Genomic DNA, 54,809 nt, shown 5'->3' on the forward strand with positions numbered 1-54,809 from the left:
GCGCCGAGCACGAAGTGCAGCCGGCTGAGGGCATGCAGGCCCGGTGCCGCCAGCAGGCGCAGGTGCTGCAGGTTTCCCTGGGTCCAGCGCCGGTCCCGCCGGGCATAGTCGAGCAGGTTGCCGGGCATCTCCTCGAAGCTTCCTGCCAGGCGCGTCTCGAGCTGAACCTCCCAGCCGGCGCGGCGCAGCAGGGCGGCCTCCACGAAGTCGTGGCTCAGGATCTCACCGCCCAGCGGGGGGCGGCCGGGGAGCAGAGGCAGGCCGGCATGGTCCATGAAGGCGCGCACGCGCAGGATGGCGTTGTGCCCCCAGTAGTTGGCGGCATCCCCCTGCCAGGCGCTCTGGCCGGCGGCCAGCATGGGCGCGTAGAGGCTGGCCGCGAACTGGGACAGGCGGCCGAAAAGGGTGACCTGGCGCACCGGTAGCGGCACCGTCTGGATCAGCGCCACCCCCGGACGGGCCTGCATGGCGCGCACCAGGCCCAGCAGTGCCTCGCCGTCCATGCGGCTGTCGGCGTCGAGCACCACCATGAAATCGAAGGCCGCCCCCCAGCGCCGACAGAACTCCGCCAGGTTGCCGGCCTTGCGTCCAGCGTTGCCGTCTCGGCGCCGATAGTGCACGGCCAGGCGGCCCTCGAATCTCTGCTGCAGCGCGGCGATGGCGCTGGCCTCCGCCGCGGCGATGGCCGGGTCGATGGTGTCGCTGAGCACGAAGAGCGTGAAGTGGTGGGCCTCGCCGGTGGCCACCAGGGACTCGGCGGTGGCCGAGAGGGCGGCTACCACCTGATTGGGCGCCTCGTTATGGATCGGCATGGCCAGCACGGTAGGTCGGGTGATCGGCAGCGACCGCTCGGCCACCACCTGCGGGCGGCGTGCCAGGGTCAGCGGGTCACGGTCAGCGAGCAGTAGCAGGAAGCCGGCGACGGCGGTCCAGAAGCCCACGGCCACCCAGGCAAAGATGGCGCTGAACAGCGCGAGGATGCCCCACTGCAGCGGCGTGATGCCGTCCGGTTGCAGGATGCGCCACATCAGCCCTGCGCCGACCAGGGTGGTGAGGACCACCAGGCCGGCCAGCAGCGCTCGGCGCGCGGCCAGCCAGGGCAGCCGGAAGGTGTGGTCGCGCCCGCGGCAGGCGGCGAGCCTAGCGCTGCTCGTCGGGGTACCAGACATGGTTCCAGGTCTCGCTGATGACCACGCCGCGCAGGCTCAGCTGCAGGCGCAGGTCGGTGGACTGCTGGCCCTCGGGGTCGAGTCGGAAGGAGGCGCGCCAGCCGTGGCCGTCGGGCAGGGGGCGCGCCTGCAGGTGGTGGATCTCGCCGCGGTTCGCGGAGAGCTCAGCCTCCACCGGCTGGTCCGAGGCCAGCCCCTCGAGCTCGCCGCCGGCGAAGTCGACCATGAAGTGGCGCCGGCTGCGCGTCGGCGGGTTGGGATCGCCGGGCACGCCGCCCCAGCCCTGGCGGGTGCGAATGACCCTGGCCGGTGTCAGCCCGGCCGGTTCAGCGCCGAAGGTGTGGGTGCGGTAGCGCAGTTCGCGGTTCTCGCCGGCACGCAGCGGGGCATCGCCTACCCAGTAGGCGACGATGTTGTCGTGGGTCTCATCCGGCGAGGGGATCTCCACCAGCTGGACGCGGCCAGCGCCCCAGGGCTCCAGGGGTTCCACCCACTGGCTGGGGCGGAGATCGTAGCGGGCCTCGAGGTCCAGGTAGCGATCGAAATCGCGCGCCCGCTGGGCCAGGCCGAAACCGGCGGGGTCACGGTCGAGCAGCGAGGAGACGCGCAGCGAGCGGGGGTTGGTGAGGGGGCGCCAGATCCATTCGCCGCGGCCGGTGTGGGCCATCAGTCCATCGGAGTCGTGCACCGCGGGGCGGTGGTCATCTTCGGCGCGAAGGGTGGTATCGCCAAAGGCGAACATGCTGGTCAGGGGTGCCACGCCGAGCCGTTCGATATCGCGGCGGGCGAACAACCGGGCCGTCACCTCCACCTGGATGTCACGTCCCGGGACGATGTCGAAGCGATAGGCGCCGGAAAGCGACGGGCTGTCGAGCAGGGCGAGCACCGTCATCCGGGTGGCGTTCGGGGCCGGCCTGACCAGCCAGAACTCGCGGAAGTCCGGGAACTCCTCGCCGCCGGGCAGGGCGGTGTCGATGGCCAGGCCACGGGCAGAGAGGCCGTAGCCCTGGCCGCGGCCCACCAGGCGGAAATAGGAGGCGCCGAGGAAGACCGCGAACTCGTCATGGTAACCGGCGTGGTTGAGCGGGAAGTGCAGCCGGAAGCCGGCGTGGCCGGCGCCCGACAGGTCCTGTTCCGACAGGTCGGCGGCCGCGTCATCGTAGCGAAAACGCGCCGGGTCGAAGTCCAGGGACGTCACATGGCCATCTTCCACCGTGTGCAGGTGGACCGGTGACTCGAACAGGAAACCGGTGTGGAAGAGCTGCACCGAGAAGAGCCCCTCGTCGCCCCACAGGGCGGCCTCGGGGCGGAAGCGGATCTGTCGGTAGGTGTCATAGTCGAGACCTCGCAGCGCCTCGGGCAGGGCATCGGTGCCGGCCTCATGGGAACGGCCGGCCAGCGACTCGGCCTTCTCGGTAACGGTGTCGAAGAGGGCATCGACCACCTGGGGGGAAGTTTCGGCGGCGGTGGGGGTGGCCAGTGCCATCACCAGCGCCATCATCAGCACCGTCGGTAGGCACGCCGCCAGGCGGGGGTGTCGTTTCAGGGGCATCGCGTCTCTCTCCCGGGCTTCCAGAGTCCGTCTTGCAGAACAGTGTCGTCGTGGACCGTGAATCCTGCACGCGTGGGGACAGGCATTCTTGTGAGACAATCCTTGTACATACTATGTCATATGTACACGGTTTTCCCATGGGCTACCCTGTAGGGTGGCACGACACCTCATCTCAGGCCCCCCGAACCCGAGGATTTTCCTTCGATGCTGCGACTGCTGGGCGTTGCCGTCCTGCTTAACCTGCTGCTGCTGCTGCCCTTGTGGCTGCGCTTCGAGGCGATCTCCACCCGCTGGATCGCCCTGGAGGCGGTGCTGCTGGTGGCCCTACTCGTGCTTCTGCCTGCCGGTCGGCTGGGCTGGCTGCGCCCGCTGCTGACGTTCACCGTGGTGGTGGCCGTGCTGGCCGGCCTCGGGGATGTGGCCACTCACCTGGCCTTCGGGCGTTCGCTGAATCTCTATCTGGACCTGCCGCTGCTGCGTTCGGTGTTCCACCTGCTGGAGGGCAACCTGGGGACCTGGGCGGCCTGGGCCGCCTCGCTCGCCGCCCTGCTGCTGATCGGTCTCGGCGGCTGGGCGTTGAATCTGGGGCTGCGCACCGGCCAGCGCCAGGCCCCGGGTGTCGCGACGGCGCTGGTCGCGGTGCTGCTGGTGGTGGCCAGCACCGCCCTGATGGCCGCACAATGGCACCATCAGCGCTGGCTGCCCGTGGTGCGGGCGCCGGCCATGGACACCCTGCGCTTCCAGGGGCAGCAGCTGATCGAGACCCATCGCGCCCACCGCGAGTTCTCGGCGCGCATGGCGGCGGCGCCCACTCAGGCCACCGCGCTGCCGGGACTCGCCGGGCGCGACGTGCTGCTGATGTTCGTGGAGTCCTACGGGGCCTCGTCCGTCTTCGATCCGCGCTTCAGCGAGGTGACGTTGCCGCGACTCGACGAGATGGCCCAGCGCCTGGACGCCGCGGGGCTCTCGGTGGCCACGGGGATGCTGGACGCGCCGATCCGCGGCGGCCAGTCCTGGCTGGCTCACGCCACTACCCTGAGCGGCCTGTGGGTCGACAACTCGCTCTGGTATCGGCTGATGCTGGCCAGCGGCAGGCCCACCCTGGTGGATGACTTCAGCGCCACCGGCCATCGCACCCTGACCGTGATGCCCGCCATCACCCTGGCCTGGCCCGAGGGAGTGGCCTACGGCTTCGACGAGATCCACGCCGCCGCGGACATCGACTACGCCGGGCCGCCCTTCCACTGGGTGACCATGCCCGACCAGTTCACCCTTCACCACTTCGAACAGCGCATCCGGGAGCCTGCCGAGGAGCCGCTGTTCGCCCAGATCGCCCTGATCTCGAGCCACGCGCCCTGGACGCCTATCCTGCCGGTGCTCGACGACTGGGACGAAGTAGGAGACGGCAGCATCTTCCATCGGTGGGAGGACGCCGGCGACCCGCCCGACGTGCTCTGGCAGGACATGGAGCGCGTGCGCGACCACTACGCCCTGTCTGTCGACTACGCCCTGCACGCCAGCGCCCGCTGGGCCGAGGCGTTTGTCGATGACGAGACCCTGCTGATCCTGCTGGGCGATCACCAGGCCGCGCCGCTGATCATCGGTGAGGAAGCCGGCTTCGGCGTGCCGGTGCATGTGATCAGCGGTGACGCCGCGCTGCTCGAGCCCTTCCTGGCCCGCGGTTTCGTACCCGGCACGCGGCCCGGCTCCCCCGAGGCCACTGCCGGCCTGGATGTCCTGCGCGGCTGGCTGCATGAGGACTTTGGCGAATGATGACCCCCGTGATCCTCGCCGGCGGCAACGGCGTGCGGCTCTGGCCGCTGTCGCGCCGGACACGCCCCAAGCAGTTCCTCGCCCTGGACGACGACCGTAGCCTGCTGGCCCGGACCCTGTCGCGGCTCGAGGGGCTGGACGTCGCGCCGCCTATCGTCATCTGCCACGAGTCGCACCGCTTTTTGGCGGCTGAGCAGCTGCGTCAAGCTGGCATCGAGGGGGCGACCCTGCTGCTCGAGCCCGAGGGGCGCGGCACGGCACCGGCCATCGCCCTGGCGGCCCTGCTGGCCCACGGCGAGGGGCGCGAGGGGCCGCTGCTGGTGCTGCCCTCGGACCACCACCTGGGCGATGACGACGCCTTTCGCGACGCCCTGGCCAGCGCTGCCCGCCTGGCCGAGGCGGGGCGGCTGGTCACCTTCGGCGTGGTACCGACCCGGGCCGAGACGGGCTTCGGCTACCTGCAGGCCGGCGAGCCCCTGGACGGCGGCTTCGTGGTGGCGCGCTTCGTCGAGAAGCCCGAGGCCGCCCGCGCCGAGGCCTTCTTGGCCACCGGCGACCACTACTGGAACAGCGGGATCTTCGTGCTGCGCCCGGCGGCTGCCCTGGAGGCCCTTGCGACCCACGCCCCGGCGATCCTCGACGCCTGTCGCGAGGCCCTGGCGGGTGCCACCACCGACCTGGATTTCCTTCGTCCCGCCCAGGCGGCCTTCCTGGCCTGCCCCGCCGACTCCATCGACGTGGCGGTGATGGAGCGCACCGACCGGGCGGCCATGGTGCCGCTGGAGGCGGGCTGGAGCGACATCGGCTCCTGGCAGGCGCTGTGGGAGGTGCTGCCCCACGACGCCCAGGAGAACGCCCTGCGCGGCGACGTCATCTGCGAGGCGAGCCGGGGGCTGCTGGTGCATGCGGAGTCGCGGCTGGTGGCCACCTTGGGGGTGGCAGACCTGGTGATCGTCGAGACCCGTGATGCGGTGCTGGTGACCGACCGCACCAGCAGCCAGGCGCTGCGCGGGCTGGTCGAGCGCCTCGAGGCCAGCGGCCGCCCGGAGACTCGCCAGACCCCCACGGTCTTCCGCCCCTGGGGCCACTACGAGACGGTGGACGCCGGCGAGCGTCATCAGGTCAAGCACATCACGGTGAAGCCCGGCGCGCGGCTGTCGCTGCAGCTGCACCACCATCGCGCTGAGCACTGGATCGTGGTCAGCGGCACCGCCCGGGTGACCCTGGACGACGAGACCTTCCTGGTGGGCGAGAACGAGTCGACCTTCATCCCCGTGGGCCGGGTGCACTGCCTGGAGAACCCCGGGCTGATCCCCCTGGAACTGATCGAGGTGCAGTCGGGAAGTTACCTGGGCGAGGATGATATCGTGCGCCTGAACGACCGCTACGGGCGGGAGTGAAACGCCTCCGTGCGACCGCTACTGGCGGGAGTGATCCACCTCAGTAGAGCCGGTACTCCTGGTGTCGGGGGTGGCCCTGCTGCTCCTCGACCACCTTGCGGTAGCGCTTGTACTCCCACTGGTACTGGGCCGGGTCCAAGGCGATGGCGGCCTCCACGCAGGCGTTGACGCCGGTGGCGGATTCGCTCTCGTCCGGCGAGTAGACCCGCTCGTCGGCGGCCAGGAAGTGGATCTCGAACCCCTGGCCGGGAATTCGCCTGGCGACGCCGGTGACCACCCGGGCCTCGGTGCGCGCCACCAGCTTGGGCAGCAGGGTGGCGGTATAGGCGGGGCGGCCGTAGAAGGGGGCGAAGACGCCGCTGCCCCAGTCGGGCTCCTGGTCGGGGAGGATGCCGATGGCCTCAGAGCGCTTGAGCGCCTTGAGCAGGGAGGCGACGCCGCGGGGGTTGGTGGGCACCAGGCTCGCCCCCATGCGCTCGCGCCCGGCACGGGTCACGGCGTCGAGCTCGGCGATCTTGGGCGGCTCGTACATGGCGGTGAAGGGGAAATGGCTGGAGAGCCAGAAGTTGAGCACCTCCCAGTTGCCGAAGTGCGGGGCCAGCACGATCACCCCGCGCCCCTCGGCGCGGGCCTCGTCGAGCAGTTCGCGGCCGTGCACGGCGACGATCGCGGCCTCGACCCGCTTGGGCGAGCCCATCCAGGCGAAGCCCAGCTCCAGCATGGTGGCGGTGGCGTGGGTCAGGCTCGCCCGTGCCAGCCGGCGGCGTTCGGCGGCGCTCTGCTCGGGATAGACCTCGCCAAGGTTGATCTCGGTGACCTCGCGCTCGCGGCGGCTGAAGCGGTGCACCAGGGGGCCGGCGAGGCGCGAGAGGTGCCACAGGCTGGCCAGCCGTCGACCGGCCAGCGCCTTCCACAGCCCGGCGATGGCCCGGGCGCGGCAAGGGTGGGAGTGGGAGCGAGTCTCGGCCATATCGCGTGGTCCTTGCCTGGAGGTCCTTGCCTAGAACAGCCAGGTGTCCACGTTGTCCGGCGCGCGCTTCTCCTGCAGGCCGCGAAAGCCCTTCACGCAGCGCACGATCATCCACACGGCCAGGGCGATCAGCAGCGGGATGCCGATGGCGACCAGCACCAGAATCGAGGCGATGGTGGCGTAGAGCAGGCCGATCCAGAAGGTGCGAATCTGGTAGCGGTAGTGCTCGTCGAGCCACGCCGGCCCCTTGCTGCGGTAGACGTAGGCGATCACCACGCCGATCACCGAGGTGAAGCCCACCACGAAACTGAGCAGGTAGAGGGCGTAGACCACCATGGGCATGGTGGTGTCGGGGGACTTGTTGGGTTCGATGATGACGTTGTCGTTCTGGAGCCTGTCGTTCTGAACCCGGTCGTTTCGGTAATCGTCGTTCATGGGTCGTCCCTGAGGATGGGCGAGTGTCAGGCGCCCATGATACCGGCCGCCGGAGACAATGCCACCGACGGGTGGCTCAGTCGCCGGCGTCTTCCGTGGGGCTCTCCTGGCGCCGGGGACGGCTGATCTCGATCAGGTTGCCGTCCGGGTCGCGCAGGTAGAGCGACTCCAGCATGCCGTTGGCGCCTTGGCGGGGCACCGGGCCAAGTTCCACGTCCACCTCCAGCGCCGCCAGGTGGCGGGCCACCTCGTCAAGCGGGAGCAGGCTGCGCAGGCAGATGTCGATGCTGCCCGGGGTGGGAGTTGCCGCCCGTGGCTCGATGTCGGTGGCGGTCCAATGCAGGCGCAGGGCGAGGTCGCCCAGGATCAGGTCGACGCGTTCGCGGTCGCGATAGCGCACCTCCAGCCCTAATACCCGGGAGTAAAAGTCCACGGCGCGAGAAATGTCGGTCACGGTGATGACCAGATGGTCCAGACCTGACAGCATTCAGGGCTCCTTCAAAGATTGTTCTGGCACAGAGGATACGATGATGCCGACCTGCCCGCTATGCGCATCTGATGACACGGCCTTCTACCACCGCGATGCGCGGCGGGAGTATCACCACTGCCGCCGCTGCGCCCTGGTCTACGTGCCGCCGGCCTTCCGGCTCGGGCGGGAGGAGGAGCGGGCGGTCTACGACCAGCACGAGAACTCGCCGGACGACCCGGGCTATCGCCGCTTCCTGTCGCGGCTCGCCGACCCGCTGTGCGAGCAGTTGGCGCCCGGTGCTCGGGGGCTCGACTTCGGTGCCGGCCCGGGGCCGACGCTCTCGGTGATGTTCGAGGAGGCGGGGCACCCCATGGCGATCTATGACCCCTTCTACGCGCCGGATGAGAGCGTGCTGAAGCGGGAGTACGACTTTATCACCGCCACCGAGGTGGTCGAGCACCTCTTCCAACCGGGCCGCGAGCTCGCGCGCCTGGTCGCCCTGCTGCGCCTCGGCGGCTGGCTGGGGCTGATGACCAAGCGGGTCACCGACCGGGAGGCGTTTACGCGCTGGCACTATATCCTCGACCCCACCCACGTAGCTTTCTTCAGCGAGGCGACCTTCCAGTGGCTGGCCGATGAGCACGGCATGACGGTGGTGTTTCCCGCCGCCGACGTGGCGCTGCTGCAGAAGGGGTTTCCTTGAGCGCGGAGGATATTGCCGAATTTCATGGGTTTTCTGGCGTAACTTCCTGGCTTTCTCGGTGCCCGCGGGAAAGCGATTGACTCGCCGCCAATCGGGCGTATGATTCGCGCGCTCTGAGTCCCCGCTGGTGCCCGAGGCGCCGCTTCCGGCCCGCCGGGCGGTCGAGCGTCCTCGCTGTCTGCCACCCTTCCCGTTTTACCTCTCGCTGTGAGGCACGCAATGTCGCGGCAACTGCTGACCTTGGCCCTGGCGCCGCTGCTCGGGCTCTTCATCCTGGGCATTGGCAACGGCTTTCTGGCCACGGTGATCACCCTGCGCCTGGACGCCGCCGGCGAGTCGGCGGTGGTGATCGGCTGGGTCTCATCGGCCTATTTCATCGGCCTGGCGCTGGGCGCCATGCTCAACGACCGGCTGCTGCTGCGCATCGGTCATATCCGCGCCTATGGCAGCTTCGCCTCCCTGGTGGCTGTCACCGTGCTGCTGCAGGGGCTAGTGGATCACCCCTGGGCCTGGTTCGCGCTGCGCCTGATTGGTGGCTGGGCCACGGTGGGGGTCTACCTGGTCATCGAGAGCTGGCTGCTCACCGCCGGCGACCAGAAGGTACGCGGTCGTCTCCTGGCCCTCTACATGATCTCCCTTTACGCCGCCGGGGTGCTCGGCCAGCTGCTGCTGGGCGTCACCGAGGTCCTGGGCGGGGCGGCCTCCTTCATGGTGATCGCCATGCTGGCCTCGCTCTCGGTGCTGCCCATGGCGATGATCCCGCGGGTCTCGCCGTTGATCGAGAAGGCCGAACCACTACCGCCCCATCGCCTGATCACCCTGACCCCCACCGGGGTGATGGGCAGCTTCGGCTCCGGCATCGCGGTGGCGGCGGTCTACTCCCTGCTGCCGCTCTATCTGCAGCGCAGCGGCTTCTCGGTGGATCGCATCGGCCAGATGATGGCGGTGGTGGTGCTCGGCGCCATGCTGCTGCAGTACCCGGTGGGGCGCTGGTCGGATCGTCACGATCGTCAGCTGGTGCTGATCATCATCGGTGCCTTCTGTGCGCTGATCTCCGCGGCGATCCTGTGGCTGCCGATGTCGCCCTGGCTGCTGGCGGGGCTGCTGTTCCTGCTGGGCGGCGGGGTCTTCTCGCTCTACCCGGTGGCGGTGGGCCACGCCGCCGATCGGGTGCCGGCCGGCGCCCTGGTGCGCATGAGCCAGGGCCTACTGCTGATCAACGCCATCGACTCGGCGCTCAGCCCGCCGCTGATCTCGCTGGTGATGGGGGCCCTGGGCGATGCCGGCCTGTTCTGGAGCTTCGGCGCCCTGGGCCTGTTTCTGGTGGCCTTCTTCGGCTGGCGGCGCAGCGTGCGCCCGGCACCGGTGCCGGTGGCGCCGTTCTCGCCCTCCACCCCGATGTCCTCGGCGGGTGCCGAGCTGGCGGTCACCGAGGAGCAGCTGCAAGGGGCGGCCGAGCACGAGCACATGGAGGATCTCTCCGGGGCGGTGCCCGATGTGGACGTGGCCGAGCCGATGGTCGGCCCGCCACCGGCCGACGAGGCGCGTGTCGCCTACTTCGATGAAGCCCTGGATGATGACGCGCCTGCCCAGGAGGAGCTGCCTGGCATCGAGCCGGTGATCGGTCGCTAAGACCTTGGGATAATGGCCGGCGAAAAGTAGTGAATCTACTATCGCCGTTATCATTTTCCCCCAAGGTGCACCGATGAACTATTTTGCCGCCCCCGTTCGCGACATCCGCTTCGTCCTGGAGGAGCTGCTGGCGTTTGGCTCGCTCTCGCTGCCCGGCTTCGAGGAGGCGAGCCCCGATCTGGTCGAGGCGGTGCTGGAGGAGGCGGCCCGTCTGGCCGGCGAGGTATGGGCCCCGCTCAACGCCAGCGGCGACCGCCAGGGCTGCCGGCTCAATGAGGGTCGGGTCACGCTTCCCACTGGCTTTATCGAGGCCTATCAGGCCTACGCCGAGGGCGGCTGGAACGGCATCGGCGTCAGTGAGGCGCTGGGCGGCCAGGGGCTGCCCGAGGTAGTGGCCAGCGCCGTGCAGGAGATGCTCCACGGCGCCAACATGGCGCTGGGCCTGTGTCCCATGCTCACCGCCGGCGCCATCGAGGCCCTGGCCCACCACGGCAGCGACGAGCAGAAGGCCACCTACCTGCCCAAGCTCGTCGAGGGCACCTGGACCGGGACCATGAACCTCACCGAGCCCCAGGCCGGCTCCGATCTATCGAAAGTGCGCACCCGCGCCGTGCCCTGCCCTGATGAAGAGGGTGACCACTACCACCTGTTCGGCCAGAAGATCTACATCACCTGGGGCGAGCACGACGCCGCCGAGAACATCATCCACCTGGTCCTGGCGCGCAAGCCCGATGCCCCCGAGGGCAACAAGGGCATCTCGCTGTTTCTGGTGCCCAAGTTCCTGGTCAAGGAGGACGGCTCGCTCGGCGAGCGCAACGACGTCATCTGCGCCTCCATCGAGCACAAGCTGGGCATCCACGGTTCTCCCACCTGCACCCTGAGCTTCGGCGAGAACGACGGCGCCATCGGCTACCTGGTGGGCGAGGAGGGCCGCGGCCTCAACCACATGTTCACCATGATGAACGAGGCGCGCCACAAGGTGGGCATCCAGGGAATCGGTGTGGCCGAGCGCGCCTGCCAACATGCCTTCGCCTATGCCCTGGACCGCGCTCAGGGCCGCAGCCCTCGCTCTGGCCGGAATGACTGCACCATCAGCGATCACCTCGACGTGCGTCGCATGCTGCTCTCCATGCGCGCCCGCACCGACGCCCTGCGCGCGCTCGCCCTCTATTGCGCCGCCCAGCTCGACCTGGCCCGCCATTCGGCCGATGACGGTGTGCGCGCCGCCGCCCAGGCGCGGGTCGACGTGCTGATCCCGGTGGTCAAGAGCTTCTCTACCGACCAGGCCGTGGAGATCGCCTCCCTGGGCATTCAGGTGCATGGCGGCATGGGCTTCATCGAGGAGACCGGCGCCGCCCAGCTGCTGCGCGACGCCCGCATCGCACCCATCTACGAGGGCACCAACGGCATCCAGGCCCTGGACCTGGCCGGGCGCAAGCTGCAGCGCGACGGCGGGGCGGCACTGGCCGGCCTGATCGACGACGTCGAAGCCACCGCCGCGGCCCTGGGTGACAATGCCGAGCTGGCGGCCCTGGGCGAGAGCCTTGCCGGGGGCGCCGCCGACCTGCGCGCCGCCATGGCGGCCGTACTGGAAGCGGGCGCCGACCCCGAGCAGGGCGCCGATGCCGTTCAGGCCTACGCCACCCCCTTCCTCAACCTGGCCGGCCACGTGCTGTGCGCCTGGCAGATGGGTGAGGCGGCGCTCAAGGCCAGCGCGGCTATCGCCGAGGGCCGCGATGAGCCGTTCTATCAGGCCAAGTGCCAGAGCGCCGACTATGCTATCCGCCAGTGGCTGCCGGTGGGGCGCGCCCAGCGCGCGGTAATCGAGGCCGGTATGGCGAGCCTGGCCGCCTTCGACGCCGCCGCCCACTGACCCCAGCATCGATTCGCCGCCGGCCCCGCGCCGGCGGCTCGCTTTCCGAACACGCAACGCCGATCACGGAGCCTATCATGAGCCAGAGCATCTTCGAACAGGGCCTGCCCAGGACCCCCGCCAACCACGTGGCGCTCTCGCCGCTGACCTTCATCGAACGCACCGCCTCGGTCTACCCGGACTACCCGGCGGTGGTCTTCGGCGAGATCCGCCGCGACTGGGGCACCACTTGGGAGCGCTGCCGGCGGCTCGCCTCGGCGTTGGAGAAGCGCGGTGTCAAGCCCGGCCAGGCGGTGGCGGCGATGCTGCCCAACGTGCCGGCCATGTTCGAGGCCCACTTCGGCGTGCCCCTGGCCGGCTGTGTGCTCAACACCCTGAACATCCGCCTGGATGCCGACGCCATCGCCTACATGCTGGAGCACGGCGAGGCGAAGGCGATTCTGGTCGACCCGGAGTTTGCCGACGTCATCGAGGAGGCGGTGGCGAGGCTCGAGACCAAGCCGTTGATCATCGACGTGGTGGACGAGCAGTTCCTGGCCGACGGCCGCGCCATCGGCGAGCTCGAGTACGAGGCGCTGCTGGCCGAGGGCGACCCCGCCTATCCCTACCGGCTGCCCGAGGACGAGTGGCAGGCGATCTCGCTCAACTACACCTCCGGCACCACCGGCAAGCCCAAGGGGGTGGTCTACCATCACCGCGGCGCCTACCTCAACGCCGTCAGCAATATCCTGGTGTGGGCGATGCCCCACCACCCGGTCTACCTCTGGACCCTGCCGATGTTCCACTGCAACGGCTGGTGCTTCCCCTGGACCATCGCCGCCGCCGCCGGCACCAACGTCTGCCTGCGCAAGGTGGAGGCCAAAAGGGTCATGGACCTGATCGCCGAGGAGGGGATCAGCCACTTCAGCGGCGCGCCCATCGTGCTCAACGGCCTGGTCAACCTGCCCGCCGAGGACAAGCGCCACTTCGACCACCCGGTGAAGGTCACCACCGCCGGCGCTGCGCCGCCCGCCTCGGTGATCGCCGGCGTGGAGACGCTGGGCATCGACGTGACCCACGTCTACGGCCTCACCGAGGTCTACGGCCCGGTGACCTCCTGCGCCTGGCGTGAGGCCTGGAACGAGCTGCCCATGGAGGAGCGGGCCAAGCTCAAGTCTCGCCAGGGCGTGCGCTACCCCATGCTCGAGGCGCTCTGCGTGGCCGATCCCAACACCCTGGAGCCAGTGCCCAAGGACGGCGAGACCATCGGCGAGATCCTGATGCGCGGCAACACCATGATGAAGGGCTACCTGAAGAACGAGGCGGCCACCGACCAGGCCATGGAGGGCGGCTGGTACCATATCGGCGACCTGGCCGTGTGGCATGCCGACGGCTACATCGAGATCAAGGACCGCTCCAAGGACATCATCATCTCCGGCGGCGAGAACATCTCCACCATCGAGGTGGAGGACGCCATCTACTCGCACCCGGCCGTGGAGGAGGCCGCGGTGGTGGCCAAACCCGACGAGAAGTGGGGCGAGACCCCCTGCGCCTTCGTCAAGCTCAAGGTGGGCTATGGCGAGGTGACCGAGGCCGATATCATCGCCCACTGCCGCGAGCGCCTGGCGGGTTTCAAGGCGCCGAAGACGGTGATCTTCACTGAGCTGCCCAAGACCTCCACCGGCAAGATCCAGAAGTTCGTGCTGCGCGAAGAAGCGCGCAAACAGTAACTTTCATGGCACCAAGACCTAAGTTCACGAGGAGAGAGTGCAATGACCCAACAAGCGATCGGCGTGGTAGGCGCCGGCACCATGGGCCAGGGCATCGCCCAGGTGCTGGTGCAGAACGGCTTCGACGTGCAGCTCTATGACGTGGCCGACGAGCAGCTCGAACGGGCCCGCGGCAGCATCGACAAGGGGCTGGGCAAGCTGGTGGCCAAGGAGAAACTTTCCGAGGCCGACAAGGACGCCGCCATGGCGCGTCTGTCCACCTCCACCGCCCTGGACGCCCTGCGCGACTGCGAGGTGATCATCGAGGCCGCCCCGGAACAACCGGCACTCAAGGAGAAACTGTTCCGCGACCTGAGCCGGCTGAGCCACGATGCGATCCTTGCCTCCAACACCTCGTCGCTGTCGCTGACCCGTCTCGCCGCGGTGTGCGAGAAGCCCGAGCGGGTCGTGGGCATGCACTTCTTCAACCCGGTGCCGGTGCTCAAGCTGGTCGAGGTGATCCGCGCCGAGCAGACCAGTGACGCCACCGTGGCACGCATCGAGACATTGACCCAGGCGCTGGGCAAGACCGCCGTGGCCATCGCCGACTCCCCCGGGTTTGCGGTCAACCGCCTGCTGGTGCCGATGATCAACGAGGCGGCCTTCCTGCTCCAGGAGGGCGTGGCCAGCGCCGAGGATATCGACGCGTCGATGAAGCTGGGCGCCGCCCACCCCCTGGGTCCGCTGGCCCTGGCCGACCTGATCGGCCTGGATGTCTGCCTCTCCATCATGGAGGTACTGCAGGAGGGCTTCGGCGACCCGAAGTATCGCCCCTGTCCGCTGCTCAGGCGCATGGTGGCCGCCGGCTACCTCGGTCGAAAATCGGGCCGCGGCTTCCACGTCTACGCATCGTGAAACTCATCGGAATGTCCATCGAGAGGTGAGCAATGTTCAAGGCAATCTTGATCGAGAAGCAGGATGGCGAGCAGCGCGTCGGGCTCCAGACACTGGAGGAGTCGCAGCTCCCGGAAGGGGATGTCACCGTGCGGGTCGAGTGCAGTACCCTCAACTACAAGGATGCCCTGGCGATTTCCGGCAAGGGGCCCGTGGTCAGGCAGTTTCCCATGGTGCCGGGGATCGACCTGGCAGGGACGGTCGAAGCCTCGACCTCCAATGAGTTCAAGCCAGGCGACAGCGTCCTGCTGAATGGCTGGGGCGTGGGCGAAGGGCACTGGGGCGGCCTGGCCGAAAAGGCGCGCCTGGAGAGTCGGTGGCTGATCCCGCTCCCCACGGCCTTCACTGCCCGCCAGGCCATGGCCATCGGGACCGCCGGCTACACGGCGATGCTCGCCGTCATGGCGCTGGAGCATAACGGTGTCCAGCCGGACCAGGGCGACGTGCTGGTGACCGGCGCCAACGGTGGCGTGGGGAGTTATTCCATTGCCCTGCTGTCGCGGCTGGGCTATCGGGTCATCGCCGCCACGGGGCGCCCCGAGGAGGAGGCCTACCTGCGGGGGCTGGGGGCCCAGGAGATCATCGACCGCGGTGAGCTGTCGGAGCCGGGCCGGCCCCTGGCCAAGGAGCGCTGGATCGGCGCCATCGACTCGGTGGGCAGCCACACGCTGGCCAATGTTCTGGCTTCGACGCGCTACGGCGGCACCGTGGCGGCCTGTGGGCTGGCGCAGGGCATGGATCTGCCTTCCAGTGTCGCTCCCTTCATCCTGCGCGGCGTCACCCTGGCGGGGATCGACAGCGTCATGAAGCCGAGGCCGGAACGGCTCGAGGCGTGGCGCCGCCTGGGTGAGCTGCTCGACCCCGAACAGTTGGATGCCATCACCCAGACCATCGGCCTCGAGGAGGCCATCGCCAAGGCAGAGGAACTGCTTGCCGGTCGCGTGCGCGGCAGAGTCGTCGTCAGCATGGTGTGAGTCTGACGTGGGCCTGGTGTGAGCCGAGCCCGACAAAAGAGGGGATTGCCGCCCAACCAAGCGTTCGCTAGGGTTAGGTGGTCTTCCTTCCGAACAACGTTCATCTCCAACAACTATTTCCAACAACACGCCAAGGAGCCCCAACATGAGCGAGTCCCCGATCGAGGTGGTCAATAACGCCGGCATCGTGCGCCTGACCATCAGTCGTCCCAAGGCGCTGAACGCGCTGAACAGCGAGGTGTTGAGTGAGCTTGAGCGCGTGCTGGCCGAACTCGAGACCCGCGACGACCTGCGCGCCGTGCTGATCACCGGTGCCGGCGAGAAGTCCTTCGTCGCCGGTGCCGACATCGCCGAGATGCGTGGCAAGACCCCGGAGGAGGCCCGCGACTTCGCCCGCCAGGCCCTGGCGACCCTCAAGCGCCTGGAGACCCTGCCGGTGCCCACCGTGGCCCTGGTCAATGGCTTCTGCCTGGGCGGTGGCTGCGAGCTGGCGCTGGCCTGCGACTGGGCGGTGGCCAGCGACAACGCCATCTTCGGCCAGCCCGAGGTGCTGCTCGGCGTGATTCCCGGCTTCGGCGGTACCCAGCGCCTGCCACGCCGCGTGGGCCCGGCCATGGCGCTGGACCTGTGCACCACCGGCCGCAAGATCGATGCCAGCGAGGCCCTGCGCATCGGTCTGGTCAATCGCGTGATGCCCCAGGCAGAGCTCGAGGGCTATGTGGAGGAGCTCACCAAGCAGCTCGGCGGCAACGGTCCCAAGTCGGTGCGTGCCGCGAAGCAGGCGATCCATGACGGCCTGGAGCAGGAGCTCGACAGCGCCCTGGCCCTGGAGAACGCGCTCTTTGCCTTCTGCTTCGCCGGCGACGAGCAGACGGAGGGCATGAGCGCCTTCGTCGAGAAGCGCAAGCCGAACTTCTGAGTCCTCGTCGACTCCCCTGAACCAGCGCGGCCGTGGCATCGATGCCACGGCCGCGCTGGTTCAGGGGAGTCGACGAGGACTCAGAAGTTCGGCTTGCGCTTCTCGACGAAGGCGCTCATGCCCTCCGTCTGCTCGTCGCCGGCGAAGCAGAAGGCAAAGAGCGCGTTCTCCAGGGCCAGGGCGCTGTCGAGCTCCTGCTCCAGGCCGTCATGGATCGCCTGCTTCGCGGCACGCACCGACTTGGGACCGTTGCCGCCGAGCTGCTTGGTGAGCTCCTCCACATAGCNGCAGGCCGTAGACGGGGGTCGGGATGCCCTCCATGCGGGCTTTGAGCTGCAGCGACAGGTACTGGGAGTAGTGGCGTGACTGGTGCAGGTTGCCGCCATGGAACCACAGTGCCTCCTGTTGGGTGGGCTTCCACATGTTGCGCAGCTCGCCCTCCCAGGGCCCTGGGTCCTTGGGGGTGTCGGAGCCCATGCCCCAGCACTTGCCGACCTTGTCGGCCACCTCCTGGGAGATGATGCGGGCCGCCCAGCCGTTCATGGAGCCATAGCCGGTGGCATAGACGATCAGGTCCGCTGGCAGCTCGGTGCCGTCGGTGAGGGTCACCGAGCGCGGGTTGATCCGCTCGATGCTGACGCCGCTGTGCAGCTTGACATCGCCGTTGGCCACCAGGTCGCAGGCGCCCACGTCGATGTAGTAGCCGGAGCCACGGCGCAGGTACTTGAGGAAGAGCCCGGAGTCGTCGGAGCCGAAGTCCAGCAGGAAGCCGGCACCCTCCAGCCGCTGGTAGAACTCGGCGTCACGCTCGCGAATCTCGTCGAAGGCCGGCTTCTGGATGGCGGGCAGCACCTTGTAGGGGATCGAGGCGAAGATCAGGTCGGCCTTGTCGTGACTGATGCCGTTGCGCACGGCCTCCTCGGAGTAGAGCGGGCCCAGGACCACGTCCATCAGCGAGTCGGACTTCACGATGTGGGTCGAGGAGCGCTGCAGCATGGTGACGTCGGCGTCGTGTTCCCACAGCGCCGCGCAGATGTCGTGGGCGGAGTTGTTGGAGCCCACCACGATGCACTTCTTGCCGCGGTAGGCGTCCGGCCCCCGGTGCTGGCTGGAGTGCTGCTGCTCGCCCTCGAAGCTCTCGGCCCCCGGGTAGTGGGGAGCGCTGGGCATGCCCGACATGCCGGTGGCCAGAACCAGCTGCTGCGGGCGCAGCGTGACCCGCTCGCCGTCGCGGTTGACCTCCACGACCCACTCGCCGGTGGCCTCATCGAAGCGGGCGCCCTCGCACTCGGTGGAGCCCCAGTAGTTGAGCTCCATCACCCTGGTGTACATCTCCAGCCAGTCGCCGAGCTTGTCCTTGGGGGCGAAGACCGGCCAGTTCGCGGGGAAGGGGAGATAGGGCAGGTGGTCATACCACACCGGGTCGTGCAGGCATAGCGACTTGTAGCGGTTGCGCCAGGAGTCGCCTGGGCGCGGGTTCTTCTCCACCACGATGGTGGGTACGTCCAACTGGCGCAGGCGGGCGGCGAGCGCGATGCCGCCCTGGCCGCCACCGATTATCACGCAGTAGGGCTGGTGCGTGTAGCCGAGTTCCTCCTCCTCGCGCTGGCGGCCCTCCAGCCAGGTCTCGCGGGACTTGTTGGCGCCGTGCTCGGCCCCCAGGGGGCGCCTGTCGCCCCGCGGCTCAGGGTAATCCCTGAGCTCCTGCATGGTGGTCAGCAGGGTCCAGCACTTGCCGTCCTTGAGGCGCACCAGCCCCTTGCCATGCGCCACGTCGGTTTCGAAGGTGAACCAGGCTTCGGTCACGCCGTCGGCCTCGGTGGCCTCGCCGTCGATCCGCCAGCGGGAGGGGCGGGCCTCGGCCAGGGTGGCGTCGAGCATGGACTGGATCTCGTCCTGGCCCTCCAGCGTCTTGAGGTTCCAGGTGAAGGCGACGAGGTCTCGCCAGTAGCACTCCTCGCCGAAGAGGGAGAGCACCGTCTGAATATCGCGCTGCTCAAGCGCGGTCTCGAAATCACCCAGCCACTGCTGGGCGTCCTGGGTTGGCGTGTGTGTCGTCATCGGGGATCTCCGTTTGTTGTTGGGGGTGACACACCCTTCCCATGGCAGGATCCATGCCAGACCCGCAGCCGGCCGTCGTGATGCCACACTTGTTATTGAAATAAGTAGGGAATCAGCCGGGGAGGGAGGCAAAAGCCCGCGTTCTCGAGAGGTGCCCGAACGGGCGAGATGTGACAGCTGTCACCTGTACGGGGTGGTGCTGTCGTTACAGGTGTAACGCCCCGACCAAGGGGGAAGGAGGAACCGATTGACTCCCGCGCGAGGCGGCATAGGCTGGAAGCTGGTTTGCCACACGGTGACAGCGATTAAAGAAGCGCCCCACCAGAAGAACGACACAAGAAGCATCACACAACAACAAACAAGAGCCCCTTCCGCCATTCTCTCGGGCGAGGCGGGGCGATCGGGAGGCGGCAATGACGCTTCGTACCGAGCAGCGCCAACATATCGAGACCCTGATCCACCTCAGCGAGGGCCGGGATACCTCCCTGGCCGGTTGTCGCGAGGTGATCCTGCGCTCCTGGCAGCGCTGCGTGGGCGAGTACCGGCTCGACCCCGGCCGCCCCCGGCAGGTGCGGGTCCTGACCCGGCAGGCGCTGCTGGAGCACCGCGAGCCGGTGGATGAGCTGCTCCACGTGGCGCGGGCGGGGGTCGACCAGCTCTACGCCCAGGTGGCCCGGCTGGGCTATGTGCTGCTGCTCACCGACCATCGCGGCATCACCGTCGACTTCCGCGGCCAGCCCGAGCATGACCAGGCCCTGCGCAAGGCCGGCCTCTACCTCGGGGCCGACTGGGACGAGCGCTATGCCGGGACCTGTGCGGTGGGCACCTGCATCCACAATGCCAGCGCGATCACCTGTCACCAGAGCGAGCACTTCGATGCGACCCATATCGGCCTGACCTGCACGGCGGCGCCGATCACCGACCCCCAGGGCGAGGTGATCGCCGTGCTCGATATCTCCGCCCTGCAGTCGCCGCGCTCCCAGGAGAGCCAGAACTTCGGGCTCTCCCTGGTGAACCTCTACGCCCGGATGATCGCCGAGGGACGTTTTCGTGAGGACCTCTACTATCGCCTGAACGGTGCCCAGCTGCGGCTGCCGGCACTGCGCGAGCGGGCCGACCGGCACTTCGTGATCCGCAGCGTCTACGAGGGGCTGCTGGCGGAGCGGGACGAGGCCAGGTTTCTGCGGGCCGACGCCATGAGCGCGCTGCTGGGGCATGCCTGGCCTGGCAACATCCGCCAGCTCAGGAACGCCTTGAGCTTCGCCCTGGCCACCTCGGAAGGGGAGGAGGTCACCGTGAATGACCTGCCGGAGGAGTGTCAGGAGGCTACTTCCTCGGCGGTGTACCTTCCGCCGGCGCCCGCCGATGGGGCCCCGGGCGACGATGGCCAGGCCCTCCACGACCTGCTGGAGCAGGCGCACTGGAACGTCAGCCTGGTGGCGCGGCGCCTCGGCGTCTCGCGCCCCACGGTCTACCGGCGCATGCAGCGCCATGGGCTGGTGGCGCCCAATCACCGCGGCCGGGGGTGAGCCGCCCGGCGATCAGGCCGCGTCGTCCTTCTTCAGCGATTGCATGTCGATGACGAAGCGGTAGCGCACGTCGCCCTTCTGCATGCGCTCATAGGCAGTGTTGATATCCTGGATGTCGATCATCTCCACGTCGCAGGTGATGCCCTGTTCGGCGCAGAGGTCGAGCAGCTCCTGGGTCTCGGAGACGCCTCCGATCAGCGAGCCGGCCAGCACGCGTCGTTTGAAGACCAGGTTGAAGCCTTCGATGGCGGGCTCGATGGAGTCGAGCAGCCCGACCAGGATGTGGGTGCCGTCGTACTTCAGCGCGGCCAGGTAGGGGTTGAGGTCGTGCTGCACCGGCACGGTATCCAGCATGTAGTCGAAGGTCTCGGCGACGTCCTCCATCTGCGCCGGGTCGCCGGAGACGACGACATGGTCGGCGCCGTGGCGCTTGGCCTCCTCGACCTTGGCCTCGGTGCGGGTGAACACCGTCACCTCGGCGCCCAGCGCCTTGGCTAGCTTGACCCCCATATGCCCGAGGCCGCCCATGCCGATCACCCCGATCCTGTGGCCGGCCTTCACGCCGTAGTGCCTGAGGGGCGAGTAGGTGGTGATGCCGGCGCACAGAATGGGCGCGGCGGAGGCGAGGTCGATGCCTTCGGGCATGCGCAGTACGAAGTGCTCGCTGACCACGATGCGGTCCGAGTAACCGCCCTGGGTGAGGCTGCCATCCTGGCGGTCGTCGCTGCCGTAGGTCATGGTGAAGCCATTCAGGCAGAACTGCTCGACGCCGTCGCGACAGGGCTGGCAGTGGCGGCAGGAGTCGACCATGCAGCCGACCCCCACCAGATCGCCGACCCGGAACTGGCTCACCTCATCGCCCACGGCGGTGACGCGGCCGACGATCTCGTGGCCGGGCACCACGGGGTAGCGGGACATGCCCCAGTCGTTGCGGGCGAAGTGCAGATCGCTGTGGCACACGCCGCAGTAGAGAATCTCGATGGCGACGTCGTCGGAACGCGGCTGGCGGCGCTCGAAGGTGAAGGGGGCCAGGGGCTGGTCATCAGCGTGGGCGGCATAGGCGCGGGTCTGGCTCATGGGGACACTCTCTTCTCGGTACGTGCGTTTCGGTACGTGCGTTTCGGTGCGTGCGTTTCGGTGCGTGCGTTTCGGTGCGTTCGTTTCGGTGCGTGCGTTTCGGTGATTGCTTTTCGGTGCGCGTTTTCAGTACGCAGTGTGTTCGGTGCGGGTCAGCTGCCATCCTACTTGGCGAACAGCTGGCCCATGTCCTTGAACGCCTTGAACTCCAGGGCGTTGCCGCAGGGGTCGAGCAGGAACATGGTGGCCTGTTCGCCCACCTGGCCCTTGAAGCGCACGTAGGGCTCGATCACGAACTCGGTGTCGCGGGCGCGCAGGCGCTCGGCCAGCGTCTCCCACTCCTCCCAGCCCAGCACCACCCCGAAGTGGGGCACCGGCACGTCGTGGCCGTCCACCGCGTTGGTGTTGGCCTGCTCCTGGTAGGGCATCTTCGGGTGTTCGTGGATCACCAGCTGGTGGCCGAAGAAGTTGAAGTCCACCCACTGCTCGCTGGAACGGCCCTCTTTCAGGCCGAACACCTCACCATAGAAGGCGCGGGCCGCGGGCAGGTCGTGGACGGGAATGGCCAGGTGGAAGGGGGAAAGGCTCATGGGGTTCTCCTGTTGTTTTCGCGTGGGGGTATCGTGGAGCGTTGTTATCGCGTGGGGTTGTCTTCGGATGTTGCCTCGAGCGGGGCCTTTGACGTCGTGGTCATCGGGACCGTGATTTCGGTGCGGGGTTCCCTTCGCCGCCGGCCCAGCCGCAGCAGGCCGGTGGCCACGGCGGTGCCGGCCAGGGTGATCGCCATGCCCGCCAGGATCTGCAGACTCAGGCCCTCGCCGAGCAGCAGGTAGCCCCACAGCAGGGCGCTGACCGGCACCAGGAAGGTCACCGTGGAGGTGGCGGTGGCCCCGGCGCTGGCGATCAGCCCGAAGTAGAGCAGGAAGGCCAGGGTGGTGCTGAGCACCGCCAGCGCCAGGCCGTTGGCCCAGGCCAGGCCGCTGATCGGCTCCGTGGGCCACATCAGCAGCCCCGGCACCAGCAGCACCAGCGCCGACATGGCCGAGCTGCCCGCCGCCAGCACGCGCACCGGCAAGTGCGCCAGGTGCATCCGGGCGTAGTTGCTGGCCACCCCATAGCAGAAGGTGGCCCCCAGCACGGCGAGGATGAACCAGCCATCGCCGCCCAAGGCGAAATCCAGCCGATCTGCCGACAGCACATAGACCCCGAAGAAGGCCAGGGCCAGGCCCAGGTACTGCTGGCGCATCACCGGTGTGGCGAAGAACAGCGCCCCGAGCAGGGCGGTGAAGATCGGCGTGGTGGCGTTGATCAGCGAGGTGAAGCCGGCCTCCAGCCGAGTGGTGGCCAGCGCCAGCAGCGTGAAGGGCAGCACATGGTTGATCACGCCCAGCACGAAGAGGCTGCCCTTGTTGGCCCACACCAGCTTCAGATAGTGCAGGCTGAGCAGCAGCGGGACCAGCAGCAGGGCGCCGATACCCATGCGCACCAGGATCAGCGGCACGGGCCCGAACTCCGGCACCGCGACGCGCATGAAGATGAACGACAGGCCCCACAGCGAGGAGAGCAGGATCAGGCGCAGGGTATCGGCGGGTGACATTCGGTTCCTTGAAGGGTGTTAGCGGGCGAATAAAACGATCAGGTTACGGTGGCCGCATGGTATTGGGAAGTGGGACAGCGGGCCGAACTTGTTCGCGGCATTGCAGCATGATATTGACGCGCATCAAGGGCAGGGGCGGCCAACGCCTGCTATAGCTGTAGGGCACCTTCTTCTTCGCGCGCCAGGAGCCCGCCATGCCCGCCATGATGAAAGCCGCCGTCTTCGTCGAACCCGGCCGCATCGAGATAGACGACCGCCCGATCCCCGATATCGGCCCCAACGACGCCCTGATACGGGTGACCACCACCACCATCTGCGGCACCGATGTGCACATCCTCAAGGGCGAGTACCCGGTGAAGAAGGGCCTTATCGTGGGCCACGAGCCGGTGGGGGTGATCGAGAAACTTGGCGCTAACGTGCAGGGCTACCGGGAGGGGCAGCGGGTGATTGCAGGCGCCATCTGCCCGAGCTTCACCTCCTACGCCTGCCAGGACGGCTGCAGCGCCCAGGACGGCGGCCACCATTCCCATGGCTACAAGCCCATGGGCGGCTGGCGTTTCGGCAATACCATCGACGGCGCCCAGGCCGAATACCTGTGCGTGCCGGATGCCCAGGCCAACCTCTCGCCAGTGCCGGACGGCCTCACCGACGACCAGGTGCTGATGTGCCCGGATATCATGTCCACCGGCTTCGCCGGCGCCGAATCGGCCAACATCAAGATTGGCGACTTCGTGGCGGTGTTCGCCCAGGGCCCCATTGGCCTGTGCGCCACTGCCGGTGCCAGGCTGCGCGGGGCGGGCCTGATCATCGCCGTGGACGGCGTCAATGAGCGGCTCGAGATGGCCAAAAAGATGGGCGCCGACGTGACCCTCAACTTCCGCGAGGTGGACGTGGTCGCCGAGATACTCAAGATCACCGGCGGGCGCGGCGTGGATGTCTCCATCGAGGCGCTAGGCTTGCAGCAGACCTTCGAGCAGGCGCTGCGCGTGATCAAGCCCGGCGGCACCCTGTCGAGCCTTGGCGTCTACTCCGAGAACCTCACCATCCCGCTGTCCGCCTTCTGCGCGGGCCTGGGCGACCATCGGATCATCACCACGCTGTGCCCCGGCGGCAAGGAGCGCATGCGCCGCCTGATGCAGATCATCGACAGCGGCCGCCTGGACCTCGGGCCCATGGTCACCCACCGCTATGCGCTGGAGAAGATCGTCGAGGCCTACGACCTCTTCTCCCACCAGCGCGACGGCGTGCTCAAGATCGCCCTCGAAGTGTCGTGAGGTTTCGGTAAACCCACCATGGCCGGGCGGCTACCTCTACCCGGCTTTTCTTCTGATCATGTAAGCATTTACCTGCAAGAGATATGGTAAATGGCTGGCATGGGCAATCAATGATTCCGTATTCTTCCCCTTCGTTGACTGATTGCACCACAACCAAGGGAGTTATCGGTTAGTCTGCTGGCGAATGGTGCTTTAGATGGCGAGGGGGGGTAGTTTATGTTGGTGGCAGCTAACGACCCAAAGCGGTTGTGCCGGCAAAGGCTGCAGGCACGTTATCGGTGTTATGCATGATGCGCGGTGATTAGTTTTTATGTGGCAGAGCCATACTACTGTTCAGCATTTCTTCGCCATGCTTCGCACGGCTTAGAAATGCTGAACAGTTATAGGCTTGATCAATTCCCGTGCTGAGTCTATTCCAATTTTGATTGGGCGAAAATTCACATTTTTCAGGAGGGCATGGCGGTGATCGATATAGTCTTGGAATCAAAGATCAAATGTCCAAACTGCAGTTACGAGAAAATGGAAACTATGCCCACCGACTCATGCCAGTATTTTTACGAGTGCGAGTCTTGTCATGTTTTACTGAAGCCCAAGCATGGCGACTGCTGTGTCTTTTGTTCATACGGCACAGTGCCGTGCCCACCGATTCAACAAGGGTCAGGGTGTTGTACTCCTGACTCATAACAAAGCGCAGCAGTTCGACGCCTGCGGCGGCCGGACGCCATTTCGCTGCGATTAATGGCTCCGCTGTGCCCGGCGTTACATCAGTATCCACTAAATAACTGCTTTCGGCCGATAGTTGCTGTAAACAATATGGTCGTTATCTTTACACGCGCTGGCCGCCCCTTCCAGGAGGCCCTGGAGAGGCGGTTTTGCGTAAAGAAATTGCGTAAATTTTTCCATGTACAGGAAGGGGGCGTTTATCGCTGTCATGCAGCCGCTTCTTTCTCGTCCTCAATTGCCAGCTCGAGGTGGAAATGAGCTGGCCCCGTCAGGTTGACCAGGGCGTCCAGGCTGAACTTGTTGATGCGGCCGTTCAGCAGGTCGTTGAGGCGGGGCTGGGTGATGCCTAGACGGTGCGCTGCCTCTTTCTGGGTGACGCCTGTATAGCGACAATCAAGGTGAGAGTCACGCGACAATTGCGTATTCCGCGCCATCGTGACCGCCTGTTCCGGGCCATCGTGACCGGCCATTCCGTTTCATCGTGACCGATTTCGGCCTATTTCCCGGAAACTGCGGTCACGTTGCCGGAATCCTCGATCACGATCCCGGAATCTCATCTAACTCGCTGGAATGATTCGGACTTTTACGGCATACCCCTCCTTTTGCCTTTGCCCCCGGAGGAGATGATGCCAGCACCGAGGATTCCCATGCCAACCATCATCGAGGTGTTCCGCCTCAAGTACGACGCTGGGCTCAGCCACGAGAAGATTGGGCGGGCCTGCGGCCTCTCCAAGGGCGTTGTCAGCAAGTACGTCAGCCTGGCGCAGGTCGCCGGCATCACTTGGCCCCTGCCGGACGGCACCGACGAGACGGCGCTGGAGGCGCGACTGTTCCCGGCCAAGACGCCGCCGGTGCGCTTCTCGGCGCCGGACTTCTTCACAGGTCCACCGGGCGCTCAAGCGCAAGGGCGTGACCCTGCAGCTGCTTTGGGCCGAGTACGTGGAGGCCCACGGCGACAAGGCGCACCGCTGCAGCCAGTTCTGCCATCATTACCGGGCCCATCGCGACTGGTCGCCGGGACGCTTATTGGAATGAGCGAAAGACATCGGCGTCGCCACGCGGGAAATGATCCAACGGCAGCTACAGGCCCGCCCTCATCCTGAGCAAGGCTACCGCGCCTGCCTGGGCCTGCTGCAGCTCAGCCGGCGCTACGCCAAGGATCGCCTGGAGCAGGCCTGTGCCCATGCTCTGGCGATCCCCGCCATCCGCTACGCCAGCGTGGCTTCGAGCCTCAAGCAGAGACTGGATCGGCAGCCGCTGGTGCGACTGACCGAGACGCCTGACGACCTGCCGCCCCACACCAACGTGCGCGGTGCCGAGTACTACCACTGACGGGAGGAGACGACCCATGATGACCCAGCCCCTGCTCGACACCCTGCGCCATCTGAAGCTGACCGGCATGCATGACGCCCTGACCCATTAGCTCACCTAGCCGGATACCTACGACCTGCCGTTCGAGGACCGCCTGGGCATGCTGCTCGACCGCGAGGTCCTGCACCGCGACAACCGACGCCTCGATCGGCTGCTGAAGGCCGCCAAGCTGCGGGTGACGGCCTGCGTCGAGGACATCGACTACCGCCACCCCCGCGGCCTGGAGAGGGGCCGCATGGCCCCGCTGGCGACCGGCGAGTGGATCGGACAAGCGCTCAACCTGTGTATCACCTGCCCTACCGGGTGCGGCAAGACCTGGCTGGCCTGCGCGCCGCGCTTGTTCGAGCAGCTGCACATTGCCCAGGGAGACGGCTCTTACGCTCGCCTGATGGGCCAGCTACAGAAGACGGACCTGCTGATCCTCGACGACTGGGGGATGCAGAAGATGACCGCACCACAACGGCAGGACTTGATGGAGGTGATTGAGGACCGATACGGCCCGGGCTCGACGCTGATCGCCAGCCAGCTGCCCATCGAGCACTGGCATGACTACATTGGAGCGGCGACGGTGGCCGACGCCATCCTGGACCGGATGCTGCACAGCGACCATCGCCTGACACTCGAAGGAGAATCGATGCGAAAGAACGCCGCCTCACCGGCGGCAGCAGTTGACCCATCGTGACCGGTCAGCTTACAAAACCAGAGCCAGCGAGAGAGCGGTGAGCAAATCGGTCACGCTTATCGGAATGACCGATCACGTTCGCCGGAATACGCAACCCGCTCGAGGACCTTGGGTAGCGATAAGGCCACCAGCATGGAGTCTCCGCCGGCCGCGGCAAACGCCATGGCAACCGTGGTCAGACCGGTGCCAACGAGCGCAATGACCTGGACCAGAAACAGGTGTCGCTAGATGCGGTGGGCTATCACGTCGAGCATGAGACCTGCTCGAAGGATCGTGGCGTCTGTGTGGGGCCTACAGGTAGCGAGCGATGGTCTTGAATTCCCCGACCCGGGCACGCTGCTCCTCGCTCTGAGGGCCAAGGGCTTCTTCCAGGCAGTAGTCGATGTGGTCCTGCACCAGGGTCCGCTTGGCCTGCTGAATGGCCTTCTCCACGGCGTGAAGCTGTTGAGCGATGTCCAGGCACGAGCGACCGTCCTCGATCATCTGGGTCACGCTCTGCAGGTGCCCTCGAGCACGACTCAGGCGGTTGATGATGTCAGGGTGGGACTGGTGGGTATGCGTTGTCATCTTCAGTTCCTTTATTTTATTCCTATCCCCCGGGATGGGATGATAAGCTCTCGCCGGTACTGTGCCAATGACCCGAGTCAGGGAAAAGGGCCGCACGTGTCCTTTACCTTTACTGCCCTCCTGGTGTGATTTCCAATGCTCAACCGGCTTCGCCATCGCCTCGGCTACCTGATCTTGCTTGTGCTGATCATGCCCGGTCTGGTCCTGACCAGTGCAGGGGAAGCACTCGCCCATGGATCGGTGATCTCCGACGGCATTGAGGCCGCTCACCAGGAGACTGTGCGGGATGGTCATGGCCACCAGCACGGGGACGGTCGCCACCTTCACCACGAGACTGGCAGCCACTTCCACGAAAAAGCGGATCGTCTGGGGACGGGTATTGTCGTCGAGCCAGGGTTCCGTGACACCCCGCGCTTAGCTGAGCAGGGCGGTGTTCCGCTGCGGCGTGCCTACCGCCTGGAGCGCCCTCCACGGCCGGTTATCGAAGGATGACTGGGGCCGTCCGCCGGACGGCCGATTCCAATGACAGACCCGTGGAGGTTTCATGTTTCCATCCCGAATGGGGGGTGTGTTAGGCCTGCCTGCTATGGCTATGGCCCGACGCCACGCCCTGGCCCTTATCACACTGCTGGTGATGCTCCTGGGAGCCAGTGGTGATGCCCTTGCCCACGCCGTTGCCGAAGGCGACAAGGGGTATATCCAGGAGATCTATGGCGTTCACCTGATCGCGTTCGTCTATCTCGGTGCCAAGCACATGGTGACGGGGTACGACCACATCCTGTTTCTGCTGGGGGTGATCTTCTTCCTCTATCGGATGCAGCACATCGCCATCTACGTCAGCCTCTTCGCCATTGGTCACTCCACGACCATGTTGCTGGGGGTGTACTTCAACATCGGCATCAACAGCTACCTCATCGATGCCATCATCGGGCTCTCCGTCGTTTACAAGGCGCTGGACAACATCGGCGCCTACCAGCGCTGGTTCGGTGTTCAGCCTGATACCAAGGCGGCGACGCTGATCTTTGGCCTGTTTCACGGCTTCGGGTTGTCGAGCAAGATCATCGAGTACGAGATCTCGCCTGACGGGCTGGTCCCCAACCTGCTGGCGTTCAACGTCGGAGTAGAGCTCGGCCAGCTGCTGGCTCTAAGTGCCATCCTCATCGTCATGGGGTTCTGGCGACGCACCGCCGGTTTTCTGCGCCACGCCTACACCGCCAATGTCGCCATGATGTGCGCTGGTTTCATGCTGGTCGGTTACCAGCTCACCGGCTATTTCATCGCCTGATTCAGGGAGTTCCCGATGTACAACACCGATCTACCCACCCGTGCCGAGCTTCCCTCTACCAGGAAGCTGATCCGCTCGACCCTGGTGGCCGCCGTCGTGGCCGCCGCCCTGTTGGTCACCGTGGTGCTGCCGTCCGAGTACGCCATCGACCCCACCGGCGCAGGACGCCTCATGGGGCTTACCCAGATGGGGGAAATCAAGATCCAGCTGGCCGAGGAGGCCGAGTTCGATCGGGCCAATGACGAGGCCGCCGCTCGGCAGGCGTCGCCACCCGTCGCGCCTCAGGAAGCCCAGGACCCGATGGATAGCCAGGCTACGGCCGGCACCACCTCCGAGCAGCCGACGGCCTCTTCTGACGGTGAGTCGACCCGGGTGGTTACCACTGCACCTGTTCAGGTGATGGAGCATAGCGAAGTCAACCAGGCACTAGCCGATGCCTCGTCTCCCCAGGAGGCCCCTTCCCAGGCGTTGGAGGAGACGACTACCTGGCGTGATGAGGTGAGCTTCACCCTGACACCGGGCGAGGGCACCGAGTACAAGCTGACGATGGAGGAGGGTGCCGTGGCGACGTTCGCTTGGACATCCGATGGGGGACCGTTGAATTTTGACACCCACGGTGACGGCAATGGCAACTCCATCAGCTACGAGAAGGGACGCGGCGTGCCCGAGGACGAAGGTGAGCTGGAAGCGGCCTTCACTGGCAACCACGGCTGGTTCTTCCGCAACCGTAATGATAACGATGTGACCGTGGAGTTGCGTATCGATGGTAACTACGGGGAGCTAAAACGCATGCTGTGACCCAAGCAGGACGTGCATTGCCCCGGCCCGGTGGCCGGGGTGATGCGTCTTCCAGCCGGCAACCAGAGCGCCAAGACCGCTGCCCTGCTGAAGTGGCGTCCCTACCTCTATCCTGTACCCCCCTGATTCACCAGATATCCACCTCTTGGCTTCGCCGTCAACATGAAATCATCATGTAAAGAAAACCAAGGTTGTATTGTGGTGAGAGCGCCATGTTGACATTACAGAATAGGGCGTATCAGCCCAATGCAGATGGTGATGCCAGCGATTAGGTCCGCTCTTGGCCGATTGTTGACCTTTAGACTGTGCTGATGGGGATATTGAGAATGTTGACGGCCCAAAGTGGTGTGGCCCAATCAGTCAGCGGTGCCTACGTCACTTTATCTCCCAACGTATGCTCCACCCAGAGCTTTTGTACCGTGACCATCGCCACGATTGCGAGCGGTGCGGCGAGAATTAGCCCAGCCGCCCCGAAGATGAGGCCGAGGAGTACTTGCACGGTGATCAGGAGAGCTGGCGCGAGTTCGACTGCCTTATGTTGGATCATAGGCACCAAGACGTTTCCCTCAATGTTTTGAATCAAGATGTAACCCACCAGCACGATTAACCCTGTCTGCATCCCCTCGGTAAATCCCACCGCCACGATTGGCACTGCCGCAATAAGTGGACCGATGAAAGGGATGAAGGTAAGCAGTGCCGTCAAGACCCCGAGCGCAAACCAGAGGTCGATGCCGAGCAGGAAGAGCCCGAGCCCAACCGTGACCCCGAGGAGCGCCATTGACACGAGTTGCCCCAGAAACCACCAGCGCAGCGCATGGGCGAGCGAGGAAAGTGTGTCTTCAACCAGGACCCGACTGGCCGGTGGCACGAGGCGCACCGTTCCCCGCCGATAGAGCGCCGGTTTCGCTGCGAGAAAAAGCGTGAGGATGACAAGGATGATGAGGCTCGTTAAGGCGCCAACTGCCGTCATTACATGCCCCGCTATTTCGCCCACGGCTTTGGCAAGGCCGTCGTCCTCGTCGTTCATCTCCTCCACCATGGTCATTCCGCCGTGCTGCGCGAGCCAGGCCTGCACTCGTTCCCCTAAATCGATCACTTTCTCGCCGATTTCCCGGAACTGCTGCACGAGGCTTGCCATCGTAAGCCCCAAGGAACCGACTATGATCGCTGCGATGCCGATCGCGACCCCTACGAGCGCCCACCCCCGAGAGAAAGGTAGCCTCCCCGCGATCGCCCGAGCGAGCCCGTCGAGACCGACCGCAAGCAGAACGGCCGCAAACACGAGAAGGAGTACTTCCCCGAGGAGATAACCGATCAACAGAAGCCCCGCCGTCAGTAGTATCGTGTCGGTTCTGATCAAGCGTTTTGATTCCATGCGTCCCCCTCTTCACTGGCGCCTCTACTCGAGATACAACAACGAGTAGAGGCGCAACGGCGATCGAGAATTCGAAAATAGCGCCAAAATTTCAGTAACTTAACTTAGTGGTCTCGATTAATATTCTTTAAGTCCCTGAGTCCATTCAACAAACTAGTGTGATGCAAGGCATGGGTCGGTGCGCTTTCGCACATATCGCACATATAGAGAACAGCCAATATGGATAGCCATAATGATGTCGCTGTGATGGGATGGTTATTCGACGGTACATTTGAATTCGGTCTGATCGAATAGGCGCTCGTCTGGGTTGCCAATCAGCTGGAACACCGCAATGAAGTTGACCTCGTTCCGGTAGCCAAGGGTGACTGATCGGACGAACACCGAGCATGCTTTCAACTCCGTCACCCTTCGCCGTTCTTTCTAGCGATATAGAAGCCATAGCCGAAATACGGGCTATACCGCTCGTACAGGTCGATCTCTTGTCGATAGTCCTGGACGATGGCTCGGGCGGCTGCGCTGTTTTCATGAGCACGAAGGAAAGTCGGGAAGTGTTGCTGGAGCGGGCGGTAATAGGCCTCGAGCCAGCAGTGCCGGGGGAGCACGAAGTAGCCCAGCGGAGTGTAGCCGCGGTGTTCCAGCGAGGCCATCTTGGCGTCGGCGGTCTCGCAACCCGGCGCGCTCGATGGCAAGGCGGGTGTCGGCCTGGCCACCGGGTCCCTGGCGTTCGGTGTCGCGGTGCAAGTCGGCCAATAGCGCCAGTTCGTTCATGACAGTCTCGCTCGTCAGGTGGCGTTGCTGTCATCGCGGCCAATCGCGGGTTATCGGCGCGTCAAGCAGTCTCATTTGGCTTCGGCCCCGAGCTCATGCAACTTGCGAAACCACGCGTTGCGTTTCTGTTCGCTCATGGTTTCCACGCTGCCGATCAGCGTCTCGCGCACCGGAGACAGCCCGACGAAGCCGAGGATGTTGCGTTCCAGCGATTTGACGCTGTGAGCCCGGTAGAGATGGCGGTAGATCACCGCCGGCATGCCCATGGTCACCACTACCCGAGCCGAGCGTCCGGTCAGCCCCTTTCTGCCTAGCGGGTTGCCCTCCACGTACTCGAAGGCGAAGCCGGGTCGCAGCGCCTGCTCCAGGAACCCCTTGACCAGGGCCGGCATGTCGCCGAGCCAGAGCGGGAAGAACAGCACCAGGTGCTGGCACCAGCCGATGGCCTCCTGCGCCGCCGTCAGCGAAGCGGGCAGTGGTGTCGTTTTCCACTCCTTCTGACTGCGCAGCAGTGGGAACTCCAGGGAGGCGAGGTCGATCAGGCGCACCTCATGGCCGTGGGCATATGCACCCTCACAGTAGTGATCGGCCAGGGCATTGCAGAGGTGCGCTTCGCTGGCGTCGGGGTGGCCCTGCAGGATCAGGATTCGCTGGCTCATGGCGGTGGATCTCGCGTCAAGCAGAGGAGTAGGTGGTGTTCAGTCCAGAGGCAAGAGAGACGGTCAGGCTTGGTCGATATCACGCGCTTGTCAAGCTGCGCCTACACTTCGTCACAGGATGGCCGTGTGTTTTCCCGATGCCTGATATACCGAGAAGGGAGCAGCCGTGTGAAGATGATACTTCTTGGGAATGCGGGATCTGGCAAGAGCACTCTTTCCAGGATAGTGATTGCCAAGCAGTCGCCGGCTCGCTTGTCGCTGGATGAGGTGGCGTTTCTGGCCGGGTCGGAGAGGCGCCGCCTTGAAGATAGCCTCTCTGAAGTGATGCGCTTTATTTCCGATAACGAGAGTTGGATAATCGAAGGCTGTTACTCGGATATTATCGAGCCAATCCTGCCAGAGTGTGAGGAGCTCATCTTTCTCAACCCCGGGGTAGAGACATGTATTGCGCACTGCCGTGCGCGGCCATGGGAGCCAGAGAAGTTCGGCTCGAAAGAGGAGCAGGATGACAACCTGAACCACTTGATCGAGTGGGTGAGCACCTATGAGACCCGCTCAGATGAGTATGGTCTTCGTAGACACCGGGCACTCTACGAGTCGTTCAATGGGAAGAAACGCGAACTCAACTATCCAGGCGAGTATGAGTTCACATAGCGATGAACACTCGTTGGCGGTCGCTGTCCTCCTCACTGAACGGCTGCCGCTGGCCGAAACCGACCCCTGAGCCCCCTGTAGCAAGCCCTGTTGCAAGCAATGACACACCACCGCGGCGCGCCGGATGAGGCCGCTGGGGATGGCAACCGCGCGAGTTCTGGGTACAATCCCGCGATGACTGAAGTAGACGGAGACACGATGGAAACGGAACTGAACGAGTTCGAGCGGCAGATGCGCCGCGATATCAACACTTTCATGGACAAGGCTCAGGACACCAAGCGAAAGGCGGCGACTTCGCCCCCGGAATGGCCCAGGGAAGCTGTCGACGAAGCCAAGCCCAAGGCGCCGCGCAGCAAGGCGGCCGGCTCGCCGAAGACCGGCCACCTGGTGAAGCTGGCGGTGCGCACCAAGCCGCTCGAGCTGGATACCGTCTTCGAGCACGTCTCCTCCAGCATCTCCAGGATCGAGGCGCAGTTCGAGGCCGAGAAGGCCGCCCGCAAGGCCGGCTATCCCATCATCGGCCATGTGATCGAGACCACGCGACTGTAATGCCTACCCGCCTGGGCTAGGCTTTGGGGGTTTCCCGTCAGGAGCCGCCCGTGAGGATCACCCAACTCAATATCTACCCGGTCAAATCGCTGGGCGGCATCCCCCTGGATGAGGCAAGGCTGACCGCCGAGGGCCTGGCCTGGGATCGCCGTTGGATGGTGATCGACGATGTTGGCCGCTTCGTCACCCAGCGTCAGCTGCCGGCCATGGCCGGGGTCCGTACCCACCTTGAAGATAATGCGCTGGTGCTGAGCCATCCGAAGGCCGGGCCGCTGCGCGTGCCGCTGGCCGCTCAGGGCCGGGAGCGGCTCTCGGTCTACGTCTGGGAGGATCGCTGCGATGCCCTGGACGAGGGTGCCGAAGTGCGGGATTGGCTGGGCCGGGTGCTGGGCGACCTGCGCGGCAGCGGCCTGCGGCTGGTGCGCTTCGAGCCTGATCACCAGCGCCGGGTCGAGCCGCACTTCCTCGCGTCCGGCGAGCAGGCCCATACCGGCTTCGCCGACGGTTACCCCTTTCTGGTCACCTCCACGGCCTCCCTGGCCGAGGTGAATCGTCGCCTGGTCGCCAAGGGGCTCGAGCCGGTGCCCATGAGCCGCTTTCGGCCCAATCTGGTGATCGAGGGTGCCGAGCCGTTCGCCGAGGATGGCTGGCGCGAGCTTGCCGCCGCCGACGGTCGTTGGCGGCTGGGGCTGCGCAAGCCCTGCCAGCGTTGCGGGATCACTGCCGTGGACCAGCAGAGCGGTGAGATCCATGTGCCCGGCGAGCCGTTGCGCACCCTGGTGGAGATGAACAGGCGCCTTGCCCCCGGAGGCTACTTCGGCCAGAACGCCATCCTGCTGGCGGGGGAGGAGACGACTCTCGCCGTCAGCGACGACCTGGCAGCCGTCTGATCCATCCTCGCTGAGAGGGTGGTCGCCGACGGCAGTTTTTTTTGGAAATGTTTTCCATGAAATGTCCGCTGGGCTATGATGTGGGGCCAAATTTTCCATCCCCCATCAGGAGCCTGCCATGAGTTTTCACGTCTATCTTTCCGGCGAGATTCACACCGACTGGCGCGATGAGATTCACCGCGGCGCCGAGGCCGCCGGTCTGGACGTGGTGTTCACCGCGCCGGTGACCGACCACGCCGCCAGTGACGCCGCTGGCGATCACCTGGGCGAGACGTCCAGCCCGTTCTGGCGCGACCACCAGTCCTCCAAGGTCAACGCCATCCGCACCCGCACCCTGATCGAGCAGAGCGACCTGGTAGTGGTGCGGTTCGGCGACCAGTACAAGCAGTGGAATGCCGCCTTCGATGCCGGCTACTGCGCCGCCTTGGGCAAACCCTACCTGACCCTGCATGCGAAAGAGATCGTCCACCCGCTCAAGGAAGTCGACGCCGAGTCCATGGCCTGGTGCACCACCACCGACCAGGTGGTCGAGACCCTGCGCTACGTGCTCAAGGCCTGATGCGCCAACTGCTGATGGCCCTCGTCGGGCTTATCCCGTTGCCCCTGGCGGCTGATACGTTACCAAGCGCTGGGTGAACCGGGCGCCAAGTCGGCTTGGTGCGCCGCAACATATGCTAGGCTGATAATCGATAACATGAGGTTTCGCAGCGTGCCGCGATACCGTCATCTGTCCAGCATCAGGAGGTCCGCCCCATGTCCAAGCGCCAGCCGACGAGTCCTCGCTTTCCCGAGACAGGGCTGCCTGCCTGGGCTGAGCGCCCCAATCCCGGCGACTACTCGGCACATGCGATTGATCACGCTTTCAAGGCCTACCTGGCCCGGCTGACGGGGGGCATTACCCCGGCCGGACTGGCCAGCGTCTACGTCGAGTGGCTGCTGCACCTCTCGCTGTCGCCCGGCAAGCAGCTGGAGCTCGGTGAGAAGGCCGTCCGCAAGATGACACGCCTGGGGCGCTACGCGCAGCGCCTCGCCAGCGATCCCGGCGCCACTCCCTGCATCGAGCCCATGGAGCAGGACCGCCGCTTTCGCGACCCGGCCTGGCAGCAGTGGCCCTACAACCTGATCCATCAATCGTTCCTGCTTACCCAGCAGTGGTGGCACAACGCCACCACGGAAGTGGATGGCTTGTCGCCGTATCGCGAACAGGTGATCAACTTCGTCACTCGCCAACTGCTGGATCACTGGTCGCCCTCCAACGTCCCCTGGCTGAACCCGGAGATCACCGCAGCCACGCTGACGAGCGGTGGTCAGAACCTGGTGGCGGGGTGGCAGAACCTCCTCGAGGACCGGGATCGCCTGATGTCGGGCAAGCTGCCGGTGGGCGCCGAGGTCTTCAGAATCGGCGAGAATCTCGCTGTGACCCCCGGCAAGGTGGTCTACCGCAACCGGCTGATAGAGCTGATTCAGTACGCCCCCACCACCGCGCAGGTTATCGCCGAGCCGGTGCTGATCGTGCCGGCCTGGATCATGAAGTACTACATTCTTGACCTCACGCCGGGCCAGTCGCTGGTCGAGTATCTGGTGGACCAGGGCTATACGGTGTTCATGATCTCCTGGCGAAACCCTGGCAGCGAGGATAGCGAGCTGGGCATGGAGGATTACCGCCGCCTCGGCCCCATGGCGGCGCTGGAGGTGGTGACCGACATCACCGGAGCGTCGCAGGTGCACGGCGTCGGATACTGCCTGGGAGGCACTCTGCTCTCCATCACCGCTGCGGCCTTGGCCCGCGATGGCGACGAGCGGCTCGCGACGATCACCACTCTGGCCACCCAGGTCGACTTCACCGAGGCCGGCGAACTGACGCTGTTCATCAGCGAGAGTCAGGTCGCTTACCTGGAAAGCATGATGAGGGATCAGGGCTATCTCGACGGCTACCAGATGGCTGGTGCCTTCCAGATACTGCGCTCCAACGACCTGGTCTGGTCGCGCATGGTGCATGAGTACATGCTCGGCGAGCGGCGTCCCATGAACGAGCTGATGGCCTGGAATGCCGACATCACCCGGATGCCCTTCCGGATGCACTCCGAGTATCTGCGGCGGCTGTTTCTCGACAACGACCTGGCCAGCGGCCGCTATCAGGTGAACGAGCGGCCGGTAGCCATCCAGGACATTCGCGCACCGATCTTCACGGTGGGCACCACCCGGGACCATGTGGCGCCCTGGCGGTCGGCCTACAAGATCCACCTGCTGACGGATGCCGACGAGGTGACCTTCCTGCTCACCAATGGCGGCCACAATGCCGGGATCATCAGCGAGCCAGGCCACCCGCACCGCTGCTTCCGACAACGCACCCAGCGTCAAGGCGAGCGCTACCTGGACCCGGATGCCTGGCTGCAGAACACGCCGGAGCAGCAGGGCTCCTGGTGGCCGGCCTGGCAGGAGTGGCTGGCGGCTCACTCCAGCGGCAAGGTGACGCCACCGGGGCTCGGCAGCGAGCGCTACACGCCCCTGGAAGACGCACCCGGCAGCTACGTGCGCCAGCCCTGAGGCGAGAACGCCTGTGGCACTGCCGAACCTTTTCTACCCGGCTGTGAGAGTGCTGCCCCGATGCCCGGCGCGATCAACCCCTGCTACGCTGAGTAACGAAGCGCCCCGGTTATTACCGGGGCGCTTCGTCTTGTGGCGTCGCTAGATCACAGCGTCATGAAGGGCGTGGCCTCGCCGTCGCGGAACTGGTAGACGTCCCAGTCGCCCTGCTTGGGCCCCGGCATGCCGGGGGTGCCGATGGGCATGCCGGCGAGACCGATGCCGCGGGTGTCCGGGCGCTCCTCGAAGAGCTTCTCCACCGCCGCAAAGGGAACGTGCCCCTCGATGGCGTAGCCGCTCATCTGAATTGTGTGGCAAGAGCCGAGGCCATAGGGCAGACCGACGCGCTGCTTGATCTTGCCCACCTCGATATCGTCGACGAGCTTCACCGTGACCCCGCGGGCCTCGAGCTGGCGAGCGTACTCGTCACAGCAGCCGCACTGGGGGTTCTTGTACATGGTCGCCTCGTCGGGCAGGGCGGCCTGGGCGGTGCCGGCACCGAGCAGCAGGGCGGCGGAGAGCATGAGAGTGGAGCCGAAACGGTTCATGAGCGTGCCTCCGGAAGGTCACGGGACGTACCAACCCAGGTCACGCCGTTGGGACCCTGGCCGGTGTCATGGCGGCTGATGACGGCGCCCGCTTCCAGATCGATGACCGAGAGGCTGTCGTCATACAGGCTGGTGATGAAGGCGAAGCGGCCGGTGTCGTCGACGCTGATGCCGTGGGCGCCGGCGCCGACCTCGTAGGTGGCCACCACCGCCAGGCTGTCAAGGGCGATCACCGAGACCCGGTTGTCGGGCTCGGCTTCGCTGCCCTCGTTGGCGACCAGCATGAAACGGCCATCCGCGGTGGCGTGTACCTGGATCGGCAGCCTGCCCACCTCGACACGCTCGATGACCTCGCGGCTGGCGGTGTCGATGACGGCCACGCGGTTCTCGTCGCGCAGCGAGACGAAGACCCGGGCGCCATCGGGGGTGAAGCCCACCTGGACGGGGGCCTGGCCCACCGGCAGGCGAGCAACTTCCTCGCGTGCCGCGACGTCGATCACCGAGACGCTGCCGTCCAGCACGTTGGCCACGTAGAGCTCCTGGCCGTCGGGGCTCAGGCGCAGGCCATGGGGATACTCGCCGGTGGCGATGGTGGTCACGCTTTCCCTGGCCTCCAGATCGACGACCGAGACGCTGTCGTCCCCGGCATTGGTGACGAAGGCGAACCGGCCTTCGAGGTCGCTGATCACATGGGCCGGGTGGCTGCCCACCTCGATGCTGGCCACGAGAGCGCCGGCTGGATCATCGGCCGGGTAGAGCCTGAGCTCGCCGGGAGCATCACCGTGGGCATGGCCCCCGCCGTGGCCATGGCCGTCGTCGTCGGATGCCGGGTCGCCCACGGCCATCAGGTAGCGGCCGGAGGCGCTGACCTGGACGTTGTGGGGTGCAATGCCGATGGATTGGGTCGTGGTCTCGCCGCTCGTCAAGTTGATGCGAGTGAGGGAAGCGCCACGCTCGTTGGCGGTGACGACGTCGCCCGCGGGAAGGGTGGCGGCAAAGACGGGCGTGGTGGAGAGGGCCAGCCCGGCGGCCACTAGCCAGCCGAGGAGCCGAGGCTTCACTTTGCGAGGAAGAGGGGAAGGAAGGGGTGCCTGGCGCGCCATGGCGGCCGATGAGACATGGGTAGTCATGATGAACTCCTGATGAACGTAACGTTTGACGCGAGGGGTATCGCGGTCCGACGGCGTTGCCGTCTGCGTTCGATCAGGTTCTGGGAGGGCGCTTGGGAGGCAGCGGGATCTGCGGGGAGACGGCCATGGCCAGTGAGGAGGCCTGGCGCTGTGGGCCCACCACGGGCAGTCGTGACTGGCCCATGGCGGTGGTACAGGTGACGCAGGATGAGGCCTCATGGTCGGCGCTGTGACCGTTACCTGAATGGCCTTCACCGGAATGGCCGTCATCCGACATCCATTCGGCAGCGATACCGCAATTGACCTGATGGCTCTCCATGGCGCCGTGGCTCGACAGCGTGACCATCGCCAACAGCAGCGCGAGCAGGAGGGTCAGCAGGCGACCTCCTGTGCGTTGTGAGGGTGATGTACGAGTGAGACGGTGCATGAAGAACTCCCTTCTGTCAGGCCTTCAGCTTGCCTGCCGGTGACCGGGGTTGCATTGATCCAGGGCAACTCTCCTTGCGAATTTCATGGTGAGGGTCGCGGTGCATTGCTGCTGGTCGATGGCGGCGATGAAGTTGGCCTTGATCTCCTCGATACCGTAGAGGCGCTCGAGGGGCTTGTGCAGAAGGCCGGCGGAGTGATTCGGGCCCATGCCGGGGGCCGTCAGGACATGGTTAATGTCTGTTGACCATTGGGCAACCCATAGGTGCTATTCTTTAAAATGATCTTCAGTTCATGCTCCAGGCGAAACCATGTATCGCACGGTAGTTTGGTACAAGAATTTTGAGGAAGTTCCTATTTTATCAAAATAGGAAAGAGGAAGTCTATGGATAGAATGCCAGAATATAAACAGAATAGCCTCTCCCTGATCGGTGCGATTGCTTTAGGGACCGGGGTCATGATTGGCGCTGGCATTTTTGCCTTGACAGGTCAGATGGCCGAAATGACGGGGGCGCTTTTCCCTCTGGCGTTCTTGTCAGCGGCACTCATCGTATCCTTCAGTGCCTACTCCTATGTGAAGATGTCCAATGCCTATCCGTCAGCAGGCGGAATTGGCATGTACCTCCATAAGGCGTATGGACCGACACTTCCTACCGCTTTTCATGCACTTTTGATGTACTTTTCGATGGTGATCGCGCAAAGCTTTCTGGCGAGAACATTTGGATCCTACACTCTTGAACTTTTCGATGTGGATAATAGGTCGCTACTCGTCCCGCTATTAGGAGTCGCTGTAATAATTTGTGCATTTTTTATTAATCTTTCTGCTAATAAACTGATTCAGGGTGTTGCATCAGTACTCGGATTCATAAAAATTGGTGGGATTATTTTGTTTGGGGTCGTCGGTGTCATATTCGCAGATTCCATCGGTGTGGAGGCCTCAGCGTCGGGTCCTGAGGGGTCTATTACAGGCTTTTTGGGGGCGACTGCATTGGGAATTCTGGCATTCAAGGGATTTACGACGATTACCAACAGTGGTTCAGAGATACAAGATCCCCATCGCAATGTAGGCAGGGCGATCATGATATCGATCGGTCTTTGCGTAGTAATCTATGCATTAGTGGGGTTTTCGGTTGCGAGTAACTTGTCCCTGACGGAAATCATCGAAACTAGAGACTATTCACTTGCGGCGGCTGCGCGGCCAGCTTTTGGAGAGGCCGCCGTTTGGTTCACGGTCATTCTTGCCATGTTAGCCACTGCGGGTGGGATCATTGCCAGTATATTTGCTGTCTCACGCATGTTGGCAATGTTGACGGAAATGAAGCTAGTGCCGCATCGGCACTTTCATATGCCAGGCAGTATTCAAAAGCATACCCTGGTTTATACGGTGGTGCTTGGCTTGATCTTGACGGCATTCTTTGACCTTAGTCGAATCGCTGCGCTTGGCATTATTTTTTACTTGATCATGGATATTGCTGTTCATTGGGGGGTGTTGCGTCATCTGCGCAGAGAAGTCGGTGCCAACCCAATCGTGCTGATTATTGCGATACTTCTTGATGCCGTCGTGCTGGCAGGCTTCCTTTGGGTGAAAGTGACGACAGATCCCCTGGTGCTGATTGTGGCATCGATTGTCATGGCGGCTATCTTGGTGGGCGAACGTTTCTTTCTGTCTCGTAAAGTCGCATCAGATCACAGTGACAACATGCATTCCCATTGAGTTCAGGTAGCAACACGAAGCAATGCGTCTCGTTCGTCAGATCGGGAGGATGAATGATCTCTAATTTTGTCAGGTTATATATACTAGGGTCCGTGAAACCAAAGCCCCTAATGATTGGAATGCGTTTCAGGGTAAAAGCATGTTATCCAGGTAAGGCAGCGTGTGCAGTTGATTTAGCTAATTTAAAGGATTCAGAGGATAGCTCTTGCAAAAAACCGGCGATTTCCCAGAAAAGACACAAGCAGAACGACTGAACCAACACTGTGCCTGCGTTACTCTTGATCGACGAGCAATCACCCGGGCTCTCGCCGACCAGTTGGGTGATGACGCCGACGATATGCTGAGCAATCCACGCTGGCATCAACTCTTCTCAAATGTCGCCGTTTTTGTTCCCCCTCAGGACCTGGATCAAATGAGGGCCATTGTACAAGCTCTGGAGGTCGCTGCCGCGCTCCCCGCCTATCGGCGACGGGTATTGTCCTGGGCCCCGCAAAGTGCACGGTACAACCCCGGCCCCATGGGTGCCTTCATGGGCTACGATTTCCATCTTGGCAAACAGGGGCCTCGCCTCATCGAAATCAATACCAATGCCGGAGGCGCGTTCCTCAATGCCATGCTGGCACGGGCCCAATTGCAGTGTTGCGGTGACGCCACGAGTGCGGCCGGGTCCAGCGACTTCGATGCTGCGGTGACAGCCCAGTTCGAGAGTGAATGGCGCGCTCAGCGAGGCAGTGGACGCCCGCAAAGGATAGCGATCGTCGATGATCAGCCTACCGAGCAATACCTCTATCCTGAATTCAGGCTGGCGCAGCAGTCATTACGAAGTCATGGTATCGATGCCCTCATACTCTCGCCTGCTGACCTTCGGGATGAGTCAGGAGCGCTATACAATGGCAGTAAGCGAATCGACCTGGTTTATAATCGCCTGGTGGACTTCGGGCTTGAAGCACCCGAACACGCCGCCTTGCGGTCTGCCTGGCTGGACGGGGGTGCAGTCATAACCCCCAATCCCCATGTCCATGCACTGTTCGCGGACAAACGTAACCTGGCTGTGTTGTCAGATCACGAGACCCTTTCGGCTTGGGGCTTGAGTCCTGAAAAAGCCGAATTGCTTCACTCTGGTATTCCACGCACTGTACAGGTTACCGCTGATAACGCAGATGCTCTCTGGCAACAGCGACGAGATTGGTTCTTCAAACCTGTGGCAGGTTATGGGAGTAAGGGCGTGTATCGGGGCAGCAAACTCACCAAAAATACGTTTTCCCGCATTCTGGAAAGCGACTATATCGCTCAGGCCTATGTGCCTCCCTCTGAGCGCTTGGTTCTGGTCGATGGTCAGCGTGAAATGCTCAAGGTCGACGTGCGTCTGTATACCTACCGCGGAGCTCTGCTCCTGGCCGCTGCGAGGCTCTACCGGGGACAGACTACCAATTTTCGTACGCCAGGCGGCGGTTTCGCGCCTGTACTCCTCATGGAAGATTAACTATCAACATTGTGATCTAAGAAAATGCTGCCGAAATTCGCCACAGCTGCCGGATCGCCACCGTCGGCATAGAGTCTGCTCTTCCTGATTTCGCCTGATAAGGTGCCAGTACGGCATCGGTGTTACGTGCTGGCATCGATGCCGTACTGGCACCTTTTTAGCTTTTAGTCTTTCTTATTCATCCTGGTCACGTTGATGATGTCCGAGATGACGGTGCATCAGGAGGTGCATCCCAAGACAGAGTGCCAGGGGCAGCACCAGCCAGGCTCCGCTACTCAGCGATTGGCCGCGCCACATGAGAAGCAGCACGGCACCTCCCATCAATACAAGGCAGACGGTCATCATCCATTTATGGAGAGCCCCGGCATGGGAATACGGCTCGTTTTGCGATTCAGCCTCTCCTGAGAGGCGCTTGGTGGAATGTGGCTGTGTCATGAAAGGTCCCCTTTGGCTGGTGCTTGGGCCGATTCGACTGGAGTGGTTGGCTCTCGGCGGGGTTGCTCGCGGGCATAACGCCGCTTGAGCAGCAGCGAGTTGCCGATCACCGAGAGCGAGCTGGTGGTCATGGCGATGACGCCGATCATCGGGTGCAGCAGGCCGACGGCGGCGATGGGAATGGCCGCCACGTTATAGGCGCTGGCCCAGATCAGGTTCTGGACAATCTTGGCGAAGGTGGCGCGGGAGAGTTGCATGGCGTCTACCACTCCGGTCAGTTCGCCGCGCACGAGAGTCACATCGGCGGCCTCGATGGCCACGTCGGCCCCCGCGCCGATGGCGATGCCCACGTTGGCCTGCTTCAGCGCCGCGGCGTCGTTGATGCCGTCGCCGACCATGGCCACGTGATTGCCATGTTTCTCCTGCAGCGCGCGGATGGCATCGACCTTGCCCTCCGGCAGCACGCCGGCCTGGACCTCGTCGATACCGACTTCCTCGGCCACGGCCCGCGCGGCGCGTTCGTTGTCGCCGGTGATCATGACCACGTGCAGGCCAAGGTCATGCATGCCGCGGATGGCCTCGATCGACTCCTGCTTGAGGGTGTCGGCCACGGCCACCAGGCCCAGGGCCTGGCCGTCGGCGGCGACAATCACCACGGTGCGCCCCTTGCCCTCGAGCTTGCCCATGGCGTCATCCAGGGCCTCGAGGCCGGTCACGCCTTCCTCTTCCAGCAAGCGGCGATTGCCGATCAGCACGGTTTCGTCGCCCACCCTGCCAGAGACGCCGCGGGCGCCGGTCGAGTGGAACTCGCGGACGTCCTGGAGCTCGATGTCACGTTCTCGGGCACCCTCGACGATGGCCCTGGCGATGGGGTGCTCCGAGGCGTTTTCCACGCTCGCCGCCAGGGTCAGCAGACGCGTCTCCTCGATGCCGTCGGCGGCGACGGCATCGGTGAGTCTGGGCTCACCGCGCGTAATGGTGCCGGTCTTGTCGAGGACAATCACCTTGACGTCCTTGAAGGTCTGGATCGCCTCGCCGGAGCGAATCAGGATGCCGCGCTCGGCACCGATGCCGGAACCGACCATCAGTGCCGTGGGGGTGGCCAGACCCAGGGCGCAGGGGCAGGCGATGACCAGAACGGCCACCGCGGCGAGTATTGCCAGCACTGGCGTGGCGGCCTCGGGATTCACCCAGGGCAGGAAGGTGGCGCCCCAGTCGAGGATCGGGCGCATGACGTCGGGAAGGAGCAGCCAGACAATCAGGCTGGCGAGCGATATCAACAGCACCACCGGCACGAAGCGACCGGTCATGCGGTCGGCGAACTCCTGGATCGGCACCCGGGAGCCCTGGGCCTGGTCGATCAGGCGCACCACCTGGGCAAGGAAGGTATCGCCGCCGACGCGGGTCGCCTTGACCCGCAGGCGTCCCTCCTTGTTGATGGTGGCACCGATCACGCTGTCGCCGGTGCTCTTGTAGACCGGGATCGACTCGCCGGTGGCGATGGACTCGTCGAGATGGCTCTCGCCCTCCATCACCTCGCCGTCGGTGGGGATCTTGTCGCCGGGGCGCACGATCATGATGTCGCCCGGTGCCAGCTCCTTCACCGGCACCTCGACCTCCTCGCCGTCGCGCTCCACCCTCGCCGTCTTGGCGCCCAGGGTCATCAGGCGGCGGATGGCCTGGGAGGCGCGCCCCTTGGCCAAGGCCTCGAGATAACGGCCCAGCAGGTGGAAGGTCATGATGGTGGCGGCCATCTCGATGAACGAGGTCATGGGATAGACGAAGCCGATCAACCCGATCAGGTAGGGCGGCAGGCTGCCCATGGTGATCAGCACATCCATGTTGAAGGTGCCGTTCTTCAGCGAGCGCCAGGTTGACTTGTGAGTGGCGATACCGCCTTGGAGGAACACCACAGGGAAGGCCAGCACGGCGACGATCGCCAGATACCCAGGGATCGCCACCCAGAACATATGCACCATCATGAGAATCATGATGAGTGTAGTGGGGACCGCGGCGATGATCAGCCGCTTGCGGGCCTGGGAAAGATAGGCCTCCTCGATCTCGGCGTCGTTGTCGCCGTCATCCGCCTCGTCGGCCTGCACCGCGGCGACGTCATAGCCGGCCCCTTCCACGGCGCTCTTGAGGGCGTCACCCTCGGGGCCGTCCGTGGTGATGTTAACCAGTACGCGGTGGCTGGCGATATTGGTGTCGATGGATTCGATACCCTCGAGCCGCTCCAGGGTACTGCGGATGATCCCGGCGCAGTGGTCACTGCCCATGCCGGGTACCGTCAGGCGGACCTGGCGCTTGTTGGACGCACCACCGCTGACGGCGGCCACGTCGTAGCCGGCGCCCTCGACGGCTTTCTTCAGGGTGTCGCCGTCGGGTCCGCCTGCCTCGATGGTCACACGGACATGGTGGTTGGCGATATTGGTCTGGATCTCACCGACGCCATCCTGGCGTTCCAGGGTCTTGCGCACAATGCCGGCGCAGTGATCACTACCCATGCCGGGTACCGTCAGGGTGATGGTGTTAGGGGTGGAATTCTTCATCCTGTGCCTCCTGCCGGGCGCCCCGAGTGGACGGCCTCGGTGGACCGTCCTGTTGCCTACTCAGTAAGATCCCCGGTCAGTGATGGGCGTCATGGTCGTCGGGATCGGCGTCACTCTGCGGTGTGGCCTGCTGAAGTTGCTGACGCTGCTGACGCTGTTCGTCGGTCATCAGGTCCTGCATGGCGTTACGCATGCGCACCCTCTCGGCCATCATCTCGCCCTGTAGCTCGGCTATCCGGCCGTGCATTGCCTGGACCTCCTCTGGATCGGGGCGCTCGCCTTGCATCTCCGCCATCAGGTCATCGCGCAGATTCATCAGGCGACCCATGCGCTCGAACTGGGCGGGGCGGTGCTCCTGCATCAGCTCGCGCATCTCGGCACGCTGCTCCGGCTCGAGCATCTCCTGCATCATGCCCATGTCTTCGCCGCTCATCATCGGGCAGGGCATCATGCCGCCATCCATCATGCCCTTCATCATGCCGGGGCCCATGCCGCCCTGACCGCCGCCCATCATCCCCCTCATCATGCCGGAGCCCATGCCGCCCTGGCCGCCGCCCATCATGTTGCCCATGCCTTCACCCATCATGCCGCTTCCTTGACCGGGCTGACTGTCCGGCATGCTCTGAGCGAGGGCGACACCGGTGCCACTGGCACCGATGGCCAGGGCGAGTCCGAGGGCGAGCGCGTGTTTACGAATGTTCATGATCGTTCTCCTTGTGGCGATGGAGCCCGTTCGGGGCTTCTGCTCGAAGTATTGACCTATGTGTTACACATAGGTCAAGGTCATGCCACTACTATCATCGAGGCCAGAATCCTGAAGAGCATGCCAATCAGCGAGCCCTGTCGTTGGCCGCCGTCTCTGTGTGTGCCTCGGCAAAGGAGACCAGTCGACGCTGCTCCTCGTCCCATAGCCCAAGCCGCACCGACTCGAGGCTTTGTCGCAGGGTGAGGCGGCCGATGTTCCGGAGTTCGGGATGGTCGCGCAGTACTTCGGGCAGCCGGTAGAATGGGATGCGGCTGCAGAGATGATGGACGTGGTGTATCCCGATATTGGCAGTGAACCAGCGCAGAGGGGCCGGCAAGTCGTAATGGGAGCTGCCGTGCAGCGCCGCCTCGTGGAATGTCCAGTCAGTGTCGTGTTCCCACAGGGTGTCCTCGAACTGGTGCTGGACATAGAACAGCCAGACACCGAACGATGAGGCGAGAAGCGTGATAGGCAGTTGCACCAGCAGGAAGGGAATAACACCGACCAGCCAGATCATGGTGACGACGAGCAGGACGATCGCCGCATTGGTGCCAACGGTGCTCAGCCAGGGCATCCAGCCTGCACGCATGAAACCCACTGGCAGGCGATGTTCCAGCAGAAACAGGTAGGTTGGGCCTAGACCAAAGAGCACCAGCGGGTGTCGGTAGAGGCGATATTGGAGCTGCTTTCTTCGCGGCAAGTCTCGGAACTCGCGAACGGTCAGCATTGCGATGCCGCCGAGCCGCGGGCGATCGAGGTTGCCGGAGCTCGCATGATGGAGGGCATGGCTGTGTCGCCAAAGATCATAGGGGGTCAGGGTCAATACGCCGATGGCTCGGCCGACCCAGTCATTGGCACCTCGAGAAGGGAAAAATGATCCATGGCTGCAGTCGTGCTGGATCATGAACAAGCGCACGAGCAGGCCCGCGGCGGGTACGGCCAGCAACAGGCCAAGCCAGTAGCCTGCGCTCAGGGTGCCCCACATCAGTAGCCAGAGGGAGGCGAAGGGGATCACCGTGACCACGAGTTCCACGACACTGCGCGCGAGGCTTGGGGTGCGGTACTCACCCAGTGCGCGCTTGAGTGCCCGTGGCTCGGCGGTGATATCGATATCTGGCGCTTGAAGACCCATGTGCAGGCTCCTGTCTGTGCCCTGCACGCTTTACTGCGGTCTTCCGACCCGGCGGGACGCGTGCCTGGGTGTGTTGGGGTAAGGCGCTTCGATCCCCTCCCGCTTCGACAATGGATCTGCATACTCTCACGTTGAATCCTGATCCGTGGCGAGGCCACCGTCTGTTGGATGCCGTACACACTTCGGCAAGATCGTTGGTGCGAGCAGTTCTTGCCGCTCATGACAGGGCGCCGTTGGAGGGTTTTGGCCCCTGGGGGCGGTAAGCGAGTTGCTGGCCCCTGAACGCCGTGAAATACTGCGTCGGTCTATCCTTTGCTCTGGTAATTGAATCTGATCAATCTCCGTCTTCTTGTCCCATGGCTGCTGTGCTTGTCGTTGGCATTTGCCATCTCGCTCGCACCGGTGGCGGCTGATGATCACCCGCGCGACGTCAGCTGTCCCATCCAGGCCGAGCTCTCCATCGAGATGCTGGACTTCGGTAGCGTGCTGGATCAGGCGCAGGTCGAAGATGGCAGTAACGGCTGCGTGATATCCTGCGTGAACCTTGCGGATTGCGCCTCGTCCGGCAGCACCTTGCCCCCCCTTTCCTCCGCAGTGTTAGTTGTGGCGGCCACAGCCTGGATGTCCACCTCGCCTGAGCGTCTCGAACGCCCCCCACGTGTTTGACTCGTTGCTGACTGGCGGCTCGTCGCATTGACGGGCCAACTACCACGACAGACGAGTGTTTTCCCATGATCAATTATCCCGATATCGACCCGGTGGCTATCAGCCTCGGCCCGTTCGCGATCCACTGGTATGGCCTGATGTACGTGGTGGGCTTCGTCGCCGCCTGGTGGCTGGGACGCCGCCGGGCCCACCGCCTGGGACTGACCCACGATGACATCGGTGACCTGCTCTTCTACTCAGCCGTGGGCGTGGTGCTCGGCGGGCGGCTGGGCTATGCGCTCTTCTACGGCAGCAAGCAGTGGCTGGCCGATCCGCTCTGGCTGGTACGGATCTGGGAGGGGGGCATGAGCTTCCACGGCGGCCTGGTCGGGGTGCTGGTCGCGGCGCTGCTGTTTGCGCGCAAGCACCGCCTGGATTTCTTGCGTTTGACCGACTTCATCGCCCCGCTGGTGCCGATCGGCCTGGGCGCCGGAAGGATCGGCAACTTCATCAACCACGAGCTGCCGGGCCGGGTCAGCGAGCTGCCCTGGGCGATGCCTTTTCCGCACATGGGCCCGGAGCCGCGGCATCCCACGGCGCTCTATGAGTTCGCCTTGGAAGGAATGGTGCTGTTCGCGGTGCTCTGGTGGCTATCGCGTTCGCCACGGCGCACCGGGCTGATCTCTGGGCTCTTCCTGCTGCTCTATGGTGTCTTACGCTTCGCCGTGGAGTTCGTCCGCCTGCCCGATCCGCATATCGGCTTCATCGCCTTCGGCTGGGTGACCATGGGCATGCTGCTGACCCTGCCGATGATCGTAGCCGGGGTGGGCCTGATCGGCTGGTCGCGTCGTCACGCGGCGGTGGAAGCCCCCTTGAGATGAAGCGTCAGGCCAAGCGTCGCTGGCCCTGGCGCCGGCTACTGCTCGTGATGGGCATCGCCCATCTGGTGGGCCTGGCCTCGTCGCTGGATGCGATGATGTCGAGCCGTACCTCCCAGGGCGCCGTGGCCTGGATCGTCTCACTGAACACACTCCCCTATGTGGCGGTGCCGGCCTACTGGGTGTTCGGGCGCGCGAGGTTCCAGGGCTATGTCTCTGCACGGCGCGACGAGGACTCGGCGCTGGGGCAGGCGCTGGCCGACAAGCTGGCGGAGCTGCGCGCTCACGGGGTCTCGGCCGCTCACGCCGACAAGCATCTGGTGGGCGTTGAACAGCTGGCCAAGTTGCCATTTCTCGGTGGCAACCGGGTGGAGCTGCTGATAGACGGCGAGCAGACCTTCGAGAGCCTGTTTGCCGGTATCGAGGCCGCCGAGCGCTATCTGCTGGTGCAGTTCTACATCGTGCGTGCCGACGAGGTGGGACTGGCGCTGCAGGCTCGGCTGATAGAGAAGGCCCGGGCGGGGGTGGAGGTCTTCTTCCTCTACGATGAGATCGGTAGCTATGCGCTGCCGGGACCCTATCTCCAGGCGCTGGAGGAGGCCGGAATCCGTGTGCACCGCTTCCACTCCACGCGGGGGCCAGGCAACCGCTTCCAGCTCAACTTTCGCAACCACCGCAAGATCGTGGTAGCTGACGGCGAGCGCGCCTGGGTCGGAGGGCTCAATGTCGGCAACGAGTACCTGCATGGTCATCCGCGTATCGGCCCCTGGCGGGACACCCATTTGTTGATCGAGGGGCCGGCGGCCCTGGCACTGCAGTTGGTGTTCCTGGAGGACTGGCACTGGGCGACAGAGGAACTGCCCGAACTGCCCTGGTCGCCGGTGGTCCCGAGTCACCACGGCACACCGGTGTTGATCCTGCCGACCGGGCCCGCTGACCGCTTCGAGACCGCCAGCATGATGATCCAGCAGGCGATCCACGCCTCTCATGAGCGTATCTGGATCTCCAGCCCCTACTTCGTGCCCGACGAAGGGGTGTTGTCGATGCTCAAGCTGGCCGCCCTGAGCGGCGTGGACGTGCGGGTGCTGATCCCGGAGCGCCCGGACAATCCGCTGACTTACTTCGCCGCCTACGCCTTTCTCGACTCGCTGCTCGAGGCGGGGGTTAAGGTCTATCGATACGAGGAGGGCTTCCTGCATGGCAAGGCCTTCCTGGTGGACGACATCGGCGCGGCGGTGGGTACCGTCAATCTCGACAACCGCTCCTTTCGCCTCAACTTTGAGGTCACAGCGCTGGTGATGGACCCGTCGTTCGCCGAGGAGGTCGAATCAATGTTCGAGGCGGATTTCGCGCGGGCCCGGCAGATGCAGCTAGAAGAGATCGGTGGTCAGCCCCTCTGGCATCGGGTGGCGGCTCGGGCGGCCTATCTGTTCGCGCCCGTTCTGTGAGGCCGGATGATTCCGCAGCGGCATTTCCCTAGCGTCGTCACTCCCTCACGTCAAACAGCAGCACACCGGTCACCTCCGAAAACGTCATGCGCATCTGCCAGGCACCCGACATGGGGAGCGGTGCCATGACGGCGTAGCTGTCACGGCCGGTCGGTTCGGCCGTTAGGCTGAGTGACATGTCATGGCCGGGCATGACGAAGCTGATCGGGACTCGCATGGCCTGCCGTGGTGGGTTACCGTCGGGCCCGCGCAGTTGGAAGGACAGTTGTGCTTGCCGCTCGGCATCGACAACGAGGCTGCCTGCCACGCTCCATTGGTGCACGGTACCGGAGAAGTGAACCCCGCCACCTTCTGCCCCCGACTGTGTGGACACCTGGCCATCGACCTGGAGTGTCGTCTCATCCCCGGCCATGAAGGGCATGGCCATGAGCACGGCCAGCACCAGGAAGCAGGGAATGCCAATGGCCAGGGCGATGAGGCGGGCAGAGCGGGTGGAGCGATCGGGCTTGCTGGAGGTGGGAGGCATTGGATCATTCCTCAATCGGCATTAAAGGGCTATTGGTGAGTAGCAAAAAAGAGGTGGAGGCGGTGATGCCGCCCTGTGAAGTGAAGGCATACAACACTCGCTCGCTGAAGTCACGGATAGAGAGTGCCAGAATGGCATTCCAAATTTTACTCAGTAAAGCAAGGAAGGGTGCCGGCACAGGCCATGCTGCTTTACCGGGTGGCCCAAAGTCCTGCGGTTTCCCTATAAATTCAGGGACACAAGAGGGGTGCTAATGCGCAAGATGCTGCTGGCGGTGGAGGGTAGTCCTGGCGCCGGTGGCCATGACGGTCATAATCTGGCGAAAGGCAACCATGGCGGCCAAATGCCATGGGTGACCATTGTATTGGGTGAGTTCACGACTCTGGAGTGGACCGCTCTCGCCAGCGACGAAAGCCTGTAGTTTACTTGTATTATTCCCGGATATTACGAATCGAGCATTGCGGGTGAGATCGATATCCAAGGCTGACGGTAGACGGAATGAAACTGCTATTGCTTGAAGATGACGATCTGCTGGCTGACGCACTGGCCGAGACCCTGGAAGACGCCGGCTATCGTGTTGACTCGGTCACCAGCATTCGCGTGGCCGAGTTGTTGATGGCCACTGAGACCTATGCCTTAGCCATTCTCGACCTGGGGCTGCCCGATGGTTCGGGACTGGACCTCTTGGTGCGCTGGCGAGAGCAAGGGCAGCGCCTGCCAATCTTGGTGCTCACTGCTCGCAATACCTGGGAAGACAAGGTCGTCGGCCTCCGGCGTGGTGCCGACGACTACATGACCAAGCCATTCCATGAGGCTGAACTGCTCGCGCGGCTGCATGCCCTGCTTCGGCGACAATCGGGCGGTCTCGCTCCGATATTGCGAGTCAACGGGATCCAACTCAATGAACACACACAGCAGGTCAGCACGAATGGTATGTCTTGGCAAACCCTCACGGCCACCGAGTTCAGGCTGCTGCGCTTCCTGATGCATCATCCCGACCGTGTGCACTCCAAGGCGCAGTTGCTCGACCAGCTCTACTCCCTGGAACAGGATGCCGCGGCCCCGAATCTGGTGGAAGTCTATGTCGGTCGCCTGCGCAAACGCTTGGGCAAGCAGGTGATTCAGACCCTCCGCGGCCAGGGGTATCTGCTTGAGTCGCGTTGACCGTCGCAGCCTGCGGTTTCGCCTGCTGGCCTGGCTAGGCGGCGTGTCCCTAGTGGTAGTGGGGGTGACCTGGTTATTGCACGGTATCCTCCTGAACAATCTTGCCCGCGACTTCCTTGGAAGTCGCCTGCAACAGGAAGCGGAGCATGTGCTGCATCATTTTCCGCAGGGCCATCTGTCGCCATCACTCTGGCTGGATGCGACGGGTCCGGCTGCTCAGGTCTTCCATCACATCTATGTGCTGCGTCTGAACAACGAGGTCACCACCTCCCACCCGCTCTGGCTGGCACCGCTGGCGCCCCTTCTGGATGGGGAGGACGAAACCCTCGTGGAGGTTGCCTGGCAGGGCCGCCAACTGTTGCTCTATCGCAAGGAGTTCACCCTCGAGGAGCGAAATGGAGTCCTGTTGATCGGTGAAGACTTCGCTCCCGTGGCGGCGGGGTTGGTGAAGCTGCACTGGTGGGTCGGGGGAATCGCTGGAGTGCTGCTGTTGCTGCTGATTGTGCTCAACCTGGTTGCAGTCAATCGGGGGCTACGGCCACTGTCTCGGCTCCAGCAACAGCTCGTCGAGCTGCAGTTGGGAGGCCGGAAACGGCTCCACCTCGATATGCCCGCCGAACTCGATGAGCTGGTGGAGCAGCTCAACCGTATCCTGGACAGTCAGGACCAACGTCTCAAGCGTTCGCGAGAGGCCGTTGCCAATCTGTCGCATGCCCTTAAGACTCCGCTTTCCGCAGTGACTCAGGTGCTGCGTGGCTCGCGCCCCATCGATGACCAGCGGCGTGGGAAGATGCTGCTACGCCTTGAGGACATACAGGCCCAGCTTGAGGCCGAGCTGCGCCGTTCGCGTATCGCAGGGCCATATACCGGGCAGCAAACGCTGATCCGGCACGAGGCTGAGCAACTGATCGAGATGTTTTCCGCCCTCTATCCCGACAAGTGCTTTCGTTTCGAGGCCGTGCCGGACGCGGACACCCGCTTGAACATCGAGCGCCAGGATTTTCAGGAGATGCTGGGCATCGCGCTGGACAATGCGGGCAAGTGGGCCGTCCAACAGGTGCGCTGTCACCTGATACTGGAGGCCGTCTTGACCGTCACCATCGAGGATGATGGGCCAGGGGTCCCGCAGGACGACATCGCATGGCTGGGCCGCCGAGGTATGCGGCTCGACGAGGGGCGGCCCGGCCATGGCCTGGGGCTGTCCATCCTTCGCCAGCTGGTGACCCACTACGAGGGGGAGCTGCGTTTCGGCGTTTCCGACGCCGGCGGCCTGGCCGTGACGATTACCTTGCCCGGTGGACAGCCCGGCTGAAGGCAGCATTCAGGGACCTTTCAGCTTGCTGAGGCACCATCGCTCCTGTCATCCCCTGACAGGAGTCATCCATGACGCGCGCAAAAGCGGTCTTCTTCCCCTCACGACGCCGACTCCTCAAGAGTGGCGTCGGCAGCTCTGACAGCTTGGGTCTGCGTCCGGCTGTGACCAGTCCCTGGAGCCAGAGCGGGACCTATGCGAAGGGGACCGAGCAGGGCCCCGAGATCTCCTTGGCCATGCGCCGGGAGACCCTGCAGGTCGCCGGCAAGCCGGCACACCCGATCAGCATGGATGGTACCAGCCCCGGTCCGCTGTTCCGCCTTAAGGAGGGCAGGGATGCTTTCCTTAAGGTCACCAACCTGCTGTACGAAACCACCTCCATTCACTGGCACGGTATCATCCTGCCCCCGGGAATTGACGGAGTACCAGGCGTGAGCTTTGCAGGCCTCTGCCCCCGCGAGACCTTCACTTACCGCTTCCCGGTACGCCAGCACAGTACATGCCGGCACCACAGCCATTCAGGGCTGCAGGTGCAGCTCAGCCATGCCGACCCGATGATCATCGATGCCGCCGAACGGGAACTTTATATGCGGTCCTTCGACGGCAAGAAGTTCAGAGAAGTGATCGCCCCCACCCACTTCGCGACGGACGAGCACCTTTTGGCTGAATCAATACGGCGATACTACCGATCTAATTCGTGCAGAAGGTGGGATAACCGAGGACACCGGCGTTGTGGCCGGTATTCGGCTGATGCTCTAGCCATGGGAGGCATCTCACCATGATGGCTCATGAATTGGCTGCAATATTGCGGGAGGAACACCTTCGTCCGTATGGCGATTTCTTTCATGGCGTCGATTTGGAAACCTATGCAGACAAGCTGCTGCGAAACGCGGAGCTGCTGGTGCATTATCGGGGAAGTGAGGTCCTCAGTCTCGCTGCATTCTACTGCAATGATGCCGAAACGTTGTGCGGGTTTCTGTCTCTAATGTGGGTGTCGCCGGAGGAGCGAGGTTCGGGTATTGCTTGTGTATTACTCGACGAAATCATCAGTGTCATGGAGGTCAGGCGATTTCACTATCTCAAGCTAGAAGTGTTAGCCGATAATCATCGTGCGATCAACTTTTATCGCCGACAGGGATTCGAGGTGATTGACAATAAGAACGGAGCTCTGATCATGGGGATGGTGTTGCCTCGTCGCCGCCCCCCCTTTCGCATGCCGAACTGTGAACTGGGCTAACCCGGATATTGCACCGGGCCAGTCAGAAACACCCAGATTCTAGGCTCGGTGGGAATGATGGCGCTCTGGGTTTGAGGTTGGCTACTTTTTGATCAATTTCTTGGCTTCAGGGCGCACTTCCCCCAACCCCCATGTCTTTTCTGTGCCGGGGATAGCACGCCGCGACGCTATCCGGGCACCAGCTTGCTGGCCAGCGTCAGGAAGAGGTCCTGCTCCGGGTACTGGCTGCTCAGCATCAACCGGATGGTNCCCCATGTCTTTTCTGTGCCGGGGATAGCACGCCGCGACGCTATCCGGGCACCAGCTTGCTGGCCAGCGTCAGGAAGAGGTCCTGCTCCGGGTACTGGCTGCTCAGCATCAACCGGATGGTTCGCGTGTTGCGGGTGATGACGGCGCCGATTTTCAGCAGCTTCAGGCGGATGGTGTTGACCTGGGCTTGGGCGAAGGCGGTTCGCTTGAGGTAAACACGGCGCAGCCG

At 64.3% G+C, this 54,809-nt stretch carries 55 protein-coding genes and 3 pseudogenes (1 of these 58 only partly in view); 33 read left to right on the plus strand and 25 right to left on the minus strand.

Annotation, left to right across the window (positions count from 1 at the left end):
• Together mdoH and ACR80S_RS15480 are read right to left on the minus strand one after the other, a co-directional pair.
• On the minus strand, positions 1–1,169 hold the 5' portion of the coding sequence (gene mdoH / locus ACR80S_RS15475; protein WP_435403748.1) for a glucans biosynthesis glucosyltransferase MdoH. It extends 769 nt beyond the left edge of the window; only the first 1,169 of its 1,938 coding nucleotides appear in the window; it begins with the start codon at positions 1,167–1,169; its stop codon lies beyond the left edge, outside the window.
• A complete protein-coding gene (locus ACR80S_RS15480) occupies positions 1,141–2,721 on the minus strand; it encodes an OpgD/OpgG family glucan biosynthesis protein (RefSeq protein WP_435403749.1) in 1,581 nt (526 codons plus the stop codon). The genes mdoH and ACR80S_RS15480 overlap by 29 nt, the downstream gene beginning before the upstream one ends.
• A 204-nt stretch (positions 2,722–2,925) precedes the next feature.
• Between ACR80S_RS15480 and ACR80S_RS15485 the strand changes: the two genes are divergently transcribed.
• Both ACR80S_RS15485 and ACR80S_RS15490 read left to right on the plus strand, forming a co-directional pair.
• A complete protein-coding gene (locus ACR80S_RS15485; protein WP_435401619.1) occupies positions 2,926–4,494 on the plus strand; it encodes an alkaline phosphatase family protein in 1,569 nt (522 codons plus the stop codon).
• Positions 4,491–5,894, plus strand: a complete 1,404-nt coding sequence (locus ACR80S_RS15490) for a mannose-1-phosphate guanylyltransferase/mannose-6-phosphate isomerase (RefSeq protein ID WP_435403750.1) — start codon at positions 4,491–4,493, stop codon at positions 5,892–5,894. Before ACR80S_RS15485 ends, ACR80S_RS15490 begins: the two co-directional genes overlap by 4 nt.
• A gap of 40 nt (positions 5,895–5,934) precedes the next feature.
• On the opposite strand, the gene ACR80S_RS15495 is transcribed toward ACR80S_RS15490, so the two are convergent.
• The 3 genes from ACR80S_RS15495 to ACR80S_RS15505 all read right to left on the minus strand — a co-directional run bounded on the left by ACR80S_RS15495 (position 5,935) and on the right by ACR80S_RS15505 (position 7,786).
• Positions 5,935–6,864: a lysophospholipid acyltransferase family protein gene (locus ACR80S_RS15495; RefSeq protein ID WP_435401617.1), complete on the minus strand. Its 930-nt coding sequence runs from the start codon at positions 6,862–6,864 to the stop codon at positions 5,935–5,937.
• Between the two features lie 30 nt (positions 6,865–6,894).
• The gene (locus ACR80S_RS15500; protein WP_435401616.1) at positions 6,895–7,299 is read right to left on the minus strand and encodes a DUF4870 family protein; all 405 of its coding nucleotides are present in this window, start codon (positions 7,297–7,299) and stop codon (positions 6,895–6,897) included.
• Between the two features lie 76 nt (positions 7,300–7,375).
• Positions 7,376–7,786 carry a VOC family protein gene (locus tag ACR80S_RS15505; protein WP_435401615.1) on the minus strand — a complete coding sequence of 137 codons (411 nt, stop codon included), beginning with the start codon at positions 7,784–7,786 and terminating at the stop codon, positions 7,376–7,378.
• Positions 7,787–7,826: 40 nt separating this feature from the next.
• Between ACR80S_RS15505 and ACR80S_RS15510 the strand changes: the two genes are divergently transcribed.
• The 7 genes from ACR80S_RS15510 to ACR80S_RS15540 all read left to right on the plus strand — a co-directional run bounded on the left by ACR80S_RS15510 (position 7,827) and on the right by ACR80S_RS15540 (position 16,511).
• The gene (locus tag ACR80S_RS15510; protein WP_435403751.1) at positions 7,827–8,471 is read left to right on the plus strand and encodes a methyltransferase domain-containing protein; all 645 of its coding nucleotides are present in this window, start codon (positions 7,827–7,829) and stop codon (positions 8,469–8,471) included.
• A 219-nt stretch (positions 8,472–8,690) separates the two neighbouring features.
• A complete protein-coding gene (locus ACR80S_RS15515; RefSeq protein ID WP_435403752.1) occupies positions 8,691–10,103 on the plus strand; it encodes an MFS transporter in 1,413 nt (470 codons plus the stop codon).
• Between the two features lie 73 nt (positions 10,104–10,176).
• On the plus strand, positions 10,177–11,976 hold the full coding sequence (locus tag ACR80S_RS15520; RefSeq protein ID WP_435401612.1) for an acyl-CoA dehydrogenase: 1,800 nt from the start codon (positions 10,177–10,179) through the stop codon (positions 11,974–11,976).
• A gap of 77 nt (positions 11,977–12,053) precedes the next feature.
• Positions 12,054–13,685: an acyl-CoA synthetase gene (locus tag ACR80S_RS15525; protein WP_435403753.1), complete on the plus strand. Its 1,632-nt coding sequence runs from the start codon at positions 12,054–12,056 to the stop codon at positions 13,683–13,685.
• 42 nt (positions 13,686–13,727) lie between these two features.
• Positions 13,728–14,579: a 3-hydroxybutyryl-CoA dehydrogenase gene (locus ACR80S_RS15530; RefSeq protein WP_435403754.1), complete on the plus strand. Its 852-nt coding sequence runs from the start codon at positions 13,728–13,730 to the stop codon at positions 14,577–14,579.
• Between the two features lie 32 nt (positions 14,580–14,611).
• On the plus strand, positions 14,612–15,592 hold the full coding sequence (gene acuI / locus ACR80S_RS15535) for an acrylyl-CoA reductase (NADPH) (protein ID WP_435403755.1): 981 nt from the start codon (positions 14,612–14,614) through the stop codon (positions 15,590–15,592).
• 145 nt (positions 15,593–15,737) lie between these two features.
• Positions 15,738–16,511 (plus strand): enoyl-CoA hydratase-related protein, encoded by a 774-nt coding sequence (locus ACR80S_RS15540; RefSeq protein ID WP_435403756.1) that lies wholly within the window; start codon positions 15,738–15,740, stop codon positions 16,509–16,511.
• An 80-nt stretch (positions 16,512–16,591) separates the two neighbouring features.
• Here the strand turns inward: ACR80S_RS15540 and ACR80S_RS15545 are convergent.
• Both ACR80S_RS15545 and ACR80S_RS15550 read right to left on the minus strand, forming a co-directional pair.
• Positions 16,592–16,795: pseudogene (locus ACR80S_RS15545) on the minus strand (enoyl-CoA hydratase-related protein); the annotation flags it as partial.
• Between the two features lie 4 nt (positions 16,796–16,799).
• A pseudogene (locus ACR80S_RS15550) lies at positions 16,800–18,572 on the minus strand (NAD(P)/FAD-dependent oxidoreductase); the annotation flags it as partial.
• Positions 18,573–18,985: 413 nt separating this feature from the next.
• Between ACR80S_RS15550 and ACR80S_RS15555 the strand changes: the two are divergent.
• Complete coding sequence (locus ACR80S_RS15555; RefSeq protein ID WP_435403757.1) at positions 18,986–20,101, plus strand: AAA-type ATPase lid domain-containing protein; 1,116 nt, start codon at positions 18,986–18,988, stop codon at positions 20,099–20,101.
• A gap of 12 nt (positions 20,102–20,113) precedes the next feature.
• Here ACR80S_RS15555 and ACR80S_RS15560 read toward each other — a convergent pair whose 3' ends face one another.
• From ACR80S_RS15560 to ACR80S_RS15570, 3 genes are all read right to left on the minus strand, one after another.
• Positions 20,114–21,178, minus strand: a complete 1,065-nt coding sequence (locus tag ACR80S_RS15560; protein WP_435403758.1) for an NAD(P)-dependent alcohol dehydrogenase — start codon at positions 21,176–21,178, stop codon at positions 20,114–20,116.
• A 164-nt stretch (positions 21,179–21,342) separates the two neighbouring features.
• On the minus strand, positions 21,343–21,768 hold the full coding sequence (locus ACR80S_RS15565; protein WP_435401605.1) for a VOC family protein: 426 nt from the start codon (positions 21,766–21,768) through the stop codon (positions 21,343–21,345).
• A 44-nt stretch (positions 21,769–21,812) separates the two neighbouring features.
• Complete coding sequence (locus tag ACR80S_RS15570) at positions 21,813–22,775, minus strand: DMT family transporter (protein WP_435403759.1); 963 nt, start codon at positions 22,773–22,775, stop codon at positions 21,813–21,815.
• Between the two features lie 194 nt (positions 22,776–22,969).
• Between ACR80S_RS15570 and ACR80S_RS15575 the strand changes: the two genes are divergently transcribed.
• Both ACR80S_RS15575 and ACR80S_RS15580 read left to right on the plus strand, forming a co-directional pair.
• On the plus strand, positions 22,970–24,049 hold the full coding sequence (locus ACR80S_RS15575) for an NAD(P)-dependent alcohol dehydrogenase (RefSeq protein ID WP_435401603.1): 1,080 nt from the start codon (positions 22,970–22,972) through the stop codon (positions 24,047–24,049).
• 456 nt (positions 24,050–24,505) lie between these two features.
• Entirely contained in the window at positions 24,506–24,733 is a 228-nt protein-coding gene (locus ACR80S_RS15580; RefSeq protein ID WP_435401602.1) for a GDCCVxC domain-containing (seleno)protein, read from the plus strand.
• A gap of 245 nt (positions 24,734–24,978) precedes the next feature.
• Here ACR80S_RS15580 and ACR80S_RS15585 read toward each other — a convergent pair whose 3' ends face one another.
• The gene (locus ACR80S_RS15585; protein WP_435403760.1) at positions 24,979–25,242 is read right to left on the minus strand and encodes a helix-turn-helix domain-containing protein; all 264 of its coding nucleotides are present in this window, start codon (positions 25,240–25,242) and stop codon (positions 24,979–24,981) included.
• 439 nt (positions 25,243–25,681) lie between these two features.
• On the opposite strand from ACR80S_RS15585, the gene ACR80S_RS15590 reads away from it, so the two are divergent.
• The 3 genes and pseudogenes from ACR80S_RS15590 to ACR80S_RS15600 all read left to right on the plus strand — a co-directional run bounded on the left by ACR80S_RS15590 (position 25,682) and on the right by ACR80S_RS15600 (position 26,825).
• A complete protein-coding gene (locus tag ACR80S_RS15590) occupies positions 25,682–25,807 on the plus strand; it encodes a hypothetical protein (RefSeq protein ID WP_435403761.1) in 126 nt (41 codons plus the stop codon).
• A 30-nt stretch (positions 25,808–25,837) separates the two neighbouring features.
• Positions 25,838–26,104 (plus strand): hypothetical protein, encoded by a 267-nt coding sequence (locus ACR80S_RS15595; RefSeq protein ID WP_435403762.1) that lies wholly within the window; start codon positions 25,838–25,840, stop codon positions 26,102–26,104.
• 16 nt (positions 26,105–26,120) lie between these two features.
• Positions 26,121–26,825 (plus strand): annotated as a pseudogene (locus tag ACR80S_RS15600) (ATP-binding protein).
• Positions 26,826–27,116: 291 nt separating this feature from the next.
• Here the strand turns inward: ACR80S_RS15600 and ACR80S_RS15605 are convergent.
• Complete coding sequence (locus ACR80S_RS15605) at positions 27,117–27,392, minus strand: metal-sensing transcriptional repressor (protein WP_435401598.1); 276 nt, start codon at positions 27,390–27,392, stop codon at positions 27,117–27,119.
• A gap of 135 nt (positions 27,393–27,527) precedes the next feature.
• Here ACR80S_RS15605 and ACR80S_RS15610 point away from each other — a divergent pair, with 135 nt between their 5' ends.
• Genes ACR80S_RS15610 through ACR80S_RS15620 form a run of 3 tightly spaced genes read left to right on the plus strand, consistent with a single transcriptional unit; the run spans position 27,528 to position 29,475 of the window.
• Positions 27,528–27,884, plus strand: a complete 357-nt coding sequence (locus ACR80S_RS15610) for a hypothetical protein (RefSeq protein ID WP_435403763.1) — start codon at positions 27,528–27,530, stop codon at positions 27,882–27,884.
• 52 nt (positions 27,885–27,936) lie between these two features.
• Positions 27,937–28,677 (plus strand): HupE/UreJ family protein, encoded by a 741-nt coding sequence (locus tag ACR80S_RS15615; protein WP_435403764.1) that lies wholly within the window; start codon positions 27,937–27,939, stop codon positions 28,675–28,677.
• Between the two features lie 15 nt (positions 28,678–28,692).
• Positions 28,693–29,475 (plus strand): hypothetical protein, encoded by a 783-nt coding sequence (locus tag ACR80S_RS15620; RefSeq protein WP_435401595.1) that lies wholly within the window; start codon positions 28,693–28,695, stop codon positions 29,473–29,475.
• A 370-nt stretch (positions 29,476–29,845) separates the two neighbouring features.
• Here ACR80S_RS15620 and ACR80S_RS15625 read toward each other — a convergent pair whose 3' ends face one another.
• From ACR80S_RS15625 to ACR80S_RS15635, 3 genes are all read right to left on the minus strand, one after another.
• A complete protein-coding gene (locus ACR80S_RS15625) occupies positions 29,846–30,850 on the minus strand; it encodes an AI-2E family transporter (protein ID WP_435403765.1) in 1,005 nt (334 codons plus the stop codon).
• A gap of 401 nt (positions 30,851–31,251) precedes the next feature.
• Positions 31,252–31,497 carry a hypothetical protein gene (locus ACR80S_RS15630; protein ID WP_435403766.1) on the minus strand — a complete coding sequence of 82 codons (246 nt, stop codon included), beginning with the start codon at positions 31,495–31,497 and terminating at the stop codon, positions 31,252–31,254.
• Positions 31,498–31,689: 192 nt separating this feature from the next.
• Positions 31,690–32,277 (minus strand): NAD(P)H-dependent oxidoreductase, encoded by a 588-nt coding sequence (locus ACR80S_RS15635; RefSeq protein ID WP_435401592.1) that lies wholly within the window; start codon positions 32,275–32,277, stop codon positions 31,690–31,692.
• Between the two features lie 168 nt (positions 32,278–32,445).
• Here ACR80S_RS15635 and ACR80S_RS15640 point away from each other — a divergent pair, with 168 nt between their 5' ends.
• From ACR80S_RS15640 to ACR80S_RS15660, 5 genes are all read left to right on the plus strand, one after another.
• On the plus strand, positions 32,446–32,931 hold the full coding sequence (locus ACR80S_RS15640) for a P-loop NTPase family protein (RefSeq protein WP_435403767.1): 486 nt from the start codon (positions 32,446–32,448) through the stop codon (positions 32,929–32,931).
• Positions 32,932–33,129: 198 nt separating this feature from the next.
• The gene (locus ACR80S_RS15645) at positions 33,130–33,480 is read left to right on the plus strand and encodes a hypothetical protein (RefSeq protein ID WP_435403768.1); all 351 of its coding nucleotides are present in this window, start codon (positions 33,130–33,132) and stop codon (positions 33,478–33,480) included.
• Positions 33,481–33,530: 50 nt separating this feature from the next.
• Positions 33,531–34,370 carry an MOSC domain-containing protein gene (locus ACR80S_RS15650; protein WP_435403769.1) on the plus strand — a complete coding sequence of 280 codons (840 nt, stop codon included), beginning with the start codon at positions 33,531–33,533 and terminating at the stop codon, positions 34,368–34,370.
• Positions 34,371–34,488: 118 nt separating this feature from the next.
• A complete protein-coding gene (locus ACR80S_RS15655) occupies positions 34,489–34,929 on the plus strand; it encodes a YtoQ family protein (RefSeq protein ID WP_435403770.1) in 441 nt (146 codons plus the stop codon).
• Positions 34,930–35,123: 194 nt separating this feature from the next.
• Positions 35,124–36,917, plus strand: a complete 1,794-nt coding sequence (locus ACR80S_RS15660) for a PHA/PHB synthase family protein (RefSeq protein ID WP_435403771.1) — start codon at positions 35,124–35,126, stop codon at positions 36,915–36,917.
• Between the two features lie 146 nt (positions 36,918–37,063).
• On the opposite strand, the gene ACR80S_RS15665 is transcribed toward ACR80S_RS15660, so the two are convergent.
• The 4 genes from ACR80S_RS15665 to ACR80S_RS15680 form a co-directional block, all read right to left on the minus strand.
• Complete coding sequence (locus ACR80S_RS15665; protein ID WP_435401586.1) at positions 37,064–37,504, minus strand: DUF411 domain-containing protein; 441 nt, start codon at positions 37,502–37,504, stop codon at positions 37,064–37,066.
• A complete protein-coding gene (locus ACR80S_RS15670; RefSeq protein ID WP_435401585.1) occupies positions 37,501–38,634 on the minus strand; it encodes a YncE family protein in 1,134 nt (377 codons plus the stop codon). Before ACR80S_RS15670 ends, ACR80S_RS15665 begins: the two co-directional genes overlap by 4 nt.
• Before the next feature lie 73 nt (positions 38,635–38,707).
• Positions 38,708–39,061 (minus strand): DUF2946 family protein, encoded by a 354-nt coding sequence (locus ACR80S_RS15675; RefSeq protein ID WP_435401584.1) that lies wholly within the window; start codon positions 39,059–39,061, stop codon positions 38,708–38,710.
• Positions 39,062–39,085: 24 nt separating this feature from the next.
• Positions 39,086–39,271: a hypothetical protein gene (locus tag ACR80S_RS15680; protein ID WP_435401583.1), complete on the minus strand. Its 186-nt coding sequence runs from the start codon at positions 39,269–39,271 to the stop codon at positions 39,086–39,088.
• Positions 39,272–39,445: 174 nt separating this feature from the next.
• On the opposite strand from ACR80S_RS15680, the gene ACR80S_RS15685 reads away from it, so the two are divergent.
• Together ACR80S_RS15685 and ACR80S_RS15690 are read left to right on the plus strand one after the other, a co-directional pair.
• On the plus strand, positions 39,446–40,774 hold the full coding sequence (locus ACR80S_RS15685) for an APC family permease (RefSeq protein WP_435401582.1): 1,329 nt from the start codon (positions 39,446–39,448) through the stop codon (positions 40,772–40,774).
• 205 nt (positions 40,775–40,979) lie between these two features.
• Positions 40,980–42,257 (plus strand): ATP-grasp domain-containing protein, encoded by a 1,278-nt coding sequence (locus ACR80S_RS15690; RefSeq protein WP_435403772.1) that lies wholly within the window; start codon positions 40,980–40,982, stop codon positions 42,255–42,257.
• A 174-nt stretch (positions 42,258–42,431) separates the two neighbouring features.
• On the opposite strand, the gene ACR80S_RS15695 is transcribed toward ACR80S_RS15690, so the two are convergent.
• The 4 genes from ACR80S_RS15695 to ACR80S_RS15710 all read right to left on the minus strand — a co-directional run bounded on the left by ACR80S_RS15695 (position 42,432) and on the right by ACR80S_RS15710 (position 47,121).
• A complete protein-coding gene (locus tag ACR80S_RS15695; RefSeq protein ID WP_435403773.1) occupies positions 42,432–42,692 on the minus strand; it encodes a DUF2933 domain-containing protein in 261 nt (86 codons plus the stop codon).
• Positions 42,689–45,244 (minus strand): heavy metal translocating P-type ATPase, encoded by a 2,556-nt coding sequence (locus ACR80S_RS15700; protein WP_435403774.1) that lies wholly within the window; start codon positions 45,242–45,244, stop codon positions 42,689–42,691. The genes ACR80S_RS15695 and ACR80S_RS15700 overlap by 4 nt, the downstream gene beginning before the upstream one ends.
• Positions 45,245–45,320: 76 nt before the next feature.
• Complete coding sequence (locus ACR80S_RS15705; RefSeq protein ID WP_435403775.1) at positions 45,321–45,947, minus strand: Spy/CpxP family protein refolding chaperone; 627 nt, start codon at positions 45,945–45,947, stop codon at positions 45,321–45,323.
• A gap of 127 nt (positions 45,948–46,074) precedes the next feature.
• On the minus strand, positions 46,075–47,121 hold the full coding sequence (locus ACR80S_RS15710; protein ID WP_435403776.1) for a fatty acid desaturase: 1,047 nt from the start codon (positions 47,119–47,121) through the stop codon (positions 46,075–46,077).
• Positions 47,122–47,445: 324 nt separating this feature from the next.
• Between ACR80S_RS15710 and ACR80S_RS15715 the strand changes: the two genes are divergently transcribed.
• The 3 genes from ACR80S_RS15715 to cls all read left to right on the plus strand — a co-directional run bounded on the left by ACR80S_RS15715 (position 47,446) and on the right by cls (position 50,092).
• On the plus strand, positions 47,446–47,787 hold the full coding sequence (locus tag ACR80S_RS15715; protein WP_435403777.1) for a hypothetical protein: 342 nt from the start codon (positions 47,446–47,448) through the stop codon (positions 47,785–47,787).
• Positions 47,788–47,852: 65 nt separating this feature from the next.
• Positions 47,853–48,647 carry a prolipoprotein diacylglyceryl transferase gene (lgt, locus tag ACR80S_RS15720; RefSeq protein WP_435401576.1) on the plus strand — a complete coding sequence of 265 codons (795 nt, stop codon included), beginning with the start codon at positions 47,853–47,855 and terminating at the stop codon, positions 48,645–48,647.
• On the plus strand, positions 48,644–50,092 hold the full coding sequence (gene cls / locus ACR80S_RS15725; protein ID WP_435403778.1) for a cardiolipin synthase: 1,449 nt from the start codon (positions 48,644–48,646) through the stop codon (positions 50,090–50,092). The genes lgt and cls overlap by 4 nt, the downstream gene beginning before the upstream one ends.
• A 37-nt stretch (positions 50,093–50,129) precedes the next feature.
• Here the strand turns inward: cls and ACR80S_RS15730 are convergent, their stop codons facing one another.
• Positions 50,130–50,618: a hypothetical protein gene (locus ACR80S_RS15730; protein ID WP_435401574.1), complete on the minus strand. Its 489-nt coding sequence runs from the start codon at positions 50,616–50,618 to the stop codon at positions 50,130–50,132.
• A 253-nt stretch (positions 50,619–50,871) separates the two neighbouring features.
• Between ACR80S_RS15730 and ACR80S_RS15735 the strand changes: the two genes are divergently transcribed.
• The 5 genes from ACR80S_RS15735 to ACR80S_RS15755 all read left to right on the plus strand — a co-directional run bounded on the left by ACR80S_RS15735 (position 50,872) and on the right by ACR80S_RS15755 (position 54,331).
• Complete coding sequence (locus ACR80S_RS15735; RefSeq protein WP_435401573.1) at positions 50,872–51,039, plus strand: hypothetical protein; 168 nt, start codon at positions 50,872–50,874, stop codon at positions 51,037–51,039.
• A 77-nt stretch (positions 51,040–51,116) separates the two neighbouring features.
• Positions 51,117–51,782 carry a response regulator transcription factor gene (locus tag ACR80S_RS15740; RefSeq protein WP_435401572.1) on the plus strand — a complete coding sequence of 222 codons (666 nt, stop codon included), beginning with the start codon at positions 51,117–51,119 and terminating at the stop codon, positions 51,780–51,782.
• 64 nt (positions 51,783–51,846) lie between these two features.
• Complete coding sequence (locus ACR80S_RS15745; protein ID WP_435403779.1) at positions 51,847–53,094, plus strand: sensor histidine kinase; 1,248 nt, start codon at positions 51,847–51,849, stop codon at positions 53,092–53,094.
• Positions 53,095–53,165: 71 nt separating this feature from the next.
• Positions 53,166–53,876 (plus strand): multicopper oxidase domain-containing protein, encoded by a 711-nt coding sequence (locus ACR80S_RS15750; protein ID WP_435403780.1) that lies wholly within the window; start codon positions 53,166–53,168, stop codon positions 53,874–53,876.
• Positions 53,873–54,331: a GNAT family N-acetyltransferase gene (locus ACR80S_RS15755; RefSeq protein ID WP_435401569.1), complete on the plus strand. Its 459-nt coding sequence runs from the start codon at positions 53,873–53,875 to the stop codon at positions 54,329–54,331. Before ACR80S_RS15750 ends, ACR80S_RS15755 begins: the two co-directional genes overlap by 4 nt.
• Positions 54,332–54,620: 289 nt before the next feature.
• Here ACR80S_RS15755 and ACR80S_RS15760 read toward each other — a convergent pair.
• Positions 54,621–54,809, minus strand: a 189-nt coding sequence (locus ACR80S_RS15760) for a transposase (RefSeq protein WP_435403720.1), incomplete at its 5' end; no start/stop codon positions are given.

Origin of the sequence: Halomonas salsilacus (assembly GCF_051216275.1) — a bacterium.
GTDB lineage: Bacteria > Pseudomonadota > Gammaproteobacteria > Pseudomonadales > Halomonadaceae > Halomonas.

Bases quoted from the DNA above. Each gene is read 5' to 3' on its own strand.
- ACR80S_RS15480 (WP_435403749.1), bottom strand. From the start codon at position 2,721: ATGCCCCTGAAACGACACCCCCGCCTGGCGGCGTGCCTACCGACGGTG.
- ACR80S_RS15485 (WP_435401619.1), top strand. From the start codon at position 2,926: ATGCTGCGACTGCTGGGCGTTGCCGTCCTGCTTAACCTGCTGCTGCTG.
- ACR80S_RS15490 (WP_435403750.1), top strand. From the start codon at position 4,491: ATGATGACCCCCGTGATCCTCGCCGGCGGCAACGGCGTGCGGCTCTGG.
- ACR80S_RS15495 (WP_435401617.1), bottom strand. From the start codon at position 6,864: ATGGCCGAGACTCGCTCCCACTCCCACCCTTGCCGCGCCCGGGCCATC.
- ACR80S_RS15500 (WP_435401616.1), bottom strand. From the start codon at position 7,299: ATGAACGACGATTACCGAAACGACCGGGTTCAGAACGACAGGCTCCAG.
- ACR80S_RS15505 (WP_435401615.1), bottom strand. From the start codon at position 7,786: ATGCTGTCAGGTCTGGACCATCTGGTCATCACCGTGACCGACATTTCT.
- ACR80S_RS15510 (WP_435403751.1), top strand. From the start codon at position 7,827: ATGATGCCGACCTGCCCGCTATGCGCATCTGATGACACGGCCTTCTAC.
- ACR80S_RS15515 (WP_435403752.1), top strand. From the start codon at position 8,691: ATGTCGCGGCAACTGCTGACCTTGGCCCTGGCGCCGCTGCTCGGGCTC.
- ACR80S_RS15520 (WP_435401612.1), top strand. From the start codon at position 10,177: ATGAACTATTTTGCCGCCCCCGTTCGCGACATCCGCTTCGTCCTGGAG.
- ACR80S_RS15525 (WP_435403753.1), top strand. From the start codon at position 12,054: ATGAGCCAGAGCATCTTCGAACAGGGCCTGCCCAGGACCCCCGCCAAC.
- ACR80S_RS15530 (WP_435403754.1), top strand. From the start codon at position 13,728: ATGACCCAACAAGCGATCGGCGTGGTAGGCGCCGGCACCATGGGCCAG.
- acuI (WP_435403755.1), top strand. From the start codon at position 14,612: ATGTTCAAGGCAATCTTGATCGAGAAGCAGGATGGCGAGCAGCGCGTC.
- ACR80S_RS15540 (WP_435403756.1), top strand. From the start codon at position 15,738: ATGAGCGAGTCCCCGATCGAGGTGGTCAATAACGCCGGCATCGTGCGC.
- ACR80S_RS15555 (WP_435403757.1), top strand. From the start codon at position 18,986: ATGACGCTTCGTACCGAGCAGCGCCAACATATCGAGACCCTGATCCAC.
- ACR80S_RS15560 (WP_435403758.1), bottom strand. From the start codon at position 21,178: ATGAGCCAGACCCGCGCCTATGCCGCCCACGCTGATGACCAGCCCCTG.
- ACR80S_RS15565 (WP_435401605.1), bottom strand. From the start codon at position 21,768: ATGAGCCTTTCCCCCTTCCACCTGGCCATTCCCGTCCACGACCTGCCC.
- ACR80S_RS15570 (WP_435403759.1), bottom strand. From the start codon at position 22,775: ATGTCACCCGCCGATACCCTGCGCCTGATCCTGCTCTCCTCGCTGTGG.
- ACR80S_RS15575 (WP_435401603.1), top strand. From the start codon at position 22,970: ATGCCCGCCATGATGAAAGCCGCCGTCTTCGTCGAACCCGGCCGCATC.
- ACR80S_RS15580 (WP_435401602.1), top strand. From the start codon at position 24,506: ATGGCGGTGATCGATATAGTCTTGGAATCAAAGATCAAATGTCCAAAC.
- ACR80S_RS15585 (WP_435403760.1), bottom strand. From the start codon at position 25,242: ATGGCCGGTCACGATGGCCCGGAACAGGCGGTCACGATGGCGCGGAAT.
- ACR80S_RS15595 (WP_435403762.1), top strand. From the start codon at position 25,838: ATGATCCAACGGCAGCTACAGGCCCGCCCTCATCCTGAGCAAGGCTAC.
- ACR80S_RS15605 (WP_435401598.1), bottom strand. From the start codon at position 27,392: ATGACAACGCATACCCACCAGTCCCACCCTGACATCATCAACCGCCTG.
- ACR80S_RS15610 (WP_435403763.1), top strand. From the start codon at position 27,528: ATGCTCAACCGGCTTCGCCATCGCCTCGGCTACCTGATCTTGCTTGTG.
- ACR80S_RS15615 (WP_435403764.1), top strand. From the start codon at position 27,937: ATGTTTCCATCCCGAATGGGGGGTGTGTTAGGCCTGCCTGCTATGGCT.
- ACR80S_RS15620 (WP_435401595.1), top strand. From the start codon at position 28,693: ATGTACAACACCGATCTACCCACCCGTGCCGAGCTTCCCTCTACCAGG.
- ACR80S_RS15625 (WP_435403765.1), bottom strand. From the start codon at position 30,850: ATGGAATCAAAACGCTTGATCAGAACCGACACGATACTACTGACGGCG.
- ACR80S_RS15630 (WP_435403766.1), bottom strand. From the start codon at position 31,497: ATGGCCTCGCTGGAACACCGCGGCTACACTCCGCTGGGCTACTTCGTG.
- ACR80S_RS15635 (WP_435401592.1), bottom strand. From the start codon at position 32,277: ATGAGCCAGCGAATCCTGATCCTGCAGGGCCACCCCGACGCCAGCGAA.
- ACR80S_RS15645 (WP_435403768.1), top strand. From the start codon at position 33,130: ATGGAAACGGAACTGAACGAGTTCGAGCGGCAGATGCGCCGCGATATC.
- ACR80S_RS15655 (WP_435403770.1), top strand. From the start codon at position 34,489: ATGAGTTTTCACGTCTATCTTTCCGGCGAGATTCACACCGACTGGCGC.
- ACR80S_RS15660 (WP_435403771.1), top strand. From the start codon at position 35,124: ATGTCCAAGCGCCAGCCGACGAGTCCTCGCTTTCCCGAGACAGGGCTG.
- ACR80S_RS15665 (WP_435401586.1), bottom strand. From the start codon at position 37,504: ATGAACCGTTTCGGCTCCACTCTCATGCTCTCCGCCGCCCTGCTGCTC.
- ACR80S_RS15670 (WP_435401585.1), bottom strand. From the start codon at position 38,634: ATGACTACCCATGTCTCATCGGCCGCCATGGCGCGCCAGGCACCCCTT.
- ACR80S_RS15675 (WP_435401584.1), bottom strand. From the start codon at position 39,061: ATGCACCGTCTCACTCGTACATCACCCTCACAACGCACAGGAGGTCGC.
- ACR80S_RS15680 (WP_435401583.1), bottom strand. From the start codon at position 39,271: ATGGGCCCGAATCACTCCGCCGGCCTTCTGCACAAGCCCCTCGAGCGC.
- ACR80S_RS15685 (WP_435401582.1), top strand. From the start codon at position 39,446: ATGGATAGAATGCCAGAATATAAACAGAATAGCCTCTCCCTGATCGGT.
- ACR80S_RS15695 (WP_435403773.1), bottom strand. From the start codon at position 42,692: ATGACACAGCCACATTCCACCAAGCGCCTCTCAGGAGAGGCTGAATCG.
- ACR80S_RS15700 (WP_435403774.1), bottom strand. From the start codon at position 45,244: ATGAAGAATTCCACCCCTAACACCATCACCCTGACGGTACCCGGCATG.
- ACR80S_RS15705 (WP_435403775.1), bottom strand. From the start codon at position 45,947: ATGAACATTCGTAAACACGCGCTCGCCCTCGGACTCGCCCTGGCCATC.
- ACR80S_RS15710 (WP_435403776.1), bottom strand. From the start codon at position 47,121: ATGGGTCTTCAAGCGCCAGATATCGATATCACCGCCGAGCCACGGGCA.
- lgt (WP_435401576.1), top strand. From the start codon at position 47,853: ATGATCAATTATCCCGATATCGACCCGGTGGCTATCAGCCTCGGCCCG.
- cls (WP_435403778.1), top strand. From the start codon at position 48,644: ATGAAGCGTCAGGCCAAGCGTCGCTGGCCCTGGCGCCGGCTACTGCTC.
- ACR80S_RS15730 (WP_435401574.1), bottom strand. From the start codon at position 50,618: ATGCCTCCCACCTCCAGCAAGCCCGATCGCTCCACCCGCTCTGCCCGC.
- ACR80S_RS15735 (WP_435401573.1), top strand. From the start codon at position 50,872: ATGCGCAAGATGCTGCTGGCGGTGGAGGGTAGTCCTGGCGCCGGTGGC.
- ACR80S_RS15740 (WP_435401572.1), top strand. From the start codon at position 51,117: ATGAAACTGCTATTGCTTGAAGATGACGATCTGCTGGCTGACGCACTG.
- ACR80S_RS15750 (WP_435403780.1), top strand. From the start codon at position 53,166: ATGACGCGCGCAAAAGCGGTCTTCTTCCCCTCACGACGCCGACTCCTC.
- ACR80S_RS15755 (WP_435401569.1), top strand. From the start codon at position 53,873: ATGATGGCTCATGAATTGGCTGCAATATTGCGGGAGGAACACCTTCGT.